The sequence below is a fragment of the Leptospira kanakyensis genome (assembly GCF_004769235.1).
Lineage (GTDB): Bacteria > Spirochaetota > Leptospiria > Leptospirales > Leptospiraceae > Leptospira_A > Leptospira_A kanakyensis.
The window spans coordinates 230,687-288,357 of record NZ_RQFG01000012.1; the positions used below are offsets into that span (position 1 = coordinate 230,687).

Sequence of the window (57,671 nt, forward strand, 5' to 3'; positions counted from 1 at the left end):
ACTAAAAGTATGTGAGCCGTACCCATTCATAAACCGATACCCATCTGGAATCCCTCGGTCACTGAATAAAATTGTAATTTGGTGCATAGCCTCTGGTGCCTGTGACCAATAGTCCCACATTCTAACCGGATTTTTATAGCCAGTGATAGGATCTCTTTTTTGTGAGTGTATGAAGTCAGGAAACTTCAACGGATCTCTTTCAAAAAAGACAGGGGTGTTATTACCAACAACATCCCAAATCCCGTCTTCGGTATAAAACTTCACAGCAAATCCCCTTGGGTCACGTTCAGTATCAGCCGAACCTTTTTCACCTGCAACAGTAGAAAACCGAAGAAATAGAGGTGTTTCTTTTCCTACTTTTTGAAAAACTTTTGCAATGGTGTAATCTGATAAATCTTTTGTTAGACGAAAAACTCCATAAGCACCCGCACCTTTAGCGTGAACCACTCTTTCCGGAATTCTTTCTCGATTGAAATGAGCTAGTTTTTCTATCAAATGGGTATCCTGGATGAGAACAGGTCCTCTTTTTCCTGCGGTTACGCTGTGTTGGTTACTAGAAACAGGTTGTCCGCCTGCTGTTGTTAGTTGATTTTTGCTCATACCTGAGCCTCCTTTTTATTTTAAAAAAAATGATTTCTGAAGATTTCCGAGACATACTGAACCCAAAGTTGCCATCGTTGTTTTTTGCTTTTAGAAGTGTAACTTATCTTTGATTCCAAAATCGCCATTACCTTTCCTCGACCAAACATTGTGGCATAATCGAGAGCAGTGAAACCTTGAGGATTTTTATAATTAGGATCTGCACCAAAGTGCAAGAGTACGGAAACAACCGCTAGGTGTCCTTTAAAGGCAGCTCCCATAAGAATGGAATTTCCGGACCGATCGTTTTCATTGGGGTTACCACCCCATCCAAGCAAATGAGAGACTAGGCTCTCGTGACCATGGTAAGAGGCTAACATCAAAAGGGAATTTCCCTTCTCGTCCCTCCAATCCAAGGCTTCCGGTAATGGCGTTTCTTTGGAAAATCCCTTGAAATCGCCCATCCGTGCAAAACGAAAGGCAGTTTCCTTTTCCGGATCTAACCCACGAATCGTTGATTGAAATTCCTGCCAGGCTAAAGACTCAGTTTCTTGCCAGTGACTTTCCTTTTGCATCTGCTTCCTCTTTCCGGGAGATTCGTTTTATGAACCCCATGTTTAGACTAAGTCTAAATTTATACTAAATTCAACCAAATGATTTTTTAGACTTAGTCTAATTATTGACAAAAAAAAGCATGAGGAGAATTTGAAACTGAGATGGACTTAAGTTACCAAAAAACCAAGGAACTCCTAGAATCCCATGGGATTCGACCGACTTCGCAAAGATTGGAGATGGCACACCTACTCTTGGAACGCCACCAACACCTTTTTGCGGAAGAAGTCTTTCATTTGGTGAATTCACATTTTCCCCATGCATCGCGGGCGACGATTTTTAATAACCTCAAACTCTTTGCTGAAAAGGGAATGCTCGGGACATTAGAATTGAAAAATGGTGTGACTCATTTTGATTCCAACATTGATCCTCACCATCATGCTTTGAATGAAGAGACCGGAGAAATCACAGATGTTGAAATGGATGAAGAACTAGAATCAAAAGTTCTCGCTGAACTGAGAGATAGTTATTTCAAAAAAACCGGAAAAAAATTAGATAACGTAAAACTTGTCATCACACTTAGAGGAAAATAAATTCCTCTAAGCTCTTCGATTTGATTCTAATGATTTTGTTACGGATGTAAACCTAGGTTCATTGATAAACAAATGCAAAACAAAATTCCGACCATTGCCTTTAGTGGAATCGGTTCCGTAACAGTAACCATCATCCATGCACTCTATCAAAACAAAATTCCTTTCAAAATTCTTTGTCGGAATCCAGATAGATTTCAATCCTTAAGCAAAACACCGATTCGATTCCAAGGCCCAAATGGAAAAATAACTTCCATAGATTTAAATAACCATCTAACACTTGCTCATACAGAAACTGAAAAATTCGATTATATATTGATTGGCTGTAAAAATCAAAATCTCAAAGAATACCTAGAGGAAACCAAATCTTTTCTTTCGCCAAAAGGGAAATGGATCCTCATCCAAAATGGAATTCCCGAATCAAACTTTAAATCCTATCAAAACCAAATCATCGGCGGGGTGGTTGGTTGGAATACCCAAACACTTATCGATGGATTGTATTACCAATCCAATGTGGGTAGCCTTATTTTAGGAGAGATGTCAAATGAAACTCCAAATCCTATTTGGAACCAAATTCTCCCACCACACTTACCAGTGATCTTAACAGACAAACTAATGGGATACAGATGGCATAAACTAGCAATTAACGCCATTATTAATGGCCTTGCTGCTTCCAAAAGACAAAGTTTAGGAGAATTATTCCTGAACTACCAGTCGAGAAAAGAAGCATTGGAAACACTAACAGAAATCAAACAAGTCATTCAAAAATTAGATATAAAAGAAGAAGTTGTTCCCGGATCTTTCCCCATTCAAAAGTTAGGTGGCGGGAACGGAGCTTTACCAACTTGGATTCGTCACCTAATCCTTATCATTCTGGGATTAAAGTATTTTAGAATTCGCACTTCAATGGTTCAAGATTTAGACAATGGTAGAAAAACAGAAATTGACTATATCAATGGAGAAGTGGTAAAAACGGCGAGAGAAATAGGTTTGTCTGTTCCCAAAAACGAATGGATTGTATCCCGGGTCAAAGAACAAAGTAACAAAACAAATTAAATCGTTTTGTTACTTGCCTAAACTTAAAAGTTCCAAAATGGAATGGTTGGATTCTAACGGATGGCGTAACTTTTGTTCCGTTTGGATGAGATATTGATTTCTACGTCCATCCTTACTCTTCTCTAAAATTTCAGCATCTGCCAAATCTTTGACGATGGTTTGCACTGCCCTTTCCGTGATACCCACAAGTTGCGCCACATCTTTTAGGCGCATTTCAGGGTCTTTACTCAAACAAATTAAAACATGAGCATGGTTGGAAAGAAAAGTCCACTGTCCGTTTTTTTTTGTAGATTCTGGAAGTTTTCTTTTTGGCTCTTTTGTCATTCTTTGATTCACAATACTTAGGATTTTATATTTTAGACAGAAAAATTAGAATTTAAGCTGGCTCTTCTGAGAATTTATAATCCCGAACAATCCAAGCCCAATAAATAAATAAAAACTGAACCGGGAGTCGTGCATACAAAGCCCAGATTGGAAATCCATAATCCTTACCTTCTAAAGCTGTTAACAACATATTGATGTTAGCAGGATAAATGGCGAGTAACAAAAGGATGATTCCATAACAGGTGATCTTGCGCATCCTTTCATAAAGAACCAGGGAACCAAGGGTAATTTCTGCAAGGCCACTGGTTACATTCAAAAGTTCGTGGAAAGGAAGGTAGTCTGGCATCATTTCCAAATAGAATTCAGGGGAAAAAAAGTGATTGATTCCCGCTGTAATATAGAACGCACCTAAAGAATACACGAGAAATTTTTTCATCACCGAACTAGAACACAAAGAGAAAAAAAAATCATTACAAATTTTTCTAAAGAAAAAATTTCTAACATTTTTCTTCTAAATTAAGCGACAATTTGCCCTTCTTTGGATTTATAGTGCCCTAATTTTTCTTCTAAACGTTTACGACTTTTTATGGTAATGCGGTTTGGTTCAATGACCAAATTGGTATCGCTCAGGAACTCCTGGATACTTTCCGACTTAACCTTGATGATTCCGCACATATTACAAAGTTCTTCCAGTTGGATGTAGATAGTATGTGCATTGGCTAGACTCTCATCCAAATTTCGACCCAACCGAATGTCCTGGTCACGGATGGAATTGTACAAGTAGGCATACAATCGAATCACCGGAGTTTTCAATCTAAGGATTACCAAACGTTGGTGGGAGAACCAAATTCGCCTTGCGATGCTTTCGAAAATTTTCTGTAATAGAGAAGGTCCCACTGATTCAAATAAATTTTCTGCGGTCACTCGAAGGATTTTACTTTTGGTTTCTGTGATGGCAGAAGCCATCCTTGGTGCGTTGTCAATCAGAGACATTTCGCCAAAAATTTCGCCAGGACCAAGAACATCGATTACGTATTCAAAACCACGGACAATCCCAAAAAGTTTAACATTCCCCTCTAACACAACATAGATTTCGTTACTCTTTTCACTTTCGACAAAAAGAATTTCGCCAGGTTCCAAATTTGCTTGCATACTATCCCAAACAAACGGTTTGTAATTGGAACCGAAAGATTTGAGTAGATCTTTAGCTTCCGTTAGGTTTTCTGTAGAATGATTTTCTTTAGACCAATTCAAAAAACTTTGGATTGAATAAGCAGCTATATTTGGCTTTTGCCAGGATAAATAAGTTCTAGCATTTTGCACCAGTCGTTCTGGGTGGTATTCTCTGTCTGCAGGTTTATTCGCTTTGGAAAGATGTTTCTGTAAGGTTCGAAGTTCTCTGGAATAAAGACCTAAAATCTTCATTGCTAGTTCTTTTCTTTCTTTAAGGTAGGATCCTAAAAGTCGAATGGGAATTTGAACCAACTCCACATCCGTATCAGCAAATAATGTAACCAAAAACCGATGTTCGGTGAGGGCCGATACGAGCCCAAAACTATCCCCTGCTTCGTAAAACGCAAGTTCATGATCGACAACAATGTGTTCGGAATCAACGGAAACTCGACCAGACCTAACAATAAAAAAGTTTCCCGTATTGATGGAATTCTGCACAACAATGGCAGCACCTTTGGAATAATTAACAACTTTGATTTCTTCTACAGACACTGAATGAAAAATATTGGTTTTGAAGGGAAACAGTCAAACATTTATTAAATCTTTGAAGTCATTTGATCCCAAATCAAATCGTACACTTTAATAGCAGAAATTTCTTTTTCTGGGTATTGTGTTTGAGAAGAAAAAATGGGATAAAACTCCCTTTGTTCATGGATGGCGCCATGAGAGCCTTTTACCAAATTAGCATCCAACGGAATTACATCCATAAGGTAACGAAACCCTAGTTTTTTACGGAGTAATTTAAGACCTGCCCGGAGACGAATCCCTGGTTTTTTGGGATCCATAAACATTTCGCAAGGATCATAACCTGGTTTTCTATGAATATCCACCAAACGAGCATAATCTGGAGCCAATTTGTCATCCAACCAATAATAATAGGTAAACCAAAACTTGGGATCTGCGACAAGAACAATGTCACCAGAACGTTTGTGATTGATATGGTATTTTTTTTGTGAATTTTTATCTAAAACAAGAGCAATACCGTCAATGTTTTGTAACAAATTTGTCACCCGGTTTTTGATTTTAGAATCCTTACAATAAACGTGAGCAATTTGATGGTCTGAAACAGCAAAGGCAGCCGATGCCCCCGGATCAAGAAGTTCATACCATCTTTCTTTACGAACATTGATAAGACCTTCTTTTCTCAGGATTCGATTGATATGAATGGGTTGAGAAACCGGAGTGATTCCATACTCTGATAACAAAATGATCTTTGTATTTTTACGTTCATAATATTCGATCAAATCTTTTAGAACAGAATCTATTTCCAAAAGTTCTTTTTTAATTTTGGGAAGGTTTGGGCCATACTTTTGAAGGCAATAGTCCAAATGGGGAAGATAAATTAATGTAAGAGTAGGATCATATTTTTTATCAACATAGATGCTAGCGTCCGCAATCCACTTTGTTGATTTGATATTTGCATTTGGTCCCCAAAAATTAAATAATGGAAACGAACCAAGTTTTGTTTGTAACTCATCTCTAAGTTCAGGTGGATTGGAATAACAATCAGGAGCTTTTACACCGTCCGCATGATATTGAGGTCTTGGTGTGACAGAATAGTCAGCACTAGAGTACATATTGTACCACCAAAACATCTTTGAACAAGTAAAGTTAGGATCGATTTTTTTAGCTCGTTCCCAAATTTTTTCAGCTTCCACCAAATGGTTGGATTGTTTCCAAAATTTTATTTCTGCATCTTCATGATCATACCAACCATTTCCCACAACCCCATGTTCGTTTGGCCATTTACCCGTCAGATAAGTCGATTGAGAACTTGTCGTGAGTGCAGGTAACATTGGTTTAATGGTTAGGGTATGTTTTTTTTGTAAATACTCTTTAAGAAATGGGGTAAATTCTCCCACTAAAAAAGAACTAAGTCCTACAACATCAATTACAACTGTCTTTTGAAAAGTTTTTTGTTTTGGCATCGATTTCTGATCCTACTAATTACGACTCAGTTTCTAAAACTGACAAAACCCAATCTAATTCACGAACGATAGAGTCTGCCATTGGGATTTGTAATTCTTTAGGCAAAACTCCCCAGGTGTAAGTTTCTATTTCTAAAGCATTGGTAAAAAGATTTTTTTTCTGTAATTCCAAAAGATCTAAAATTTCTTTTCTTGTGGAAGATACAAGTCCGTACGAATCCAAAAATACTGGAACATGAAAATGGATTCTCCATTCTTCATTTGGTTCCACCTTACTTTGTAATGCCGCGGGTAAATCACGATACGAAATAATTTCCGAAGAAGGTTTTTTTGCGACAACTTGATGGAGATACGTTGGTTCATCAAAGTTAGATAATAAATTTAGTTTCTCTTCGATTTTATGGTCAAAATTTATCTTCAAAGCCGAACTAATTTGGATTCGACCGACTCGAATGGAATTTTTTAACAAAAGATTAACAACCGCTTGGTTATCTTCGAAACTTACAGCCGAATGGCAAATATCTAAACAAATCCTGATATGATTTTTGATTTTTTCTTCCGCATCTTCTCCGGAAAATCCGAACTGGTTTTTTACTTTTGGAATGGCCAGTGGCAAAAATAAATCCAAATACCAATCCACAAAAAGTTTCACATTACCTAGAATTCCATCAGGTTCTGGTTCTATGTCTAGGTGTAAGGTTTTCCCAGTTTCTATTTGGATTTGAATGAGATGTATTAGAATATTAATAATGTTTTCAGTGGCCAGAGAGATACGTTTGTTTAAATCTGAATTTGTAGAATCAAAAAACTGATAGGACAGAGGTGGGGTTGACACACCTCCTTCCATCCCCAAAGGGAGTAACTTAGACAAAATAGAAAACAAACGAATGGTATACTCAAGGCGTTCTTTTGTCGCCCAATCAGGATTGTATACACTTTCTTTAACAGTGGTTCCATGGAAATTTCCATAAGGAAACCCGTTGATTAAAAAAACATAATATCCTTCTTTTTTTAACCAAGTTTGAAATTCTTCCAAAACTTTTGGATTTAATAGTTCTACCGAGGCCTCATTTGCCAATCGAAGCCCTAAACCCATTTCTGCATTTGGTGATATTTTTTTCCGAATATTGGGAAGGTTTTCTTTTAGTTGGTAAAAATGATCTTTCCAAGTTTCGCCAGGATGGATATTGGAACAATATGTTAGGTGACCATATTTAGTTTCCATCAAACTTTTCCAAAAAATCAACAGAACGAACAAGGGCATCAAAGTCTATTTCATGGACTTCCTTAGAGAGACCAATCCCAGATAACAACATTATGGTGAGCCTTCCTCCCAAATGTTCTCTAAACTCCTGTAACCCTAAATACAGATTTTTTTTGTTTCCTTCTGATAATTTAGAATGATACAAAGTAAATCCAATTGTTTTCAAAAGGGAATGAATTCGATTTTTATCTTCTTCTGATAAAAGAAAACTTTGGAAGGAATATTCAGTATCTAAAGCCATACCGATCGCAACTGCTTCGCCATGACGTAAAGAAAACTCAGTGAGGTATTCTAGTTTATGGGCTGCCCAATGTCCGAAATCAAGCGGTCTGGAAGATCCAAACTCAAATGGATCTCCTTTTGCAATATGATCCATATGTAATTTGGCGCAGGTATGAACCAAATAAAACATCTTATCTAAATTACGATTGCGAAGTGCCTCGGCATTGGCCTCTATCCAAAGAAAAAAATCTTTATCCTTGATGAGTGCTACTTTAATTGCCTCTGCCATTCCAGAACGCCAATCGCGATCATCCAAACTTTCTAAAAATAAAAGATCGTTAAACACGGCAACCGGTGGTGCAAAACTCCCTAAAAAGTTCTTTTTACCTTGAAAATTGATTCCATTTTTAACACCCACACCAGAATCATTTTGAGAAAGGACAGTTGTCGGAATCCGAACCAAACGAATCCCTCTATGCGAAACTGCCGCAGCGTATCCAACCAAATCAAGGATGGCCCCTCCTCCAACGGAAATGATATAGGAGTGACGATCGATTCCATACAAATCAACAGCATTTACGAGTGATTCCCAAAGTTTTGGATCGTTTTTGCAATCTTCACCACCGGGGATTACCATTATATCATCCGTTAGTTGGATACATGACTTCAATTTTTGAAAATAAGATCGAATTTCAAAAACTAGGTTGGGATGGTGCGAAACCAAACCTTGGTCAATAACAACTAAAGCTTTCTTAATGTTTCCTTCTTTTTTTTCGGAGAGAAAAAAATCGGATAAACAAGAATTGTTAGAATCAAAAATTCCCTTGGTGAACTGGACTGTATAACGATAGGGAACTTGGAATTCAGAAAAAAGTGGAGGAAAAAAATCTTCTATCATAAGATACTCTAAGTAACAGAAAAATATTTAGACAAAAGTATGGAAATTGGTAACAAAAAGAGGACAAGAATTGCCAAAGAAAAAAAACCAAAACTAGCAACAAAACAAGCATCGAGAAGGATGAGTGAAATCACACCTGCCTTCACCGCCTTACCAATATTTGGCCCAATGGGATTTTTGTAGGCTTTAAAAAGCGGAGGAAAAATCATTCCTGAATGTAAAATAACAAAAGGGATACTAAAAGACAAATTCCCTAATCGATACGAAATCAAAGATAAAAATAAAAAAACAGTTAGATAAAAGATTCCAGCAAATACCAAAGGTGTTTTTTTACCGCCATGCACTTCATCTCGGCTAATCATTGTAATGGCTGCAATGTAAAGGATCGGGAAAAAAGAAAAAGCCAGGTTTGATACGGTTAAATCCGCAACCAAACTCATCCCTAAAATCAAATTCCCTCCCCTACACATGCCCATAACAATGGGACCAAAAATCGAACTATGCTTCGCAAAACGATTGTAAGTAAGAATTAACAAAACAATTACAAAAGCAATCCATCCACTTTGAATTTGATAGAAAAAAGCAAAACCAACACCAAAACAGAGAAGAATACTTCCCAAAATTAGGGCTGAAGTTCTAGATACCTTCCCACTGGGAATGGGACGTTCTGGTCTTTCTTTTGTATCAATGTTTGTATCAAAATAGTCATTCAAAACAACACCACCACCATACAAACAAATGGTGGAAAGAAGTAAAAAGACGGGAGTGTTGTTTTTCCAAACAAAACCAACAATTGCCATCCCTGCCAGAATATCAGCCACCGCAGTGACTACGTTAGCTGGTCTGAGTAAAGTAAAATAGGCTCTCAGATTCATTTATTCGATTAACAAAGAATTTTTATTCATCACTGGTTGTTGGCCACCGCGAAGGATGGAATTACCATGAAACTTGGCACTTGGATCTGGCTTTGATTCTGTTTCAAAATCTGCGACATCAATTTGTCCACTTTTTGCAAAGGCATCAATGGCATTTTGATAAGTGACCTTACGAATGACATCTATAGGAATCCCTCTTTGTTTCATTAGAGCAGCTGTTTTGGGGATGGCAAGTGGGTCAGAGATTCCCCAATCCGCACTTGAATTGATCATAATCCTTTCAGGCCCATACTTCTCCACCACAGCCACCATCCTTTCATTCCCCATTTTAGTGAATGGATAGATAGTAAATGCAGCCCAAAAACCTTGGTCTAACACTGACTTAACGGTTTCTTCATTATTATGATCCACAACAACAAAGGAAGGATCTAATCCATGTTCTAAAGCAATGGACATACTCCTTTCTGTTCCTCTTTTTTTATCTCGGTGTGGAGTATGGATTTGTACTGGTAAATTTGTTTTTTTGGCAAGATCTAGTTGTAATCTGTAGTATTTTTCCTCTAAGGCTGTTTGGTCATCAAAACCAATTTCACCGATACCAACAACTCCCTCTTTGTAGGCAAAAAGTGGTAAAATCTCCATCACTTCTTCCGCAAGACGTTCGTTATTTGCTTCTCTGGAATTTAGACCCATCGTACAATAATGTTTGATTCCGAATTGAGAAGAACGAAATCTTTCCCAACCAACCAGACTACTGTAATAATCTTTAAAACTAGCAAGACCGGTTCTCGGTTGGCCCACCCAAAAAGCAGGTTCAATGATAGCAACAATTCCAGCTTTTGCCATCATTTGGTAGTCATCGGTGGTTCTGGATACCATATGAATATGTGGATCAAAAAACCGCATATCTTTGATTAGGTTCCGATAATCCTCCCACAATAAATCTCTATGTGTTGGCGATTCGTCGGTTGGATCCGTCGATTCAAAATGAGAAGGATTTTTTGTTTGATTGTTTGAGTTTTGGCACATAGAAATTTTATTCAGGGATAGGTTCTAGTTTAGACCAATCCAAGTCTCCATTTTGTATCGATAATTCTAAGTCTGGATACTTTGTTAACAATGAACGAATTTTTGGATCTTTTGATTCATAACAGACTAGAGCCGCTGCTTCTTTTTCTGTTTGGACTTCAGATGAAAACATAACAAACAATTTTGGGATCATCGACTCCATTGTAAATCCACTGATCAACATCCAAACGGATATAGGAACCTCTCTTCCTGCCGCAGAACGTTCACCAATAAAATCAAAAACAGCAATGGACAGATCCTCGTTCCTTCGTCGATTGATTCCGTAAATCCGATGGATTGGTTTTCCATTAAAAATGGTTTTGAGCACGAGTTGGTTCCATGCAGGTTCTGGAAAATAAAGTTCGGGATAAGGATTTTGTAAGGCAATGGAATCAAATACAAATCCCATATTGGAACGAACGGCATCGGTGGCCCTGGGTAACCATTCTGTAGGATAAGACAAAAGTGGTAATGCGGAATACAATGCTACTAATTCGTTTAATTCTGCGGTATCAAATAATGTTTCAATATTTTTTATATATTGTTCTTTCGGCTCTGAAGGCAAATGCAAAAGTAACCAAACCCTCGCTAAACGAACCAAATTCCATCCGTTTACTTCGAAACTTGTCAACTGAGAAATCAAACTTCCTCTAGACCTAGAATCATAGGATATATTTTTTTTAGATAAAAACCGTGGAGCAGCAACAAAGGCTGTCATTAAATCTAAAAGATTCGATTTGACTTTTTCTTCTAACCATTCACGTTCTTTATTTGTACATTGTTCAAAAAGGAATTGAGAAAAATTTGTGGAAAGATTTGCCATAAGGAGTTGATAATTGAAATCTTTCGGTTTGTGTCCCACCTAGTAAATCAAATATTCCAACCTTATCCATCTTTCCGAATCAATTCGATTGATTTCTTATGATTTTTTTAAAATTTCTCCCCACACGATCATAACTTAGCTTACATTCCCTTCCGCAAAATGAATCGTGGTAATTCAGAAATATAAAAAGGGAATTTTTGGAATGCCCCAAGAAACACCAAAAGATACCGAAGATACCATTCTCCATGAAACCAAAGAATGGATATTGAAAGCTGTGATCGGTTTAAATCTTTGCCCTTTTGCAAAACCAACCTTTCATTCGAATACAATCCGTTATACGATTAGCCAATCAAAAAATACAAAAGATCTACTTTCTGATTTAAAATCTGAATTATTATTTTTAAAAGAATCAGATCCAAAAACTACCGAAACTTCCTTACTCATCCATCCTTATGTTTTAGGTGATTTTTTAGACCAAAATGATTTTTTAGATGATGCGGATTTACTTTTAAACCAATTAGAGTTAGAAGGAATCATCCAGATTGCGAACTTCCATCCCGAATTCCAATTCGCAGGCAAAAAGAAAAACGACATAACTAACTTCGTAGGTAGATCTCCATATCAAACATTACATTTGTTACGCGAAGATAACATCACTCGAATTGTTGATTCTCACCCCGATATTGACAGCATTTTCAAAAACAATCGAAAAAAATTAAAAGCTTTAGGCCACGAAGGTTGGAAAAACCTTGGATTACCTTCTTAAATCAATGTTTACATAGTGTACAAAAGTTTTAAAAAAACTAGGATTCCTACCAGTAACGAAATATAAGATTTGAATCTTTAGAGAATTTATGTTCACTGGCTGAATCATAGGTGGTATCAAATGTACGCTTACAATCAGCGAATGGTAATGGGTCTTGTGTCGCTAGGGTTTTTCCTATTCACGTCTGCGTTGCCATTGGATGCTCAGTTCATTACTCCGGTAAAAAAAGAAGTTCCTGAAACTCCCCCACCACCTCCTCCACAACAACAACCGCCTCCACCTCCCGTTCCTCCAGAAGAACCGGCAGAGTATGTAAGCCCTCTCAAAGGAAATTTAACCGGAGAATATTTAAAAAGCCTACAGGTCACCGCCAAACAAAGAAAGGCGCTGCAAGAAAATACGAATTTATGGTTTGCAGATCGATTCCGAGTTGGATTTGGAATTCGACCCAAAGCAGATTCTTTATATAACACGGATTTTGATAGATCCACATCAGACAATCGGAATACAGTCAGTAACCAAACTCAGTTTTATTTAATAGGAGACTTATCACCTAACATTGCATTCAAACTAAGTTTTCAAGATGTTAGGTTATGGGGAGGAGAAATTGTTAACGGTTCCTCCGACCAAAAATTTGGTGTGATTCCTAACTCTGGGAACCTAATTGATACCTCCAAACAAAGAGAAGTTGCTATCAACAATTATACGGGTTTCAGAGAAGCATTTTTAGATTTAAAAACAACAAACCAAATGTTTAGAGTGAGGACAGGTCGCCAAATTTTAGATTACGGAGATGGTCGTATCTTAGGATCACGTAACGATAGTTTGAATGGAAATTCATTTGATGCCATTCGATCGACTATTACAGTACAAAAACATAGTTTAGATTTTTTTGGAGCCATCATTGGATCGGAAAATAATTCGAATAGTATGGTATCAAATAATTCTACTCGAGTGGGTGGAGTAGGAAATGCCTCTTATTATGGAGCCCATTACGGATTCAAACCTTGGGAATGGTTGGGCATCGAAGTTTATAACTTCACTCTTTATAAACAAAAACTAAAAGCCACCAATACTACAGCCAACTATGGATCTGATATTTATTACCGAGGCCCAGACCAATTGAATACTTCTGGTTTTCGCCTCACCAATCGCACCAAAGGAAATATGATTACAAGTGAAACTGGAATTGACTGGATGGTAGAAGCAGCTTGGCAAACAGGATTTACCGGCGAACGATCTTCTCCTACTTGGATCAACCAAACAGGGGCATTAACCACCGATAAAAAAACAGGAGAACCACCTCCTCATTCTTCCCCTGTCCAATACAAAGCAAATATTGTTGCGGTACAACTTGGATATACACCGGTAAAAGAATTTCGGATTGGAATCCAATATGTCCAAGCTTCGGGAGATCCCAATCGAAATGATGGGAGTGTGGCAACTTACAATCCACTTTTTGCTACCAGAAGGATGGCGGGCGGAGGATTACCTTTTGCGGGAAATGGAAATTCAGGATTGGTTTTTTGGCAGAATATCAAAGATTATTCCATCCATATCAAATATGAATCATCAAAATGGGGAACTTTTATTATAAACCCTCACTGGTATTATAAAGTAAAACTCCAAGATGGATATTACGATAACAACAACTATGTGGCGGGTAGTAAAGCCACGGGAGAAACTGCATCCACAGAAGATTATTTTAATACGGAGGCCTACAATCCCAATAGACCAAAACTAGGAAGACATGTTGCAACAGAAATCAATTTCATTTATATTGTCACTCCCTTTGAAAATGTTTCTTTTTGGTTTGGTGCCAGTTCCCTGTATGCGGGTGATGCCATTCGCAATCAAAAAAACAATCCTTACGAAACAGATCCTTACCATAGATATGATTTCAAACCAAACTCGAGTTATTTTACATTGCAAAGTGTATTTGCTATTTAAAATAATTTAAGATTTCTTTAAACCGGAGAACATTTCTCCGGTTTATCTTGTTTGTCTTTTTTAATTTATTGCCGAATCAAACCAGAAACTGGTTTTCCGACTAATTTATCGGTTCGCGAAGCCTACCCAATCCATCCAAAATCAAATTTAAACCAAACTCAAAGTCATGTAATCCGTTGTATTTTCCAGAAACTACTTCTTTGGTTAAATTGGTTAGATGCAAAAAGGGACTAACCTCCAATGCAGGCAAAAAACCTTCTGCTTTTTTTGCATAATTTTCTGGTTCAATAGGGAAATTCAGTTCTTGTAACACATAACCATAAACATGACTATCAATTGTATTGATGATGTGATCAGCCGCTTGTAAACTAAATCCAGCCGAATGTAAACACCCCAGTGATCTATCGAAATAGGCCAACATAGCTTCACCAACATTCATTCGAGAAACAACAAGTAAAGTCACCCAAGGATGTAAAATCAAAATCTCACGGGCAGACTTGGCCCTTTTTTTCATTTCCGACTTCCAATCACCACCTATCTTCGGTAAGTTGATCTTTGAAATCACAAAATCAACCATGTTGTCGAGGAGTTCATCTTTATTTTTTACATGGTTGTACAAAGACATTGCTTCCACACTCAAACTCAATGCTAAGTTTCTCATGGACAATTCTTCGATTCCAAACTCATCGGCAAGTCCAATCGCCGCTTCCAAAACAACTTCTTTCGAGAGGGTTTTTCTTTTTTTTCCTTTCTTAAAAAGTTTCGTTATACTCGTCTTTTGTTTCTTCTTTTTATGCACTACCCCCTCCTTTACACATTTTCTATCATAAATTCGATGAATTTTCTAATGTTTTCTGTAATAAAGGAATGAAATAAATTTCCTTGACAGACTTACAGTGTAAGTTTAATTAGTGAATCAGGAGTTAAACCTTTGAAAGTCATCACTTGTAGAAAATACGGAGCCCCCGAAGAACTCCAATTGGAAGAATGGGAAATCCCTTCCCCAAAAGAGAATGAAATTAGAATCAAAAATTATAAAACTTCAGTGAATTCGGGAGACTGGCGCATCCGAAAACCAGACCCTGAACTGGCCCGTTTGTATTTTGGACTTACCAAACTAAAACAACCTGTCCTCGGAACTTCAGTTTCCGGAATAGTGGATGCAGTTGGAAAAAATGTAACAAAATTTAAAGTGGGTGATCGAATATTTGGTTCAACGGGAATGAAAATGGGAGCCTATGCCGAATTTGTTTGTATTCCAGAATCCGCTGTGATCACAATCCTTCCCAAAGAAATTTCCTTTTCCGAAGGAGCTGCCTTACCTTTCGGAAGTTTGACTGCTCTCGACTTCATTCAAAAATGTAAAATTAAAGAAAACCAAACTATAATCATTTATGGTGCATCCAGTTCTGTGGGAACTTCCGCCATCCAATTGGCAAACTATTTTGGAGCAAAGGTAACAGCCGTTTGCAGCAAAGGTAATTTTAAATTGGTAGAATCACTTGGAGCCAAATCTGTAATGGACTACGAAGAGTTCCATTCGGAATCTCATCAAAAAACTTATGACATTGTTTTTGAATGTGTTGGTAAGTCTACAATCAAATCCAATTTAAAAGTTCTGTCCAAAGGTGGAGTTTTGGCATTAGTAGCAGCCTTGTTTAAAGAAATGTTCCAAGGTGGTTTGTTATCTCTTACAAAAGGAATTAAAGTTAAGTTTGGACCAATCGCAGAAACCTTAGAAAATTTGGAACTACTTACGAAATTAACCCAAGAAGGAAAATTGAGAGTCGTCATCGATAGGTCTTATCCATTGGAAAAAATGGCGGAGGCTCATCAGTACGTAGAGGCTGGTCATAAAAAAGGAAATGTAGTGATTGATATCTTAGACTAACTATAAATAAGTGATTTTTCAAATTTATATCTACCACAATCAATTGTGGTAGATATCCCAGTTTGTAATTTTTGTTTAATTTGTTTTAGTAGAAGTTTTGTGATTTTGTTTGATTGTTTCTAAAAAAGTTAGATCTTTATAAGAATGGTCTGCATGACAAACCTTTACGTTGGCTGCCGTGGAACAGGAAGAAGTTCCAGAGATTTTACAGCCCTTGGCTTCACATACTTTCCTATCTTTTCCTCGGCATTGTTCGCAACCATTGGAACTTCCACTCCCACAGAGAAAACAATCTTCGGCAACTAAGGATGTTGTTCCTAGTACCATCATCAGGGCAAAACTAATCGTGACCAATGTTCTCATATATTCTCCTTACTTTCTGTGTTATCACAAAAAGAGAAGTGAATTCTACTGATATGCAATAAATTGACAAACAAAATTTTTAATTTGGGATCGGAGGTAGGACATAAAACAAAATTGCAAAAAAATGACAAAGACTTCCAGATAAAACAAATAAATGCCAGATTGCATGGTTAAAAGGTAAACTATCCCATAAATAAAAAATCACACCAACGGTATAACTGAGACCACCGGCAACTAACCAAGATATGCCTCTCATACCAATGGCGGCTCGAATGTCTTTGACAACAAAAATGGCAAGCCAACCCATAAGGATATAAACCACAACCCGGGCCCCACTATATTTTCCAGGAAACAGAAGTAATAACAAAACTCCAATGAAAGCAAGGGCCCAAATGATTAGAAAAAGTGTCCATCCCCATTCGGAATGTTCACGCAAACTAACAAGCGTAAATGGAGTATAAGTTCCCGCAATGAGTAAATAAATAGAGGCATGATCAATTACTTTAAAGATACGTTTTGTGGCCGTATGATAAATACCATGGTATAAGGTGGATGCAAGATACAAAATGATCAGGGTGGCTCCGTAAATGGCGGAACTGACTACATGCCATACATTCCCATAAAGGACTGCCATGGTTAAAAGGAGAGACAAACCTGCGATACTTAGGCCCCCGCCAATTCCATGTGTGACAGCATTGGCAATTTCATGACCAATCGAATATTCGTGAATGGTATCGATCAGTTCGGTGATAGAATGATTTGGTTTGGAGTCAGAAGAAAGAACAGACTCATGAACACTAAGTTGCTGAGTTTTCTTTTGTTTGGAGACTGTACTTCTTTTCTTTGATTTTTTTTTGGCTATTGTTGATTTTTTTCGCGGCTGCGACTTAGACTTTTTCGCTTTCATAAAATGATACTCTATAAGAAAAGAACAATCCGTCCACAACGTCAACCGAAAGAAATCTTAAGATTGACGTTAATCACTGAGAGAACCATTTTTAAAGAATCTACTCATCCTCTTCTGTTCTTATTTGAGGTTTAAATATGCAAACCAGGTCCAATCTCTCTCCTTGGTGGCAACAACCACTGAATGATACCTTAAATTCATTAGGTGTTGGAACCTATGGTCTAAATGGAGAGCAAGTAACCTCAAAACTCAAACAATTCGGTAAGAATGTTTTTTTAGACCGCAAAACAAAACCAATATGGCAAAAACTATTAGTCCGATTTAGAAATCCTCTAATATTACTCCTATTATTTGCCAGTGCTGTTTCTGCATTTATGGGAGAATTTTCAAACTTCATCATCATTACCGTTTTAGTTTTTATTAGTATTATTCTAGATTTTATCCAAGAACACAAAGCGGGGAAAGCGGCAGAAAGTTTACGCCATTCCGTTTCTGTTCATGCAACGGTAGTTCGAGAAGGAATCGCAACGAATATTCCTGTTTCACAAATTGTTCCAGGAGACCTTGTATTACTTTCTGCAGGTGATTTAGTTCCTGCCGACGGACGTGTGTTAGAAGCTAAGGATTTTTTTGTCAAACAAGCATTACTAACCGGCGAAACTTATCCTGTCGAAAAACATTCAGGAGAACTGGGATCAGTATCCAATGATATTACGGATGCATCAAACGCAGTTTTTATGGGAACCTCTGTGATTAGCGGAAGCGCCAAAGTTCTAATTGTGAATACAGGTTTGGATACTGCGATGGGAGCCATTGCAGAAAACCTAACCGTTTCACCTCCACCAAATTCCTTCGAACTCGGTACGGAAAAGTTTGGAATTCTCATCATGAGGATGACCATTCTTCTTGTACTTTTTGTTTTATTGGTAAATGCAATTTTACATAAACCTTGGCTTGATTCTTTTTTATTTGCAGTAGCTTTAGCAGTTGGTTTGACACCAGAGTTACTACCTATGGTTACTTCGATCACACTCTCACGCGGTGCAATTATGATGGCAAAAAAGAAAGTGATCGTAAAACAACTTTCCTCCATTCAAAATCTTGGATCAATGGATACACTTTGTACGGATAAAACTGGAACCCTTACAGAATCAAAAATTAAACTAGAGAAACATGTAAACATTAATGGCGAATCAGATACACGTGTTTTAGAGTTGGCTTACCTAAACAGTTATTTTGAAACTGGATTAAAAAGTCCCTTAGATGAAGCCATTTTAGAACATAGAGAGATTCAAACAGAACGTTGGACAAAAATAGATGAAGTACCCTTTGACTTCGAACGCCGAAGAGTATCGGTTCTATTGGATCCTAAGGATCAAAAAAACCGAATGTTGGTTGTGAAAGGTGCCCCTGAAGAAATCATCCAACTCTGCACACATTATGAAACAGAAAAAGAAACTATTGAACCGATAAACTCGATTGTTTTAGAAAAAATTCGTTCCGTTTACTCTTCCTTAGAAAAAGAAGGATTCAGAGTTTTAGGAATCGCCTGGAGAGAAGAAACAAAAGAACACATACATGCAGTTGTCAGTGATGAAACGGAACTAACACTTTCTGGATTTGCCGCTTTTTTAGACCCACCGAAAGCAAGTGCTAAGATAGCCTTATCTGAATTAAATGAGATTGGAGTTTCCGTAAAGGTAATTACCGGTGATAGCGAACTTGTTACTTTACATGTATGTTCTGAATTAAAAATGCAGGTACAAGGAATCCTCACAGGTAAAGAACTGGATCAAATGGATGATTCGGCACTGAAGTATCATATAGAAACAACCAATCTATTTTGCCGGATGAATCCATCACAAAAAAACAGAATCATTCTAGCATTAAAAGAAAAAGGCCATGTGGTTGGGTATTTGGGTGATGGTGTCAATGATGCACCTTCTCTACACTCTGCTGATGTGGGATTGTCTGTAGATTCTGCAGTCGATGTAGCTAAAGAGGCCGCGGATATGATTTTATTAGATCACGATTTACATGTATTGTATGAAGGAGTGATGGAAGGTAGACGAACCTTTGGGAATATTATGAAATACATCATGATGGGAACAAGCTCCAATTTTGGAAATATGTTCAGTATGGCAGGGGCCGCTTTATTTTTGCCTTTTCTTCCCATGTTACCAACCCAAATCCTTCTCAACAATCTATTGTATGATATTTCGGAAATACCGATTCCCTTAGATGAAGTAGATAAAGAAGAACTAAAATTGCCTAGAATCATGGACATTGGTTTCATACGAAATTTCATGTTAACGATAGGACCAATCAGTTCAGCTTTTGATTTTTTGACCTTCTATGTAATGTTAACACTTTTACATGCAAACGAAGCTTTATTCCAAACGGGTTGGTTTGTAGAATCCCTTTGTACACAAGTTCTTGTAATCTTTATTATCAGAACACGAGGTAATCCAATCAAAAGTAGACCAAACCGAATTCTTGCAATTGTATCATTCAGTATCGCTGCCATTGGTGCCTTGTTACCATTCACAGCAATCGGATCTTATTTTGGACTGGTTCCCCCGCCAATGGAGTTTTATGCCATCTTAGCTTCAATGGTTGTGATTTATTTGATTGTGGTGGAATCGGTGAAACGAATGTTTTATCACTTTCAATATAGAAAATAAAATCCAAACGCCAGGGATCGTAGTGGAAATCCTTTACACGAATGTGTAAAGATTGGAGCGGAGAGCCCGGTCGGAATACAATCGAATGATTGTATTGAATCCAATCCGAGGCGCCCACACACAAACGGATGTTATTCTGAAGGTTTAGACTTTTTTTCGTCTTTTTTCTTTTTGGCTTCTTTCACTTTTTCTTTCATAACCTCTTTTTTCTCATCCCGTTTTTCTTTCCTGGCTGATTTCATCTCTTCTAAAGTCACAGACCCATCAGCGTCTTTATCAAGTTCGGTAAAAAATCCCTCATGAAATTTTTGCCATTCTTCTTTGGAAATTTTGTTATCACCATTTGTGTCCATTTTTTTGAAATGATCTCCTGGCATTCCATTTTTTCCGTGACCTTCATGGTCGTGGGCAACAAGGGAAACGAAGGAAAGAAAGGTTACACCTGTCAATATGGTTATAATTTTTTTCATAGAAAAACCTCCGCTGTAGTTTTTGGCAGATTTTTATCCGAGTCAACACCTTAGTTAGAAATTTATTGATTTCATATTTTTTATATTGATTCTAGTTTCTGACTTCCGAAACGATTTTTGTTCGTTTATCATTTTGGATCGGGAATATGGTTTCTTAATGGAACAGGAATCAAAAAAAAAGGCCAGAGTCCAACAAAGACCCTGACCATTTTCCTCTTACATTTTGCCTACTGTAACATAGTAGGCGAACGACAATCTAATACTCTTTATCCGAAATTTTGAATTCGATACAAAGAAGATTGTGCAATGGCTGCACTATCGATCACAAATGCTCGACTATCTTTTTCCCATGAAAGTTTAGTTTTTGGGTCTGTGATTTTGGGAATTGATTTTTCGTATAACAAACTGCAGAGGTAACGAGCCATTTGGATCATTAGGTTTTCTGCAACTGTTTCTTTTCGAACATCTTCTTCAATGTCTCGCATCACTCGAATGGATTCTTCCAAAACTCTCTCTTGTTCCAACAAAAAGGAGGATGGTGAAGGAATCTCTGCTTTTAACGAATTAAGATACTTTCTGAAATTTCCATCTCCCGCCATACCTGCAAGGATGGCCCCTGTCGCAATTCGAACGTGGATTTGGCTTGTTCCTTCATAGATTGTATTGATACGAGAATCACGGAACATACGAGAGATATCATAATCTTCAGTATATCCGGCCCCACCAAATACCTGTACGGCGAGATTTGTACATTTATGTCCTTCTTCGGAACTATAATACTTGGCAATTGGAGTGAGAGTGGATGCAAGAGTTGACCAATACTTTACTTTTGTGTCTTTTCTAATCTCCCGATCATCCTTTCCTGATTTTTCCATTCGAATTTGGTGGTGTTGGTACATATCAATCACACGAGCTGTTTCCAAAGTAAGAAGTCGCATTGCATTGGTTTCTCGTTTGATTTTATGGATCATTTCTGCTACCGCAGGAATCTCACCAATGGCTTTTCCAAATTGTTTTCTTTCACCTGCATACTTTACACATTCATAATACGCAGCAGCTCCCCCACCACATCCACCGGAGGCACTGACTAAACGCATAAAGTTAGTCATACCCGCCGTATAACGAGTGAGACCAAGACCTTCTTCACCTAAAATTTCGCCATATGTGTTTTCATAAACAATCTCACATGTGGGAGAAGCATGGATCCCCATTTTTTTCTCGATACCCGCAACAAAAACATCTTCACTTTTTACAATGAATACAGAAAGTCCTCTGGCTCCACCCTCAGATTTTCCAGTGCGTGCTAAAGTGAGAAGGAGCGCAGGATGATCACCCAAACCACAACCTTGTGATATAAATCGTTTAGTTCCCGTTAAGCGGTAACTCCCATCTTCTTGTTTGACTGCATAAGTTCTTACATTATTAAGATCTGAACCATAATCAGGTTCTGTGAGAGACATAGCAAACAAACACTCACCATTGGCAGCCTTGGTAGCATAGGTTTCCACTTGTTCGGGAGTTCCAAACCGGTCTACAATTTGAGCTAAGTTGAGTAAGGTGGTTGTCATACAAAATGCAACATCGGCCCTTGCCATAAGCATGGCATACAGTGCACCAACAGTTGCCGGGAAAGCAAGACCACCCGCTTCTCTGGAAAGGGAATACGCCATAAGGCCGGTGTTCCGAAATTTTTCGTAGATCTCTACTGTTTCTTTGGGAAAAATCACCTTTCCATTGGAATACTTCAATTCATTTCGATCCATAGTTTGGGATTTTTGCGAGACATCGTTTCCAAAAAAATCACCCATTGCATCCAAACTCGAAGTGTATAATTCGATAGCTTCTTCTTTAGTGGAAGGAGCCATTTCGTAACGAGGGTTATTTGTTTTTACAAATATTTGGTGGTCGAAAAAACCTTCCCCTTCGGTTTCCTTAATGATGGAATCCCAATCAAGAAGTTGGTTAAAAATTGTTTGTAAATCTTCGTCTTCTGAAAAATAGTTATTTGCGATCATATTTATCTCCTAATGAATGCTATGTGCTGCTTCTAAACCTTCTAAAAATGCTCTTTTGGCATCAATGTTCCTTGGATCCTTTGCCCCACCAATCACGATGGTTTGTTTGTTTGGGTATTTGGCTTGGAATTCTTCTAGAACGGAATTTTCTTTTTCCTGACCAACACACAAAACTAGAGAATCACAAGGATACAAAAATTCTTCTCCGTTTTTTAGTTCTACTTTTAATCCCTCTTTTGTCACTTCTTTGTATGTGAGTCCATGATAGAACTCAACTCCCACAGACTCTAACTCTTGTTTGAGTGCCCAAAACGTTGTCGGCCCAAGACCAGCTCCATGTTTTCCATTCCTACGAAACACGGCAACATCTCGGTGTGCTTTTTCTTTTTGAACCACAGCATTGGTAAAGGAACTGATATTGTATTTTTTATCATAGGAGTTTAAAGTAGGATCGTCTTCTTCCGTCAATCTATGTGCTACGTCCACACCAATCCCTCCTCCCCCAATCACTGCCACACGTTTTCCTGGTTTGAATTTTCCTGTGAGATAATCAGTATAATTTCCAGACGGAAGATTTTCTAGTCCTTTTAGAGAAAACTCACGTGGTTTCACACCACTTGCAAAAATGGTAACATCCGGATTTTCTGTTTCTAACAATGTTAAGGTTGCATCTGTGTTCAAACGAATGTTTACACCGAGGGCAGGAAGTTCATTGGAAAAATAACGAATGGTTTCTTTAAACTCTGATTTACCTGGAATGTTGGAAGCCAATTGGAATTGACCACCAAGTACATTTGCTTTTTCTACAAGAGTGACTTTGTGTCCGAGACTCGCACTCGCACGTGCCGCTTCAAGCCCCGCAGGTCCCGTTCCAATCACGAGGACTTTTTTTGGATCCTTTGTTTTTGGTTTTGTAAATTCCAATTCATGTACCGCTTCTGGATTCACAATACAAGAAACAAATTTTTCTTGGAAGGCATGATCAAGACAGGCTTGGTTACAGGCCACACAAGTGTTGATTCGGTTTGACATTCCCTCTTGGAATTTTTTAACAATGGATGCATCTGCAAGGAATGGCCTTGCCATCGAAATGATATCGGCTTTATTTTCATCAAAAACCTTTTGCATCGTGATGGGATCATTCACTCGGTTTGAAGCAATGATAGGAACTCCCGGTGTGTTCTCTTTGATACGACTGGCAATGGGGATCCAAGCCCCTCTGGGAACTAATTGGCTAATAGTGGGGATTCTTGATTCATGCCAACCAATTCCAATATTTAAAGCAGATACTTTTTCATATCGCAAAACCTGCGCTAGTCGAATGACTTCTTCAAAACTTGGATTTCCTGGGATCAGATCAATCCCCGACATACGAAAGATCACAGGGAAACCTTCGGGGAGTTGTTTTTTAACTGCTCGCAGAACCTCAATGGATAAATTCATCCTCCGTTCTGCATCCCCACCAAAATAATCATCTCTATGATTTGTCACAGGAGAGAAAAACTGATTGAGAAGATAACCTTCACTCCCCATAATTTCTACAGCCCCAAACCCAGATTCTTTGGCGAGTTTTGCCGCTACTCCGAAGTCTTCGATGGTTTTCCAACATTCATCTTCTGTAAGGGCTTTTGGCACATAACGATTGATTGGTGCACGGATTGCCGAAGGAGCCACACAATTTCTATCAGCAGCATATCGCCCTGCGTGAAAAAGCTGCGCACACATGGTTCCTTTTCCTAGGAGCAGTTCGTTCATTCGTTTTAACTCTTTGGCATGTTCTGGATTTTGGATGTTAAAAAATGTCCGAGAACCTTTTCCCTCTTCATTCACACTAATCCCACCAGTAACAATGAGAGAAACTCCACCTTCGAACCGTTTGCCATAAAAAGCCGCCATCCTTTCGGCAGTTCCGGTTTCTCCTTCCACACCGAGGTGCATGGATCCCATAATAAAACGATTGGGGAGAGTTAAGTTTCCAATGGAAATAGGTGAAAATGCTGTATTCATACTCGTAAAAATCCTTAGATCTGAATAATTTACCATTGGTAATATAATTAAGAATCACGACAAGCCGTAAATTTACCACCGGTAATTAACACTAGTCACTAAAAGAGTCTGCGATAGAATTGGGGAAATGGCGGTTTCGAAAAAAAAACTTACTCCCAAAAAACTAAAAACGGCGGGCCGCCCTTCCAAAGAAAATGGTGTCAATGTCCGCGAGGCTCTCATCCAAGCAGGGGTAGAACTACTCGAAAATACTTCTCTAGAAGATATTTCCCTTCGCAAAGTAGCGGCAAAAGCTGGGGTGAGTCATGTCGCCAGTTACCATCACTTTGAAAATAAAAATGCTCTCTTTTCCGCAATTGCGGAAATTGGATTCCAAAAGTATTTTGAAACTTACCAAAAAGAATTAGAAAAAACAGACCAAGACTTCAAAGGAAGATACCGTGCTCTTGGATGGACTTATTTTCAATTCATCATGGCCAACAGGCAGTTCGCAAGGATTATGTTTGGTGGGATGGGTGTGGATCTTAAAAACCATCCAACACTTTCTGGTGTATCAAGAAGAACCTATCGTCAGTTACATGAAATCATTCGAATGGGCCAAAGGCTCGGGTTTTTGGAACAGGGAAAAACAAGAGAAAAAACTTTAGCTTCTTGGGCGATGATCCACGGGATTGCCATGTTGTTTTTAGAAGGTAGGTTGCAGATGAAAAACGATCCAAAAGAGATGGAAAATTTCATCCAAACGGTCACAGAGTACGCATATATCGGAATGAAATAAATTCGCCTAGATTCCAAGAAAACTTTGGAAATTTATTGCCTAATAACCAATCACAGATATCATACTGACTCATCTGTGATGCGAAAATATATAAAACCTTTCCAAATGAACCTAATCTTAGTTTTTGTTCTTATATTTGTTCAATTCCATTGTTTGTTGAATCCGATTGTTCGGGAAATTTTAGATTTAGATCCCTCCAAAAAGAAGAACAACCTTCTCCAGTTAAGTATCCTTCTTGGTTTGTATGGGGGCCCTTCCGCCACCATCACTCCGTCTGTTGGTTTTGTCATTCTCGCTGATACAAAAATCCGTGTGGTCTTCAATCGGAGTATGAATCCCACTTCTCTCACTGCCATTCTAGGAATTCCTCTCAACCAAACTTGGTCAGATACCTTCGTGGCCAATGATACTGTTGTTCTTTCTGGTTCCCTCCCTGTAGGAAAAAACAGTTTCCAGTTGGATGGGAGTGACTCGAATGGATTTCGTTTAGCAACCGTTACAGGAACTTATACGATCCTTGCTGCCAATACAAATTTATACTATGTTAGCCCCTCTGGCAATAATGGTAATCCAGGAACCACACCAGGAAGTGCCAAACTAACAATTCCTTCTGCCATCACAGGAGCAACCGCTCCCGCAGCCATTTTGGTCTCCGAAGGTAACTATCTTGTGGACAGTGGTCTCGGAACTCAAGTGAACTTGGTAAATAATGTTTCGTTATACGGTGGGTTTAGTTCTGATTTTTTAAATCGGATTTCAAATTTATACATAACAAAAATTGAGGATACAACAGTATCTGTGGTTCCCGATTCTCTCACAATCAGTGCAGGCGGCACAATCACATCCTCTACCATTTTGGATGGATTTACGATACGAGGATCATCGAATCCAAATGCCACCGCAGGAACCTCCATGGCGATCTATTGTTTTTCTGGTTCACCGACAATCACAAACAACCGTGTGGAAGCTGGCTCAAACATTAACGGAAATTCGGTGGGTATACTCTTAGAGTCATCTTCTGCAAATATAGCAAACAATACGATACATGGTGGAGTTTCGACTACCCAATCTACTTTTGGAATCTCCGTTGGACTTAGTTCCTCACCAACCATTACAAGTAATGTCATTAATGGAGGAAATGCTCTAGATTCTGCTCATGGAATCTATAACACTCCCCATGCGAACACTCCGACCATCATAAACAACACAGTTGAGGGAGGCACGGGAAGTATTTCTTATGGGCTCAATTCTAGTTATCCTTCTAATTCCATAGTCACGGGAAACAGTTTTGATGGAGGAACGGGTAACACTAGTATGGCAATCTATCATGGTTTTGGCGCCGGTGATGTAAATGCCTACCAGCAGAATACACTTTTTACCACTGGCGGAACCAATCGGTATTGTTTTTATGAAGGTGGGGGAACCAATCCATTGAGTTTCAATGGAAACAGACTGTTTAATTGCCCCACAGCCCTATATTTTGATAACGCATCTACCTTCATTAACGATATTGGAACCATCAATGGAGGCACTGCTGGTGGTGCAAGTTTTACTGGTAACTACCAATAATAACACATTTCTATTTTGGTTTGCAGACTTCCGGGAGATAATTTTTTAAATACGAGATCGTAGCCTTTTTTGCTTCTCCCACCATCCAAGGTGTAAAGTCACCATAGGTTCGGTAAGAAAGTTTCAAAAGAGAATCTGCAATGGAAAATGCAACCGCAAAGATTGGATCTGTGTTTTCAAAGGTAGGTAGTTCGAACCGGTCCATCAGTCCCAGTTTGGCAAGGTTTGCTAGTTTTGCGTCTAACTCTTGGCCCACTTGGCGCATCTCAGGGTTACTCATTCGGTATCCATAAATCAAACGAGGAAAAGCAATTTCTTGATTTGTGACTTCCACGGCCACATCGATGGAACGTTCAATGTATTTTTCCCAAGAAGGAAAGGTTTCTCTTTTTAGTAATAAAGATTTTTCAATCAGGCTTTCGGAGTGTAACAATCGGATTCCATGGAAGATAGCTTCCACATTGGGAAAAAAATGATAAGCCGAAGGTCTAGGGATCTTTGCTTCTTTACAAATATCAGCAAAACTAATTTCTTCCGGAGATTTTTCCCTAAGGAATTCCAGAGCAATGGTTAACAAACGAGTGCGTCTACTCCTCCCTTGTTTGCTAGTGAACTTAAAGGGCCTAGAAGCGAGGTCAGGGGATAAGGATGCGTCGACCAATTTATCCATAGTACGAGCCTCTTAGGAAATGATCCCTAGTCAATCCCGTTGCAAAGAAAATACCTGACCTTTTTACAGGTCAGGCCAGTGATTGTTCAGATATTACTGCACGGTGAAATTATTTGTGACTCCTTGGTAAGCGCTGATGGCCCCTGTCCAACCACTTTTCCAATGGCCACGGTGGCGGATGCGGTAAGTTCCCGATGGGAAAGAACTCGTTTTCCAAGTGACGGTGACTTTGGAATAGGCAATCCCATCCCTTTGCCATTTGTAGGTAGTGGATGGATCATTGTCTCTTGCAACTACAGTCCAAGTGGATCCATTTTGTTTTTCTACATCCACAAAACTACTTCCGATGAGCATATTGTTTTTCGGATGAGCTCCCCAAAATACAGCGCTCACAGTAGCACCATTTGTATAGGAAGCAGCTGGTTGTGTGAAAACATTTCCAAAACTTTTAAAGAGAGGAATATCATCAAAGACAACACCCGTTTGAAATGTTGCTTGGTTGTTTGTTAGATCAGCAGGTGTAGGCCCAGCAGGGGAAACACTTCCATTTCGCAAAGCGCTTGCTAACTTACCAAATTCTTGTTCATAACCGAGAAGTGTGTTTGGTCCAAATTGAGTGGAAGCACCTTCATATTGTTGGGAAGAGTATTCTTCTCTGGTTGTCAGATAAGAAGTATACGAGTTAGAAAGACCGGCAATTACGGTGTATTCATTGGCCAAAACATTTTTCACAAGAGAACGAAGTCTTCGTCCAGCCATCGTTGATACTTCCGCAGGAATGGCAAGAATCGCTAAGTTACCAATTTTAATGATCTGCATAGGGATGACAGGAGGTGTCCAAGGATTCCCATCAAAACTAGCAACCCCTGTAGGAATGAGGACAGGTTTTTCGGCATGGCAAAGTTTGTAAGCTTCACTTGTAGAAGCTGGCCAAAGAACACCGAGTGCTCCTCCCAGAAAACTAGACTTAAACGCATCTGCAGAATTGGTATTCCAATCCAATGAATCAACGGTAGTCCCTTCATCAAAAAAATCAAGAGAGACAGCATTGTCTTCCACACTTCCCGCAGAAAAAGATGCCCCCATCCCTGCTTGGCAAGTTGTGGTTCCTACACTGCTCACATAAAGATTCGAAAAGTTAACAAACGTATGACGAAAGTCAACAGAACCTGAAAGTTGAGTTGTGGCAGAAGAATAAAGAGATTGGGCGCGGTTTAATTGTTTTTCTGCAATGATGTTTTGTCTCGCATAATCATTCACGCCATCCGCTGGGCCCCAAAGATTAGGCGTTACATCTCCTGAATTTGTTTGTGCAAATGCAGCCACAAAGGTTTGGTTTGCTGAATAATTAGTTCCTTTTGTTTTTTCAAAAAGATAAGAAGCGAGACCTTTGTTATCTCCACCGATGAGTTTGTTTGTAGGCCCAACGTTTGTTGGATGCACTGCAAACCAATTGAGCATACCTAACTCACGACCATCCGCCGCAACTAATTTTAAAAGAGTCATCGTTTGGTCTACGTTAGAAGAATAAAAATTCCTTTCTGCAACCGGGTTTTTATCATAAGCAGCCACAGAACGGTTTTTACTCGCATCTGTTAAATTTCCTTGGTTGATATAAACATTACCTGGAACTAAATTTTGATGGGCGAGTTTGATGGAACGATAAATTCCATCGACAATGACATCAAAGTTTTCTTTGATAAATCCAGAGGTAGTGGCGTTATATAAAAAATAATGAGAATACCCACCAGGCCCACTATGTGTATGTGTCGCGGAAAGAAGAACGTTCGCCTGATTGTAATAAGGTGACAGTTCTGCATCTAAGGCAATTTTTTTACTCACCGCTTGTTTGATGGATTGGAAAATCATCCCTAAGTCACCACTGACAAAAACCACTCGTTTGGATGCATCGCCAATGATATAGGCCCTTGACCAAAGGCGCATATAAATCCCTTCTGTTTTTTGCGCAGTTTCCGCAAAACCCATCATCCCTACTTCGGCAGCAGGACCCGTGATATCATAAATCCCTGCACCCACAAGATACGGCGACGAACCAAGAGAAGGCGCTACAGCCCGGCTCACACCGGAAGAACTGAATGCGGAACTAGAACTATCAGTAGCACTAGAATCCACCAAACCGAGGATTGGCGAAGGGGAAGATTTTTCGTCAGAACAAGTCAAAACGAAAAAACAACATACAATGGTAAAACCCAAGCGCACTCGGGATTCTCTTTTGGAATTCATATACTTTCTCCGAATCTAAATTTCTCAATCAAACGGTTTTTCGCATCCTCATGCACTGAGGGAACTAGATCAATTTCGGGATATTAGTCTAAACGATGTTAAAAATATGGCAAGTAAATTAATCGACAAATGTCGGTTTTTTGCAGACCAGTGTTCAGAATTTGGCTACAAAAGAGTGGAGATCTCCGCATAAATCTGACAATTAAAGCAGGAAATGGAGTTTATTTTCCTGAAATGGGAAAAAAGTAAGTCACTTTCTTTTTCCAGCGACTGTCCTTTTTCAGTGATGGGATTTCTAAATTCCATATCTATGGTAATTTAGTGTCATTTTTTAATCGACAACTGTCGACTAGTATGTAGCAAGTGACCGTATCTCCCAATCTCCAAAGGAAAGGGGGTGAGGTACTATGAAAATAAAATCGAAATCTCTATCCATTTGGTTGGCCCCTGCCATTCTATTCCTGACAGCGAGCTTTTGTGCTCCGACTAAAGAATCGTCGTCTACTTTCCTTCCCTTGCTATTGCCTAGTGATGGTTTGTCTTCGCAAACAAATAGAAATGGTACTTTTGCAGAAGTAAAGGCGCTTACTCTTGCCAACCCACTCCATCTTTTAGATTACAGCACTTCTTCAGGTGACAGAGAGATTTTTATTTCTGAAAAAACAAACAATGGGTTCACAGACCAAATCTTTGTGGATGGGTTTGGGCGTGAAGTGAGTTTTCGAGGATTCAATATCTCAGGAAATGTAAAACTGGCGCAACATGGATTCAAACCTTTTGCAAATGCATCCGATGCAGAAATTGCTTTTAGTCGGCTTGGCAAAACTACAGGATCAAATATCATTCGTTATACGATTGCTTGGGAAGGAGTCCATCCCGCGGTTGATACCATCGATTATAATTACTTAGATGCCATCATTGCACAAATGAAAAAAGCGACCGCCAAACGAATGTACATCCTTTTGGATTACCATGAAGATTTATTTTCACGCCATCTCTTTAATAAAAATTCTTGGCATACAGGTAATGGAGCCCCGGCTTGGATCACTAAAGGTGGAAGTTATCCTAAAGAATATTGTGGTATCATTTGTGCCAGTTGGAGCCAGAACAATTTAACTAACGAAGCGGTTCGGAGAGCCTTTCGTAATTTTTGGAACAACGCACCCTTATCTACAAGTCTTGGCTCAAGGAATATGCAAACTGAATTCCTTTGGCAAATTGGAAAAAGTTCTGCTTATATTAAAGAGAAACTGACTGCGGAAGAATTTTCTTATATTCTTGGCCTTGATCCATTTAACGAACCTGTAGATGGAGGTATGGAAGGGTTAACACCTGCACAATGGGATAACCAAAAACTTTGGCCTATGTATAAAAAAATCCGAACCATTCTAAACCAAAATGGTTGGGAAAACAAATGGGTGTTTGCAGAACCTCTTGTATTTTGGAATACAAACATTGGTTCGGCGATTGCACCTGCTACAGGAGGAGGCCATTTGTTATCCCCACCTGGCCCTGGTTTTGTTTTTAATTCTCATTTTTATGATGCCGGTCGTATGGGAACCGATCTCACAGGAATCGACAATGCTACCTATTTTAAATATTTAGATGAAATCAGAAAGGAATCTCGATACTTAAAAATCCCTGTTTTCCTTAGTGAATTTGGAATGTGGTTAAAAGGAACAGGTGCAAAAGACACACCTCGAATGATCAATGCCGTTTACCAGGCCATGGAAGTTTCGGATGGAAACCAAACTTCCAAATCTAGGTTTGCCGATTTTTACAATCCGATCGTTTCAGGAACACAATGGCACTGGGATTATTATTATAACAACCATGCAGAGTATATGAATGGAAATCCTTCCAAACTCGTCACAACAAAGGATGCATGGAATGAAGAAGACTTCTCTGTGGTTGGAAATTATGGAACCAGTTTTAACCTAAACAACCATGTGATCGAACGTGGGTATTTACGAAAGAGCCAAGGCCGATTGATGAGTAGTCATTACAATGCGGTTGGATCGGATACATGGAATAAAGTTTTTTCTTGGGCAGCCATCAAACCAGGAAATACAGAATCCAAATACTTTGCTGACAAAAGATTCCAATTGGTCATTTGGAAGGGAAGGTTTTCCGATGCGCCCACAGAAGTGTATCTTCCTTCTCACTTCGATCTTACCAAGGCTATCGTGATTTCGGAAAAAAGAATCTATAACCAATCGATACCAACCACTCCGAGCCAAGAAACAAACGAAGCCATTGTCATTCCCGATCGAAATCGAGAGACTGGTTCTGGAAACATTTTGCATATCTGGGATGATTTGGATGTAGAGGAAAATCCAAATTCTTCTTACCATTATGTTTTGATTGTGGATGGGGAGGGTACATCCTATTCCGCACAGACCTTACAAGAGATCCAATCAAAACTCAACACTCGGATTCTATTAGAACAAAAAAGTCCCATTTATTTAACAGGAAAAATGACTTATAGTGGATATCCCACCGAACAATAATTAGAGAATATTTTGATGGAATGACGAATACCTCACTCAATCTCAAAGTTCTATTGCAATCTCACTAGGATTTATTTTTCCTAGTGAGACCTTTACACCAAGCAAGAGACCCACTTTGTCAAATTTCGGGAGGTTTTCTCGAAAACTATGGTTCCAAAGGAAATTCAGATGATAGGTTGGGAAATTTTCCAAATCCCTGATTTGGCTGTTTCTTTCACATACGTATTAAAGTCTTTTGGTTTTCTTCCAAGTGCCAATTCCAAATCCTTCACTACCGATTCGTTTCTTCCATCAAGGACTGTACGAAACAAATAATCGATTAGCCAAAGCGCATCTTCAGGAAGACCAAACCCCTTTAAGGTTGTTATATAATCATCTAATGGAAGTTCTTCGATTGGAATGGATTGGTTTGTTGTTTCCGCTATCTTTAAAATAACATCCTGAAAACTTAAAAGTTCAGGGCCTGTCAATTCATACACCTTGTTACGATGTTTGTCTGTCACAAGTGATTCGAAAGCAAGATCGGCAAGGTCATCCAAATCCACAAATGGTTCCTTAACGGTTAACTTAGGTAACAATATCCTTCCTTCTAAGATTTGGTCTAGGAACATTCCTTCGCTAAAATTTTGTAAAAACCAACTCGAACGAAGGATGGTCCACTCCAATCCAGAGTTTTGTACAATTTGTTCGCAAGTCTCTGCTTCAGGTTCTCCCCTACCCGATAACAAAACAAGTCGGTTCACTTGGTTTGTTTGACACACTCCCACCAATGTTTGGATCGCACTGAGGGAAGAAGGAACTGCCAAATCCGGTTGGAAGCTGATGTAAACTTGATCGACTCCCTGGATGACGGTTTCCCAAAGCTCTGGTTTTTCCCAGTCAAAGGCCGGTGTTTCTTTTCTTGATCCCAATCGGACAGGATAACCCGCAGTTTTTAATTTGGATAGAATTCTTGATCCTGTTTTTCCGCTGGATCCGATGATTAATGTTTTTGGTTTCATGGATTCAGAATACAGGAAAACAAAAAATAAAAATTGGACAAACCCGACAGGGTTTAAATTTTTTCTCGGAAACGGAAAGGTTTTTGTTTGGTAAAAGATTTGAATTGGCGAATGAAATGGGACTGGTCAGCATATCCACTAACGTACGCTATGTCCGTTAACTTAGATTTGATCTCACCATTTAATTCATTTAAACTAGATTGGAAACGAATGATGCTAGAGAATTGTTTCGGAGTGAGGCCTACATAGTTTCGAAACCTTCTTTGTAAGGTTCTTTCCGAAAGTCCCAATTTCTTAGATAACTTTCCAATTTCACAATTTCCTTTTTCTTCTAAAATCTCTTCTATACAAATATGCAAAATAGGATCTGGACGAAACTTACTACCCTTTTTCATAATAAAAGTCATTAAGGCATCCATTGCTAGAGAAGAAGAAAATTTCTCTCTCGATAACTCAAAGTTAGGTTCTTCTATCCAATCAGACTGCGGGATTGTAAAACAAGAATTGGTCAGCTCCACTACAGGAATTCCTAACGATTCTTCCACCACAGCGGGGAAAAGTTGTGCCATCACAAAGAAAAATGGACCTTCCATTTGGATTCGAATGGGTTCGATGGTTTGTCCATAAACAAATACCGGATCCATGACTTTGGATTCAGATCCCACATAAACCGTAACAGGATTTTCTGAATGGAAAAATACAAGTCCAGGAAACCCATCTGCATAAAAGGGAAGATTTTGTTTTTCATTTGTATCTGATTCAAAAACAAATACAGATTGTATGAGTGACTTTACTTCTAAACTTAAATCAGGTTTCCAAACTTTCATTTTATCTTTATACAAACTATCTTAAGTATCAACATATAACCATGTAGTTTTTAGTTTTTCCAAGTCAGAAGGTTACAACCACTTTTGATTTCCAAAGCACTTAGACTTTTCATTCCGGATTTTAGTTGGATTTTTTTAGAAATTTAAAATTCAATCTTTCATTCAAATATAACAGTTGTATTTAAATTTTTAAGCAAAACATGATTTTATTTTTTTACACATTTACACCGGAGAGGCGAAAAAGGGAATGTGTTCTTAATGGCACAACTCTCAATTCTCGATTTAGTATTCATCAACGAAGGAAATACACCCAAAGACGCCTTAACAAATTCGGTGCGAGTGGCACAGGCTGCGGAGAATTTGGGTTACCACCGCATTTGGGTAGCCGAACATCACAACTTTCCTTCGATTGCAAGTGCTGCCACCTCAGTGGTCATCGGTCATTTAGCCGGTCATACAAAATCCATACGAATCGGTGCAGGTGGGATCATGTTACCGAATCATTCCCCACTTGTCATTGCAGAACAATTCGGAACCTTAGAAAGTTTATATCCAGGTAGGATTGATTTAGGTTTAGGACGTGCCCCTGGGACAGACCAACTCACCTTACGTGCGTTAAGACGAGATGCCATGAGTTCACAAACATTCCCTGAAGATGTAAAGGAACTTCTTTCCTATTTCGAAGATGATGGCAACCAATTACAAGTTCGTGCCATTCCAGGAACAGGAACTCATGTACCAGTTTGGATTTTAGGATCCAGTTTGTTTGGAGCACAACTTGCGGCAATGTTTGGTCTTCCCTACGCTTTTGCTTCACATTTTGCACCTGATGCCCTAATGGAAGCTATAACAATCTACAGAAAACAATTTAGACCTTCCAAGTATTTAGACAAACCATATGTGATGGTGGGAGTGAATGTGATCGCAGCAGAAACAGACAAGGAAGCAAATTTTTTATTCACAAGTTCTCAACAGTCCTTTACTCGTATACTCAGAAATAGACGAGGAACTTTTCCACCGCCAATTGACGACATAGAATCTTATTGGAGTCCTGAAGAAAAACAAATCGCCTCACGAATGTTATCCTATTCTGTTGTAGGTTCACCTGAAACTGTGAAAACTGGAATCACGAAAGTTTTAGAGGAAACAAAGGCAGATGAACTAATGACCGTGACTTCGGTTTATGACACTGATGCCAAAATCAAATCTTTAGAACTACTAGCAAAACTGCAACTTGAGGTTCTTCGATGAAATACAAATCCAAATTCCTATTATTTTCACCCTTAGTTCTCTTGGTTTTTTTTAACGTATCTTGTTCTAGGGGTTGGTTACGAAGTAAAATCCAGGAACGATTCCAAAAGAAAATGGAAGAAAAACCAGCTCCCGTCGCCTCTTCCGACCTAACAACAAAAATTGAAACTCCAGGTGATTATACATTTACCTTTTTACAAAACAAAATCCCGCGATATTATAAAGTGCACGTTCCTAAAACTTATTCACCAAACAAAGAAACACCATTATTATTAGTTTTACACGGCGGTGGTGGGGATATGGAAATCCAATCGAACGAAGATTATTACCATCAAATTTCCAAATCGGAAGAAAATGGCCATATCACCATCTTTCCCAATGGATATAGCAAATACAAATCGGGAAAAATTGCTACATGGAATGCAGGTAATTGTTGTGCGGAGGCTCGTGATAAAAATATCGATGATGTGGGTTTCATCAAAGAAATTCTAAATCATGCCAATAAACAACTGCAAATCGACAAAACGAAAGTGTATGCGACTGGAATGTCTAATGGAGCCATGATGTCATATCGTCTTGCCTGTGAAATGGCAGATCGATTTGCAGCCATCACTACTGTTGCCGGAACAGATAACACAATTAGTTGTAATCCCACAAAACCCATTTCCGTTTTACACATCCACGCCAAAGATGATGACAAAGTTTTATTTCATGGAGGGGCCGGAAACAGTTTCAGAGATAGATCCCTTGTGACGGATTTTGTTTCCGTTCCAAAAACTATTTCCAAATGGGTGAATTTGAATCAATGTAACCCAACACCCAAAAGAGTTTTAGAAGAACCTGGTGTGACTTGTGATGAATATAGTGAATGTAAAGCTGGAGCGAAAGTAAAACTTTGTGTCACAGAATCGGGAGGCCATTCTTGGCCTGGTGGCAAAAAACCTTCCTTTTTCTTTGGATCTGCCACTCCCTCCAAGGCAATCAAAGCCAATGATGCCATGTGGGAGTTTTTTAAAACAGAATAACTAGGTTGGATTCATTAGTATGTCTCAATCTTAAGACATACTAATTGATAAAACACTTCCAAGTTCCAGAGATTTTTCCCTTACGTAATAGAATCACTTCTCCCATCTCCGCCATTACCTTTTCACTTTGAGTGGGTCGGAAAAAAACATAATCATCAGGTTGTAAACCGGTGGCCCGACTTCCATTTAAAATTCCCTGGTTCGTACTCGCACCATAAAGACCATTATCGAAAAGACCTTGTGGAGATTCTTTTTTTGCAAGATAAGCCCCACCATAAGTAAAATAAGTAACCTGCAAATTTGGATTCCAAAGCGGAAATATAAAAGAAATTGATTCTAAAAAAGGAATGGTAGTTCCCTCTAATCTTTTTAAGACAGGTGCGGCTATGAAAAAAGCCGGTTTGTGTTCCGTAAGTGTACTTACATCAAAATCAGTAGGCATCACAAGTGCCGATCCTACAGATACATCATTCACAACATGATTATTCTTTTGATAAAAACGATACGTTTTACTTCCACCCCCATTCAAAAGAAGTTCCTTATCAAATAAAACCGGGAAGGATTTTTTACCTGATGCAACGAATTCTTCGTATTTGGACAAAGATAATTGAATTTCCTTTGTGATCGCATCATTCTTATCACCTAACAAAATAGGAACAGATGCCACATGTGGTTCATATCCCATAAACCCATCAAATTCCAAGTTATTTGGATTTTTTTGGATCAGGGAAAAAGTTTTGTTTGTTTCATCAGAATTTTGGAAACCTCCACGGTGAAGGCCCACATCAATCTCGAGTACAATATGTAACTTAATATTCTTAGATTTCCCAAATTCTAAATATTGATTTAATCTTGTTTCTGTATCCACCAACCAATGAATTTTTTGGAACTTATCTACTTTTGTTTTTTTAAAAATATCTTCTAATGCACGAAGTGGCATCGGTTTACCTAATAGAATATCAAAGGAAGAAAACTCATCTTCACCAAGTAACATAACCAAATCACCCGAATGAAAAACCATAAGCCGATTCGTTTTTGTGGCCTTCGTGATGTAACGAAGAAGGTCTAATGATGGAAGAGATTTCACTACAATTCTATAGTGTAAAGGAGATGGAATGTTTTTGGAAAGAGTAGATAAATTTTCATCCAACCGGTCCAAATCCAATAGTATTACCGGTTTGCCAAAACCATTGTTTTTAAGTTCTTGGTTGAGTTTTGCAAAGTATTCCTGATAAGGAGAGCCGTCATCTTTTGGTCGTAGAAAAAAAACAAAAGCGAACACAGTGACAAGAAAAACGATAAGAATTCGAAAAAACCGACTCTTTAACATCGATAATACTGACTCCCAAGATTGTTAATTTCCAAAAAGTCCAATCGAAACGACTAACTGTAAATCGAATTTAGTACTAATTTTAACTGAATGAATGTTTTTTCAGCAATCGAGGAAAGTTTGATTTTAGTGAAGACCATCCCGTTTTCCTTCACCGAACATTCTTTTCTTCTTGGTAAAAATCTGGCATACCCACTAATGATGCAAAAGGTAGACTCTTTTACTTGGGAATTAAAATGAACCTTCGTTCTCTATTTGCGATTTATTGTTCCTTCAGCTTACTACCTATCTACGCGAGTCCCAACCTTTCAACCTTTTCCTTAGGAAAGCCTGCCGAATTAGTCAAACTTTCAGGAACTTGGAAATTCAATCCCAAGGACGACATAACTCAAGGAAAAAAAGATTTTTCTGATGTTAGCTGGCAAAAGTTACCGATCCCAGCACAATGGAATAATTCAGGATTATCTGGATTTAAAATTGGTTGGTATAGACAATCTTTCCAAGTTTCGAAAACATTCAAAAATAAGAATATCAGCATACTCACACCAATCATAGCAGATGCAAATGAATTATACATCAATGGAGTCCTTGTTGGTAGAACCGGACTCATTTCAGAGTCGGGAGATTTAGTTAAAAAAAGTAGCCGGATCTCGGTTTATCCGATCCCACCGGGACTCATTTTATATGATTCTGATAATATAATTGCAGTGCGAGTAGCTGACGATGTGGGTTGGGGAGGGTTTGTTAATTCAGAGTTTTATATTGGAGAATCGGAACTCATCCAAGGAAAATTCTATAGTTACATAATGTGGAATTCTGCCACATGTTTCGCATTTATTTATTCCGCACTTTATTGTTTGATTCTTTGGTTAAGAAGTAGAAGGGAAAAGGCTTATTTATTATATTTTTTCTTTGCTATCCTTGCAGGATTTGCTACCTTCGGAAATTTATCTCTACCTTACTTTGTTTGGGACGAGTTTTGGTTTAATCATTATATCTTTCATCCTAGTTTAAATATTATGGGTGTGGCTGGTACTCTATTTTTTTTAGAATTTACAAACCACAAACCCTCAAAACTAATCAAAGGAATTTTGTGGTTACACTTTAGCATAGCCCTTGTATCTTTATTTACTTTCCATCCTACGATTTTAAAGTTATATTCAAAATATACATTAAACATCTGTAATCTTTTTTCTTTATTTGAATTAATTTATGCTTTTTTCCTCAACTTTCAAGCAGTCAAAAACAAACAACCAGGCGCATACATTATCTTGGTTGGACAAATAGCCCTTGCTTTTACAGCAGCTTTTTCGATTTTAAGTTACTCACAAATTTATGTTACCGTGTTTGATAGATCGCTTTCTGAAGGATTTTTAATTTATACTTTAAGTTTATCTTTTGCTTTATCCATTCGATTTGCGAAACTTTATGAAGTCACAAACCAATTAAAAGGTGAATTAGAACAAAAAAACGAAGAGTTAGTCTCATTGGATAAAATGAAAAACGAATTTTTATCCAATACATCTCACGAACTTCGAACTCCACTCAATGGAATCATTGGAATCACAGAATCATTGATAGAAGGTTCCTTAGGTGCTTTAAGTTCAGGTGTTACTAAAAATCTAGGGATTATCATTTCATCGGCCAAAAGGCTTTCGAGTTTAGTTAATGATCTACTTGATTTTTCTATGATCAAAAATAGAAAATTCAGTCTTTTTCCCATAACCTTAGCCATCCAACCTTCAGTCGACATCGTAATCAGTCTCTTAGAACCTGCTGCCAAAGAAAAGGGAATCAAACTCACTAGTGAAATTCACGACGACACAGCTCTGGTGTTTGGTGATGAAAGCCGGATCCAACAGATTTTGTTTAATTTGATAGGAAATGCATTAAAGTTTACTGAATCAGGAAGTATACGAGTTACAGTAAGACCAATTAACAAAGGTATTGTGGAATATTTAGAAATCTCAATTACCGATACAGGAATTGGGTTATCCAAGGAAGACCAAGGAAAAATTTTTGCACCGTTTGCACAAGCAGATGCAAGTATATCTCGAAACTTTGGCGGTGTTGGACTTGGGTTATCCATTACAAAAACTTTGGTAGAATTACATACAGGTAACATTTCCGTTGAATCCGAATTAGGGAAAGGATCTATATTTCGATTTACTTTGCCTCTTGCCAATGGACAAACAGGTTTTCAAACAAACCCAAACTTATCAATAGAAACATTCGATCGTGGATCTATAGAAGACGATCTCAGAGGAAACTTTATCGTCGAACAAAACTATGTCGAACGAATGGAAGTCACTTCAAATCTCTCAAAGGATTTAAATAAAAACTTTACCATCCTTGCTGTTGACGATGACCCAATCAACCTTGAAGTATTAAAAATCCAACTCAGTGGTTGCGGATTCAATGTATTACCCGTTTTGGACGGACCAACAGCAATTTCTGTAGCACATGAAGTAAAACCAGATTTAGTTTTATTGGACATTATGATGCCAAAGATGAGTGGGTATCAAGTCTGTAAAATTCTTAGAGAAACCTACTCGATTCATGAAATGCCAATCCTAATGCTCACTGCCAAAAATAGAATTGATGATGTCCTTTCGGGACTAGAAGCAGGAGCTAATGATTTTTTAGGAAAACCTTTTGACAAAAGAGAACTTCTCGCAAGAGTAAATACCCTCATTCTTTTAAAATCTGCTGTGGAAGAAAAAGAAGATTATTTAAGTATCAAAGCAGAACTCAAACTAGCAAAAAAAATCCAAGATTCGTCTTTACCCTTACATCCACCAACCGGCGAAAGAGCCAAAATTGTATCCAGATACAATCCCATGACTGCCATTGGTGGGGACTACTATGACTTTCATACTCCGGACGAATATAGTTTGGGTGTTGTGGTGGCCGATGTTTCTGGACATGGAATTCCCGCTGCCATTGTTGCAGCAATGTTCAAAATGGCATTTAACTTACAGAAACATGTTTCTAAAAAACCAAATGAGGTTTTGAAAAGAATCAACAAACTATTGCTAGATTCCATTCATAAACAATTTGTTACCGCTTGTTATTTGTTTTTTGATTTGAAAAACCATAGGATACTCTATGCAAGTGCCGGTCATCCACCTGTTGCATTTTATAGGCGAGAGACAAACAAAGTGGAACTTGTTCGACCGAGAGGAAGGATTCTTGGGTGTTTTCCAGAAATCCCTGACGAAATTTTAGACATTCCTTTTAATGTGGGCGACAGAGTCATTTTATACACGGATGGCATTTCGGAAGCACGAAACCCTTCTGGAGATATGTTTGGTGATGAAAGGCTCAGCCACTATATATTAGAAAATTCCACAAACAAATCTGCGGATTTATTTGCCGATGGGCTTTTAGATCGAGTAAAAGAATTCTGTGGGAAACCAATTCCCGATGATGACATAACTCTTGTTGTAGTTGATTTATAACCCCTCACCAAACAGCTAACTTTTTTTATAAAACCCTAAAATTTGTAATGATTAAATTTAAGGATTAATCAAAAACTACTCTGATTCTTTTGAATGACTTAGAGGATATAATGAGCGAATATATTTACTGTTCTGGACCGATGTTTAGTCCCGAAGAACTAAACACAATGGCAACAATTGCAGCCACTTTGGAAACTGCCGGATACAAAACCTACCTCCCTCAAAGAGATGGAATTGAAGTAGCGAAAGTTATGGCGATGATCAATACTCCAATCATCTCTGGAGAGATTTTTCGAGACATTATGATTTTTGTTCAAAAAGCAGTATTTGCTATGGATGTGTATCAAGTTGTAGAACGATGTAATGCAACAGTGTTCAATATGAACGGAAGACCAGCTGACGACGGTTCCATTTCGGAAACGGGGATTTCTTTTGCCACAGGAAAACCTATCGTTATTTATAAAAATGATCCAAGGACAGAATTTAATGGTTTAGACAATCCCCTTCTCACTGGCCTTAGTTATAACTGGAAATATGTCACAGACATTTCTCAAATTCCAACCAAACTTGCAGAAATCATTAAAACAGTAAACGAGGCAGGAGAAAATTCTTATCTCAAAAACCCACCACCTATGGTCAAAAAAACTATGGAGGTCGGAAAAGAGGTTTGGGAAATTTTACAAATCATTCGGTTTTTTGATCATAAAGAAAAAGACCTACTTGCCATTCTTAAGGTGCTTGTAGAAAAACTAAAAGGTTCCGCAAGTTTTATGAAGTATTTAGAGGCCTAATTCCATTTTTTCTAGGGGTTTTGATGCAAAAAAAATCCCTAGATTTCAAAACACCTCCCTATTTTGTCCTACCCCACGAGTATTCTGGATGTAGAGGTTAACAAATTTATGGAATACATGGAATCCCTACTTGATGAGTATTATGATCTTTCTTTGAAACTAACAGGACTCGGTGGCCCTGCGAATGATTCCGAACTCTACTTTGAACTTTTGTCCATTGAAGAGGAAATCTGTTGGGAATTTTCCCTTCCTGCTTCTGCAAAAAACCGCCAACTCTTTCAGTTCTTTGACCCAAAAAATTCGAAAGAAACGAATATTCAATTGGCGATCCAATCTTTAGAGCGAACTAGAACAAAATACTTTTACAAACCTGAAAAACCTTTCTTCGAATACTTAGAACGAGAAAAAGAAAAGAATGATGTCAAAAACATAAGAGTTCCGATGATCAATGGGACTTTTTATGAATTTTTATATCCAGTTTGAAACTTTTCTTAATTTAGCAAAAGACAACAAAAAACAAGGCTCCGAGATCCGGAGCCACTAACTTAAATCCTTCACAAGCCGATCAAACCCGGCGTTCGTTCCTTCCACACGGCCGCGCACTTCCTCTTCGGTAGAGAATTCAGTCTTACTACCGGGCTCTTTAAAAAGTACAATTTGTTCGGTAAAAGTCATTTTAGTTCTGCCTTCCAAAGGTGACTCAAATAAAACAGTAACTAGAGAGACAGAAATACGAATGTCATTAACATACATACCGAAGGCATACACAATCCGTTCGTTAGGGACAATATCATAAAATGTTGCATCAAAAACATGACGCCCGCCAGAGGGTGTTACCACTAAATTGGATTCTTTTCCACCAACTTTGAAATCCAGATTGAATTCAACAGTTTTCCAATCATCATGACAAGCAAACCATCTTCGTTTGGAATCTGCATTGGCCCAAGCCGCAAACGACCTTTCTTTGGACGCAGGTAAAATCCTTTCAATGGTAAATGTTGAATGTGTTACGTTTCCTTCTTTCACTTCACTCTCCGTCCGAATTTTCATCGGATGATTCAATTAAAAAACTTTCTAACCGATCAAAACTTTTGTTCCAATTTGCCTTTCTTTCTGCTACCCAAGTATCAATTCCAGAAAGTTGAGTGAGCACCAATCGGTATGTGCGAACTCTACCTGGTTTTTCAGATATCACGATACCAACATCTTCCAAAACCTTTAGATGTTTTAATACAGATGGTAAGGCCATAGCAAGTGGTTCTGCCAATTCTTTGACAGAAAGTGGCCCAAAACTCAATCGTTCCACCATAGACAAACGACTGCGGTCACTGAGTGCGTGAAAGGTATGTTCCAAACCAACAGTTTTAGAATTCATATACAAACAAAGATTAGTTTCTTTAACATAGTATTTAGTCCTTAATTTTTTTCTTTAAGGAATCGTTTTGGAATTTTGTCAAAAAAAGGATACATAGGAAAATAAGGTTCTGCTTCAGCTATCGTGCGTTTGACGGAAGGTCTTTCCAATAAACTCTCAAAGTAATTCGTGATTTTGGGATGGGTAGTTCGAAAACTTAAAATTGTATCCGCATAAAAAAGAGCCGGTATCGCTGAACAATCAGCCATACTAAAACTTTCGCCCGCAATAAAGTTTCGAGAATTCAATTGTCCCTCAACCATATCATAAGCTGTTCGAAGACGAACGAATGCTTGTTCCACACCGATGGGATCATTTTGACCTTCGGGCCGCAAACGATCGATGACAATCTTTTGCATTGGTTCACTGATATAAAGATCAAAAAAACGATCCCAAAGTCTTATCTCCAAAGCCATAGAAAAATCCTTAGAGATGAGATTTGTTTTCCCTGGGTAAAATTCGTTTATGTATTCGATGATGATGGAGGTTTCGGGGATGGTTTTCTCCCGTTTTCTGTCTCGGAGCAAAGGAATTTTACCTACAGGCCAATAGGATAAAAGTTCGGCACTGGACTCTTCTTGCATCAAATCCACAATCTTAGATTCGAATTCAGTTCCGTTTTCATAAAGAGCAATTAGTGCCTTATGACAAAAGGAGGCAAGCGGGTGGATATAAAGTAAAAGATGGGGAGATTGATAGTTATCCATTTGGAAAACTATTTCAAATCTCAGAAATTAGGGCAAGCAAAATACTTAGCCAAATGGAAAAGTATTTAAGGATTCAGTGAGTGAAAATGGACACTCACTTTCGAATTCCACCGTATGTAAAAGGTAACTGAGTTTCGAATTTCAGTGCCTGACAAAGGAAAGCCCGTTTCCTTATCGCTTCAGTGGAAAATACCATCCAATGCAAATCGAAACTCACTCACTTTTTTCCATACATTCCCTGAGCAAACGAGGAGAAACCAAAACATAGAAGAATAAACATTCGGAAACAATCCAAACATGACATTTGGGATAGGTCAAAATTGTGGCTCGTGACATCCAGGACATGGTCGGGAAGAGCGGTTCATGTTACCTTAAATGCATGAAAACACCCAAAAACTCCATTCGGCATTTTGATAGGTTGCAACGAAGAACCATCCAATTTGTTCGCTGGAACCTTCCGGTTCTAGTCTTAACAAGCCTTTCACTTTTTTTTCTAAAATGTGAAGGCACTTCACCCGATGCAAAAACCCTTCTCGTACCTCTTTTGGTTTCTGCAGATTCTACAACATCTACAGCATTTGGGGGGAACCAAGGAGGACAAACAGGAAACGGAACTCCAATAGCAGTGGATGATACCCCGCAAACGTTTGCTCCTACCCTCAATGATATAACGTATATCACGAATGATGCCAATCCAGCTGATGATCCCTACTCTACAAAGGGACTATTGCAATTTCAAAAAACAAGCGTTAGTTTCAAAAAACCAGTTCCCTCAAATACAACCATTACCCTCTACTTCGGGAAAAAAAATATGGAACTACAACCTGATGGAACCGTTACCAATGCTCTGGTAACACTCAATCGTACAGCCGCTACCTTTTCTGGTTACACCTATCTTACGGAAGCTGACAAAAAGGTCAAAGTGTACGTTGTGGCAAAAAATGAATTTGGAATTTCCACAAAACAACTAACCATCGGACATCCAAGAATCTGTGCCGATGCACCAAAGCTTCCGGCAACAATCGGCGATTGTAATGACCACTGTATTGAAGCAACGAAGACGGGTAGTATAGTGGAACTTAATGCAAAATACAAACTACCGATCCAGGGAACATCTCTTAACTTAGACATAGTTGGAGTAAGTCCAAAAAGTTTGCCGGAATACATAGCCCCATCCCAGAACTTAGTGATCCCCGTTCCGAATGCCGGTATCCATACAATCAAAACTAGCTTTAACATTTATGATACAGAATTTCTCTGCACAAAAGTTACTTCCTTTCTTACGATAAGTAACCCCATGAAGTTTACAATCGCAAATGGATATTTAAGTATTCCCAATGATTGATCCTGTTTTCAAAAAAATCCGATCTGCTTCTTTGAACAAAATACCAATTTGCAGATCTGGATTTTGGTCGGGCAAAAGTATATACACTTTTTCTTATAAACACAAGGATACATTTTACTCATTGGTTTCGATCACTCATTCTTTTATTATTTACTTTTTTTCTATAGCAATGATAACTAACTGTGACCCATCTAAAATGGAAAATGTTTGTGATACAAGTTCCAAATCTTATTCCAAAACAATTGCCGCAAAATCATTACTAGGTGATGAAAGCCCTCATTGTTTTCCGATGAATGGCTCAAGTTTTACTGTTGGGGGGAAAATTTCCGGACTTACTGGGAGCGGGCTCACATTAATTTTAAATCATAAAAATACACTTGTGATTCCCGCTGGCAGCACAGAATTTTCTTTTCCTACCCAGATTCCTATTGGCTCTAACTACGAAGTCAATTTTGCAACTCAAGCGGAAGGTAACTTCTGTGAGCTGGCAAATTCATCAGGAAAAGTTTCCAACAAAAACATAAAGGATATTGAGATTTTTTGTAAAGCTTCTTGTGTGAAATGTATTATATTTATCACCCAGAATGGTTATCCGGCCAATATAGGAAAAGCATCTAACTTTGATTCCAGTTGCCACTCGGATCCAAACTACCCTGGCACAGGGAATTACAAAGCAATGGTGGTTGATGGAATCTCACGACGAGCCAGTCTCACAGCCAATTTAGGGGATGGTCAAATCGATTGGGTTTTTAAAGCAAGTCAGGCTTACATAAGGCCAGGAGGAGTGAATATAGAAACATCCAATGCCAATGGATTATTTACCTCAAGTCTTTCTACACCAATTACAACCGTTAGCTCTGACCATTGGACAGGACTCAATTCAGATTGGACATCATATTTGGATGGAGCTTGTTTGAAGTGGACTACAAAGGCCACTTTTGAACTTGGAATGACCGGAGATGCTTATACCCAAGATATATTGACACTTACAGCTGGAAGAGGATTACAAAACTGTTCCGTCAATCGTGAGTTAGTTTGTGTCGAACAATGAGATAAACAGATAAACAAACTTTTTTATTTGTTCAATGATTCAATGGCTCTGTGATTTTTGTTTGGATAAAAAAACAGTCAAACGTTGCAATTGGTCTTTTGAGGTGGAGTTGGTCTCAGGAAGCACCTTACCATAAATATTTTTTAAATGATTTCGCAAAGTCCCATCAGAAACATTTAAGATAAGCCGAATAAAGGAACGACTATGTCCTTCAGCAATCAACTCACAAATCCGTAGTTCTTGTTTGGACAGTCCAAAGTTTTCAAGAGGAAGAGAAAACGAAAGGTTCGGTTTTTCATCCTTCAAAGTGGTTTTTAACAGATAAGAAAAAAACAACAAACTAGTAAGAGTGGTTACAATCGAAACAACCAACTCGCGTAGAGGGAAAATAGGCAGTATACCCAAAACTAAAATCCCAACAAGCAATCCAACAGCAAGGGAAATCAAAATAGAAGCAAACAAACTATAAATACTTGGTTTTGATGCGTTATAACGATTCAAATAAATGGAAAATAAAACAGAAATGGTAGCATCAACTACCGGATGTAAAGGTGGAAAATTGAATCCATACATTGGCAAAAAATTAGAAAATAAACCGAACCACCAAACACATAATGCCAAAATAAATGTTTTCCGATGAAAGAAAGAATTCCATTCCAAAGGGGAAAGAACAAAGTATAAGGAAATAGCAATTGCAAAAAAATGCACAGAACCACCTAAGATTCCACCAAAAAAAGTAAGCAGAGGGGCTGTTCCAAAAGACAAAGTAGCGAATCCATAAACAATGGTTTTTGGAATGGAAGAACAAAGTAAATCAACTACAAGTGCATAGACTGCAATGAAAATTGTTCCTTGGTTGAATAATTTTCTTCCCGTACAAAAAGAACACAAAGCCACAAGAATTGGAGCTAAAAGGAAAAAAGAATGGCATTGGAAAATCCAAAAAGCAAGCCCCGAAGTTTCATCGGGGGCCAAACAAAGGGCCGCAGTGGCCGCATTCTGAACCCCAATCGTAAAATAAAAAATACTTAAAAGCCTGTGAAAACGATGATCACGAGTGATATTTTCGATAAAACAACTTAAATTTGCCAGGGAAGCAAACAAAGGTACGAGAAAAAACAAACTAATCACAGGAAAAAATCACCTTACTTATACTAATAAAACAACTAACGAAGTTTTTTTTCCATTCAATTTTAAGATTTATCAAAAACTCCAAGTGATTGACTTATAAGATTTTGTAATTCTAAATTCGAAAGCAAGGGTTTCCATACACTGGTAACAAAGACAATCAGAATATTGAGTTGCCAAATAGTCCCTTTCTTCTAATGAAAGGTTAACTTTCGTACATTGGCAGAGACTAATGGAACCAACCTTACATTCAAAACTTCGATTACAATTGGGACAAAGTTTTTCTTCGTGTTTGATTTTACCTTCAGTTTTTTTTGGGATTTCTGAGTTGTTTAATTTGAATTCTTCCAAGATATATCTCCTTAAAAAAAGGAATCACTCAATCTCTGTTAGCGGGAGGATTGCGAAGATTCCGGTATCTATGTCCGGGATCCTTATTTTAACCTAGGAACGAATGATCGTTTACGGGCGATTCATTTGTGGGAAGATCCGACTTTTCCATCCAAAAAATTTGGATGTGAATTCACGGTTGCACCGTCAGTTGAGGAGTTTCACCTCATTCCTCCCGGAATTGATTTAATTAAAAATGGAAGTCACTGTTTCTGTCAATCTTCTGTTCCTTAAGAATTTTAGTTTTTTTAAGTGGGTACTTTTAATTAGAATCTGTAATCACAGTTTTGTCTTTCGATTGTATTAAAAACTCAGGAGGCATCTCGTCTTTTAGATCCACACCTGAAAGTTTTCTTTGGATGGATTCAGTGATGAGATACATGGTTTTGGCAACTGCACTCTCAAAATTAAAACCACTGGGCCGAACGTTTGAAATACAATTTCGACTTTCATCGGTTTTTCCCACTTTCGGATGATAGGTGATGTACACTCCCAAACTATCAGCAGAAGACAAACCTGGTCTTTCTCCGATCACCACAACAGAAAGTTTTGCATTTAAAATTTCACCAATTTCATCACCAATAGCAACCCGTCCCAACTTAGCAAGAATCAGTGGAGCAATAGACAACTTAGTTTTTCCAATGGATTCCATCAAAAGTTTAAAAAAAGGAATTAAATTTTCATCAATAGCTTTTGCTGAAAGTCCATCCACCCCAACCAAAACCAAATCAAAATTACCAGCTAATGGTTGTAACTTGCAAGTGGACTCAAAATCCAACCTTCGACCCAGATCTGGTCTAAGTAAATATTCTTCTTTGGAATGAACCTGGCTTTTCACAAACATACTGGAGAGATTTTTTGGGTTTCCCAAATTTTCCATTTCCTTAACTAACTTTAAATAATCGGGATTTAGTAAAACTGCATCGCGTGCACGAGCATGATCCAAACGAAAACGTAATGTTTCTTTGGTGGATATCGAACTTCCGAACCGAGAAAGTCCAATCCTCGCGTTACTAAACTGTTTCCATTCATCCAAAAAGGTCATGGTTTTGATTTTCCTAAAATTTCTTCGAGTAACCTTAACTCTCTATTTTCTTTGGGTAAAAATCCATTTTGGTTTGAAAAAATTCCACGGTCGAGTAACCAAGTTTCAAATTCAGGAGCCGGTTTTAATCCTAAAACTTGCCTCAGATACAAAGCATCATGAAAAGATGTACTTTGGTAAGATAACATCACATCATCGGCCCCGGGGATTCCCATAATATAAGTGCAGCCAGCAACACCTAGCAGTGTCAATAGTGTATCCATATCATCTTGGTCTGCTTCTGCATGGTTTGTATAACAAACATCGACTCCCATAGGAAGACCAAGTAATTTCCCACAAAAATGATCTTCTAATCCTGCTCTAATAATTTGTTTTCCATTGTATAAATATTCTGGTCCAATAAAACCCACAACGGTATTCACAAGAAGTGGTGAAAACTCTCTGGCAACGGCATAGGCTCTTACTTCTAACGTTTGTTGATCGATTCCATGGTGTGCACCTGCAGACAAAGCACTTCCTTGCCCTGTCTCAAAATACATTACGTTATCTCCGACAGTTCCTCGACCGAGAGCCAGTGCCATTTCTCTTGCTTCTTTTAATACAGAAAGGGAAATACCAAAACTTTTATTTAAGTCTTCTGTTCCTCCGATCGACTGGAATACCAAATCGAGAGGTGCCCCTCGTTTCATCACTTCCATAGAAGTTGTCACATGAGATAAAATACAAGATTGGGTAGGAATGGAATACTTTTGAATGAGGTTGTCCAACATTTCGAGTAGTGCAATCGAAGTGGGAATGTTATCGGTAGCAGGATTGATTCCAATCACGGCATCTCCACTGCCGAGTAATAATCCATCCAGAAGACTTGCGGCAATTCCTTTCGGATCATCCGTCGGATGATTCGGTTGTAACCGAACAGAAAGACGGCCAGGTAACCCCAAAGTATTTCTAAATTTTGTGATTACATTTATTTTTTTACCAACCAAAATTAAATCTTGGTTCGACATGAGTTTTGATACGGCCGCGGCCATCTCGGGAGTGATTCCCCATCGGATGGAAGTAATCAATTCAGATGTTGTTGTCTCAGATAACAAAAAATCGCGAAACCCACCTACTGTTAAGTGGGAAATCAAAAGAAAGGCTTCTTTATTATGAGATTCAAAGATAAGGCGAGTCACCTCATCTTTGTTTGCTGGTATTAATTCTACATTTAAAAATTCTGATAAATATACATCTGCCAGCGCCATTTGAGCGGCAATTCGTTCTTCCTGGTTTTCCGCAGAAACAAAAGCTAAGTCATCACCTGACCGGTGGGGACTTGCCTTTGCTAACAAGTCTTTTAATTCAGGGAAGTGGTAGGTTTTTGGTCCGAGAATGGTTTTATAACCCATATAGAAATTATATTGGATTTAGGATTTTTCGGATATAACTTTTCCTTGAGATACGACTTCGGAAGCGGAGTTTCTTTGATTCCAACAGCTGCGTTCTAAACCCGAAAGGAGATCACTAAACAAACAATAAGTATTCCGTGATTTATTGCAAAAAATTTACCAAAAATTTAAGAACAAAGTTTAATATCAACTTTGTAATGGAAAATATTACAAAGTTGACCATCAATATCTTCGCATAATATCTGTTTCCAATTGCAGAATATATTGACTCCGAAAAGAAAGACGACTAACTTTGTCTGAAAATTCATCGTGAATGAGGAAGATCTATGAAAAAACTAGCGTTAGCTGGAATTCTATTTTCAATGGTTGCTTTTGCAAATTGTACGCAATACCGCGTCATTGATTCTGCAAATGTTGACGGAAAACTTTACGTAACCGTAATCAAAGCACCTTTTTTTGGTGGGGCTGAAGGATATGTTGCAAAATGTGATGCGGATGCGTCTGGAAACCTAAAATGCAAACAAGTTCGTTTGAATGTAACTAACTAAGGAGAAGAAAATTATGAAAAAAATAGCATTAACACTGGGAACCCTTCTCATTCTTACATTTGCAACAAACTGTGTCTCCGTTTACCAAATTAAATCAGGTGGCAAAGGCAAAGTAACCGTTACACAACATGGACCAATTATTTTTACTTCTGATGAGTATACTTGCGATGTTACAGCTCAAGATGACCTATCTTGTGTAAACATTGAAAGTGCTTTTGGTAACAATCCAAGCCTTGGTGCTAACAATTAATCAGTTAAGGAATCAAAACTATGAAAAAAATACTATTAACACTTTCACTCGTTTCTGTTAGTGCACTCATTTCTTGCACAACAACAAGTTTGACACAGGTTGGAAACTCAACATACCGTTTCTACTTTCACCCTTACCAATTCAATTCTGAAGTGGAAAAATGTGATATTGCTGCTGACGGAAAAAAAGTTTCTTGTAAAGAAGTAACAATCGCTTTCGAGTAATTCAACAAAAGGTAGGTTATGTTAAAAATTTTCATTTATTGTTTCGTTTTAGGTGTAACCTACCTTTCCTGCAAACCATCCTCGACTCCAGATTCCAAAACCCTTGTTGGCAATCCTGAGTTCAAATCCATCTCACTTTCAACATTTATCGCAAGTACTAAACCAGCTTCGGAAATGGACAATGTAGAAACTCCCATAGCCAACCTTGGAAGTTTTAGCTCCTCCATCGCTGTTGCAAAATCTCGCACTGTTTTCAAAGAAAACAAAAACAAGTTCACAGTCCCAAGGGCCATATACATCCTCTCTGGTTCGGGCAAGATACATTTTGACGATGCTGTATTACCAATCAACAAAGAGGACTGGGTTCATTTCCCACCTGCAAATGCGATTGATATAGAACCAACACCTGGAAAAGTTTTAAAGTTTATCATTTTTCACGGTTATTGGGTAAACAATCAATAACTATCGTTAGTTTCAATTTCCAACCATACCAACTAACAAATACTTAACGAAATTTCTTTTTCCGTTTGGGCGTTCCCAATGTTTTCTAATTCAAAATAAATTCCCCTGGTTCGGGCCGAGCTCGTCCGGGGTTCCGCGTTCGCTCCCGTCCCCCACCTACTGTTAAGTGGGAAATCAAAAGAAAGGCTTCTTTATTATGAGATTCAAAGCTAAGTCATCACCTGACCGGTGGGGACTTGCCTTTGCTAACAGATCTTTTAATTCAGGGAAGTGGTAGGTTTTTGATCCGAGAATGGTTTTATAACCCATATAGAAATTATATTGGATTTAGGATTTTTCGGATATAACTTTTCTATTATCTTCGCTAAGGACTTGTACATTTCTTAAGAAGAATGTCTAATGATCACGCGCACACAAAAGATGAAAAAAGGCCTTCTGATACTTGGGAATCAACTTTTTGATTTGTCTGACTTGGTTCCTGCGACCGTCAGAAATCAATATACAATTTTTATGCGTGAAGACAAGGAATTGTGCAATTATTATCAGTTTCACAAACAAAAAATTGCCTTTTTCTTTTTGGCTATGAGGAAATATTGCGATGAGCTAAAATCCTTAGGTTTTAATGTCCAATATGAAATTTTGAACGATACAAATATTTCCTACGATGAAAGTTTAACAAACTTTTTAATTAAAAACCAATTCGATGAATTCCATATTTTTGAAATCGAAGATAAATTTTTTGAAGTACGAATCAAACATGTTTTAACTCAGACAAAAATTCATTGGTTTGAACACAAATCTCCAATGTTTTTAACATCCCGAGAAGAATTTAACAAATACTTGGTGAACTCAAGAAAACCATTTATGAAAACGTTTTATCAGTCTCAAAGGAAAAAATTCAATATATTAGTCGATGAAAATGGAAAACCTGATGGTGGGATGTGGAGTTTCGATTTTGAAAATCGAAAAAAATTGCCAAAAGGATTTTTTCCTCCACCCATCCCTGAAATCACTATAAACTCTGACGAACAAAAGGTTTTGGATTTAATTGAAAACAAATTTTCCACTCATCCCGGTGATACACGCCATCTTTGGTTGCCGACAACTAGAGTTGAGGCCAAAGAATGGTTAAATCATTTTTTAAAATTCAGGTTATATGATTTTGGTGTTTATGAAGATGCTCTCTCCACCAAATTTCCTTTTATTCATCATTCGATTCTGACGCCTTTTCTCAATCTAGGATTACTCACACCAAAAGAAGTCATTGATGAAACATTAAAACATGCTAAAAACAACGATATTCCAATCCAATCATTGGAAGGATTTATCCGCCAAATCATTGGTTGGCGAGAGTTCGTAAGAGGTATCTACCAGAATTTTGGAGAAACTCAACTTACATCCAATTTTTTTGGACACAAAAGAAAACTCACCAAACATTGGTATGAAGGAAATACTCTCATTCCACCGTTAGATCATGTAATTCATAAATGTAACCGTTATGGATATGCACATCATATTGAAAGACTGATGATTGTTGGTTCGTTAATGGTATTATTAGAAATAGATCCATTGGATTCATATAAATGGTTTATGGAAATGTTTATTGATTCTTCGGATTGGGTTATGACACCCAATGTATTTGGAATGGCTTTGTTTAGTGATGGAGGAATTTTTGCCACCAAACCCTATATATGCGGCTCCAACTATTACAAAAAAATGGGATCCTATCCAAAAGGAGAATGGGAAATGGTTGTTGATGGGTTATATTGGAAGTTTATTGAAAAACATAAAAGTTTCTTTGAAAAAAATCCCCGCCTTTCAGTGATGATTGGAAATTTGAATCGATTAGATCCGAAAAAGAAAAACCTACTTTATCAAATGAGCGATGAATGGAAAGAAAGGATCACTCATATCGAATCCATTTAATTTTCTTTCCACTTTTGCCTAACTTACAAATGCATCAGAAAATTTGATCCGAAACACTTTTTAGGTTCCGTCGACTTCCTTTTTTTTTACCTCTCTGTGAAACTCCAAAATCTAAAAAAGAACCGAATAGAGAATCCAATTCAGATTTTTTTTCCGTTCGCATTGACAAAAACCAGATTTAGTAGTTCCACCTGCATAAATTTAGACTAAATCTAAAAAAATAGCTTGATTCCCTTTGCTAGACTTGTTCTAAATTTAAACTAAATCTAGAAAGTGAAGGACAATATGAGAACAACCAATATTTCTGCTATTGCCATTTTAGTGCTCTCCTTAAGCTCACTGGGGGCAGCAGACACTAAAGAATCATCGAGTTCGATGGATCGCCAAGGAAACTCTAACCAGTTTTGGTGGCCCGAAAGACTCGATTTGGCACCTCTCCGCCAACATGCTGCGGAATCAAACCCCTTGGGAAGACAATTCAACTACTCCAAAGAATTCAAAGAACTCGACATCCAGGCAATTAAGGAAGAAATCAAAACCTTAATGAAGACCTCGCAAGATTGGTGGCCTTCTGACTACGGTCACTACGGGCCATTTTTCATTCGGATGGCTTGGCATAGTGCAGGAACTTACCGGATTGCTGACGGCCGTGGTGGAGCTGGTGGTGGACAACAAAGATTTGAACCACTCAATAGTTGGCCTGACAACGCAAACCTAGACAAAGCAAGACGACTCCTTTGGCCGATCAAAAAGAAATACGGAAAAAAAATATCTTGGGCCGACCTTATGGTTCTCACAGGAAATGTGGCTCTTGAATCTATGGGTTTCAAAACTTACGGATTTGCTGGAGGAAGGACAGACGATTGGGAAGCCGACCTCGTCTATTGGGGACCAGAAAAAAAATGGTTAGCTGATGAAAGGTATGAAGGTGATAGAAAACTAAAGAACCCTCTCGGGGCCGTACAAATGGGACTCATTTATGTAAATCCAGAAGGACCTAACGGAAACCCTGACCCACTAGCAGCCGCTAAAGACATAAGAGATACCTTTGGTCGAATGGCGATGAATGACGAAGAAACCGTAGCTCTCATTGCCGGTGGACATACTTTTGGAAAAGCTCATGGGAAAGCGGATCCTTCCAAACATGTGGGAAAAGAACCAGCAGCAGCTGGAATCGAAGAACAAGGATTTGGTTGGAAGAATGCTTATAAAAAAGGAAATGCTGAAGACACCATCACCAGTGGACTCGAAGGTGCATGGACTGCCAATCCAACAAAATGGACAACCCAATATCTAAACAACCTATTTGGTTTTGAATGGGTACAATCAAAAAGTCCGGCAGGTGCCATCCAATGGATTCCTAAAGATGGAGCTGGGGCCAATATGGTTCCCGATGCCCATGACAAAACATTACGTCATGCGCCAATTATGTTCACGACTGACTTAGCTTTAAAATTTGATCCAAGTTACAAAGTCATTGCTAAAAAATTCCAAGAAAATCCAAAAGAGTTCGAACTTGCTTTTGCTAAAGCTTGGTTCAAACTCACTCACAGAGATATGGGACCTCTTTCCCGCTATATTTCTAAGGATTTACCAAAAGAACCTCTCATTTGGCAAGACCCTCTCCCTGCCGTAGATCACAAGTTAGTTGGGACAAAAGAAATCGACACCCTCAAAGGTAAAATTCTAAAATCAGGACTGACCATTCCAGAACTTGTCAGAACTGCTTGGGCCTCCGCTGCTAGTTTTCGTAGCACAGATATGAGAGGGGGAGCAAACGGCGCAAGGATCAGACTCGAACCACAAAAAAGTTGGGCGGTGAATGATCCCGCAGAAGTTTCCAAAACATTAAAGAAATTGGAAGAAATTAAATCCGATTTTAATGAATCAGGAAATAAAATCTCACTCGCAGACTTAATCGTGCTCGGTGGAAATGTTGCTATCGAAGAAGCAGCCAAAAAAGCTGGGGTGAAAATATCTATCCCTTTCACACCGGGAAGAACGGATGCCACTGTGGAACAAACAGACGTTTATTCATTTTCTGTTTTGGAGCCAAAAGCAGATGCATTCCGTAACTACTATGGTGCAGGGACTTCACTTTCACCTACAGAGATGTTAGTTGATAGATCGAACATGTTATCTCTATCCATTCCGGAAATGACGGTGTTACTGGGTGGACTCAGATCTCTAGATGCCAATTCTGGCAAATCAAAACATGGAATCCTTACCACACGACCAGGAATTCTCAGCAATGATTTCTTTGTCAACCTACTCGATATGTCGACAAAATGGCAAAAGTCATCGCAAACGGAAGGATTGTATGAAGGTGTTGACCGCAAAACAGGCGCTAAAAAATGGACTGCCACTTCTGTGGATCTCATTTTTGGTTCTCATTCGGAACTCCGCGCCGTTGCTGAAGTGTATGCGGCAGATGATGGTAAAGATAAGTTTGTAAAAGACTTTGTGGCCGCATGGAACAAAGTGATGATGTTAGATCGATTTGACGTGAAGAAGTAAAAATGCCCAAAACTTCGCGAAAAGACTTTTTAACCAAAACATTGTATTTGGTAACCTCTCTCTCTTTAGTAGAGGGAGGTTTTGGTTTCTCCTCTAGTTTGGTAGCAAAAGAAAAACTTCCCGAGACTTTGCCAGAAGGATCCAAACCCGTTCCCGAATCAGATCCAACAGCAAAAGCATTAGGGTTTCATCAGGATGCCAAACATACAGATTTCACCCTTTATCCAGAAAGAAAAGATCCAGGATCAAAAAACCAATTTTGTAAACACTGCGCACAGTATACAAAGATCAATGAAAAATGGGGAAAATGTAATATCATTTCTTCTGGTCTTGTTTCTTCACAAGGTTGGTGTTCTGCTTGGTCTTTAAAATCGTAATAGAAGTTTGGAAATAATTTTTATTTCCAAACACATTGAGTCAGATCTACTTTTTCAAAGACCCAAGGTTTATGGGCATGTTTTGCATTTTTATCTTCAATCAAATCGAATGATTTTGTTTCTGAAGGAATACTCGGAAAATGCAAAGTAAATGGAGTATTTTTCATCTGTGTTCGTTTGGGGCAAAGTCCCACACCTTCTGATTTCAAAAAAGGATATGAAGTTCCCAAATCATCACGAAACAACATCCCTTCTTTCAATACACAAACTTTTTTAGATTCTTTTGTGTATAATTCTAATTTGGTTTCTGTTTCGGATACACAAACTTTACTAAGGACAACTACTCCTAAAAATTCGGAATGCAGGTCACAACACTGCGGAGTCAGATTCCAATTACGTTTTGTGACGGTTGTTTGAGTTGTCTCTTCCACAACCTCATCCTTTACCTGTTCGGTCGAACAAAAACTAACCAAACAAAAAATACATACAAATATTAAAATATTCGAATTTAAAAATCTACTACCCATACAAAAATACTTCCTTACTATCCTGATGAAAGGATGAGAATCACATTTACACTAAGAAAACCCATTCCCTCTTTCATCCCTTTTTTTAAGCATTTATCTAATTTCTGCAGAAAACAAAACCGGCAAAAGTGATAAAATGAAGAAAGTTTTCAGCCAAAAATTTGGTAATTTATTGACTCCCGAAATAAAATTCCGATATCAAAAATTAGAATCCTTAAAGATTTATACATAAATCTACAGGTGGAAATGTCCCATTTGACTCTGTTTTTTAGGGTTGGAAGGACGGTTAGGATCAATATGAAACGAAGTGATGAACGTTCTCTTAAAAACTTCCGTTTCTTTTATTTGTTTTTTCTCGTATTCTTCATTACCTGCAAAAATCCCGAATTGGAAAACCTTTGCGACCCCAAGTATAGCGGTTACTATGAAACCATCCTTTTCAAAATC

Annotated in this window: 54 protein-coding genes (2 of these 54 running past the window's edge); 24 read left to right on the forward strand and 30 right to left on the reverse strand. The window is 38.3% G+C overall.

The genetic code is table 11. From position 1 onward, the window contains the following. Together EHQ16_RS10590 and EHQ16_RS10595 are read right to left on the reverse strand one after the other, a co-directional pair. Positions 1 to 600 carry the 5' portion of a catalase gene (locus EHQ16_RS10590; RefSeq protein WP_135635766.1) on the reverse strand. Its footprint begins 828 nt before the window's first position, so 600 of the gene's 1,428 nt are visible here — the first part of the coding sequence; the start codon lies at positions 598 to 600; the stop codon falls past the left edge of the window. Positions 601 to 620: 20 nt separating this feature from the next. Further along, positions 621 to 1,154 (reverse strand): ankyrin repeat domain-containing protein, encoded by a 534-nt coding sequence (locus EHQ16_RS10595; protein ID WP_135635764.1) that lies wholly within the window; start codon positions 1,152 to 1,154, stop codon positions 621 to 623. Between the two features lie 141 nt (positions 1,155 to 1,295). Between EHQ16_RS10595 and perRA the strand changes: the two genes are divergently transcribed. Beyond that, a complete protein-coding gene (perRA, locus tag EHQ16_RS10600; protein ID WP_135635762.1) occupies positions 1,296 to 1,724 on the forward strand; it encodes a peroxide-responsive transcriptional repressor PerRA in 429 nt (142 codons plus the stop codon). A gap of 72 nt (positions 1,725 to 1,796) precedes the next feature. After that, complete coding sequence (locus EHQ16_RS10605) at positions 1,797 to 2,777, forward strand: ketopantoate reductase family protein (protein WP_135635760.1); 981 nt, start codon at positions 1,797 to 1,799, stop codon at positions 2,775 to 2,777. Positions 2,778 to 2,786: 9 nt separating this feature from the next. Here EHQ16_RS10605 and EHQ16_RS10610 read toward each other — a convergent pair whose 3' ends face one another. The 9 genes from EHQ16_RS10610 to EHQ16_RS10650 form a co-directional block, all read right to left on the reverse strand. After that, positions 2,787 to 3,101, reverse strand: a complete 315-nt coding sequence (locus EHQ16_RS10610; RefSeq protein ID WP_135635759.1) for a winged helix-turn-helix transcriptional regulator — start codon at positions 3,099 to 3,101, stop codon at positions 2,787 to 2,789. 52 nt (positions 3,102 to 3,153) lie between these two features. After that, positions 3,154 to 3,537, reverse strand: coding sequence for a DoxX family protein (locus EHQ16_RS10615; RefSeq protein ID WP_208742281.1), 384 nt, complete (start codon positions 3,535 to 3,537; stop codon positions 3,154 to 3,156). 80 nt (positions 3,538 to 3,617) lie between these two features. Further along, on the reverse strand, positions 3,618 to 4,826 hold the full coding sequence (locus EHQ16_RS10620; RefSeq protein WP_135635755.1) for a Crp/Fnr family transcriptional regulator: 1,209 nt from the start codon (positions 4,824 to 4,826) through the stop codon (positions 3,618 to 3,620). A gap of 44 nt (positions 4,827 to 4,870) precedes the next feature. Continuing rightward, a complete protein-coding gene (locus tag EHQ16_RS10625) occupies positions 4,871 to 6,262 on the reverse strand; it encodes an alkaline phosphatase family protein (RefSeq protein ID WP_135635753.1) in 1,392 nt (463 codons plus the stop codon). 19 nt (positions 6,263 to 6,281) lie between these two features. Beyond that, on the reverse strand, positions 6,282 to 7,487 hold the full coding sequence (eboE, locus tag EHQ16_RS10630; protein ID WP_135635751.1) for a metabolite traffic protein EboE: 1,206 nt from the start codon (positions 7,485 to 7,487) through the stop codon (positions 6,282 to 6,284). Further along, a complete protein-coding gene (locus EHQ16_RS10635) occupies positions 7,477 to 8,646 on the reverse strand; it encodes a 3-dehydroquinate synthase (protein ID WP_135635749.1) in 1,170 nt (389 codons plus the stop codon). Before EHQ16_RS10635 ends, eboE begins: the two co-directional genes overlap by 11 nt. An 8-nt stretch (positions 8,647 to 8,654) precedes the next feature. Then, the gene (gene eboC / locus EHQ16_RS10640) at positions 8,655 to 9,521 is read right to left on the reverse strand and encodes a UbiA-like protein EboC (protein WP_135635747.1); all 867 of its coding nucleotides are present in this window, start codon (positions 9,519 to 9,521) and stop codon (positions 8,655 to 8,657) included. After that, positions 9,522 to 10,550, reverse strand: coding sequence for a TatD family hydrolase (locus tag EHQ16_RS10645; RefSeq protein ID WP_135635745.1), 1,029 nt, complete (start codon positions 10,548 to 10,550; stop codon positions 9,522 to 9,524). It abuts the gene before it with no gap. Positions 10,551 to 10,557: 7 nt separating this feature from the next. Next, positions 10,558 to 11,412 (reverse strand): EboA domain-containing protein, encoded by an 855-nt coding sequence (locus EHQ16_RS10650; protein WP_135636137.1) that lies wholly within the window; start codon positions 11,410 to 11,412, stop codon positions 10,558 to 10,560. Between the two features lie 202 nt (positions 11,413 to 11,614). On the opposite strand from EHQ16_RS10650, the gene EHQ16_RS10655 reads away from it, so the two are divergent. Both EHQ16_RS10655 and EHQ16_RS10660 read left to right on the forward strand, forming a co-directional pair. Continuing rightward, positions 11,615 to 12,178 (forward strand): DUF1415 domain-containing protein, encoded by a 564-nt coding sequence (locus EHQ16_RS10655; RefSeq protein WP_135635743.1) that lies wholly within the window; start codon positions 11,615 to 11,617, stop codon positions 12,176 to 12,178. A 120-nt stretch (positions 12,179 to 12,298) separates the two neighbouring features. Then, positions 12,299 to 14,128, forward strand: a complete 1,830-nt coding sequence (locus EHQ16_RS10660) for an alginate export family protein (RefSeq protein ID WP_135635741.1) — start codon at positions 12,299 to 12,301, stop codon at positions 14,126 to 14,128. A gap of 100 nt (positions 14,129 to 14,228) precedes the next feature. Here EHQ16_RS10660 and EHQ16_RS10665 read toward each other — a convergent pair whose 3' ends face one another. Then, the gene (locus EHQ16_RS10665) at positions 14,229 to 14,927 is read right to left on the reverse strand and encodes a TetR/AcrR family transcriptional regulator C-terminal domain-containing protein (protein WP_244242038.1); all 699 of its coding nucleotides are present in this window, start codon (positions 14,925 to 14,927) and stop codon (positions 14,229 to 14,231) included. A 132-nt stretch (positions 14,928 to 15,059) separates the two neighbouring features. On the opposite strand from EHQ16_RS10665, the gene EHQ16_RS10670 reads away from it, so the two are divergent. Continuing rightward, positions 15,060 to 16,019 (forward strand): NAD(P)-dependent alcohol dehydrogenase, encoded by a 960-nt coding sequence (locus EHQ16_RS10670; RefSeq protein WP_135635739.1) that lies wholly within the window; start codon positions 15,060 to 15,062, stop codon positions 16,017 to 16,019. A gap of 75 nt (positions 16,020 to 16,094) precedes the next feature. Here the strand turns inward: EHQ16_RS10670 and EHQ16_RS10675 are convergent, their stop codons facing one another. Together EHQ16_RS10675 and trhA are read right to left on the reverse strand one after the other, a co-directional pair. Next, positions 16,095 to 16,382, reverse strand: coding sequence for a hypothetical protein (locus EHQ16_RS10675; protein ID WP_135635737.1), 288 nt, complete (start codon positions 16,380 to 16,382; stop codon positions 16,095 to 16,097). Between the two features lie 79 nt (positions 16,383 to 16,461). Beyond that, the gene (gene trhA, locus EHQ16_RS10680) at positions 16,462 to 17,289 is read right to left on the reverse strand and encodes a PAQR family membrane homeostasis protein TrhA (RefSeq protein WP_135635735.1); all 828 of its coding nucleotides are present in this window, start codon (positions 17,287 to 17,289) and stop codon (positions 16,462 to 16,464) included. 137 nt (positions 17,290 to 17,426) lie between these two features. Between trhA and mgtA the strand changes: the two genes are divergently transcribed. After that, positions 17,427 to 19,973: a magnesium-translocating P-type ATPase gene (gene mgtA / locus EHQ16_RS10685; protein ID WP_135635733.1), complete on the forward strand. Its 2,547-nt coding sequence runs from the start codon at positions 17,427 to 17,429 to the stop codon at positions 19,971 to 19,973. Between the two features lie 131 nt (positions 19,974 to 20,104). Here mgtA and EHQ16_RS10690 read toward each other — a convergent pair whose 3' ends face one another. The 3 genes from EHQ16_RS10690 to EHQ16_RS10700 all read right to left on the reverse strand — a co-directional run bounded on the left by EHQ16_RS10690 (position 20,105) and on the right by EHQ16_RS10700 (position 24,465). Continuing rightward, positions 20,105 to 20,443: an EF-hand domain-containing protein gene (locus EHQ16_RS10690; protein WP_135635731.1), complete on the reverse strand. Its 339-nt coding sequence runs from the start codon at positions 20,441 to 20,443 to the stop codon at positions 20,105 to 20,107. A 266-nt stretch (positions 20,444 to 20,709) separates the two neighbouring features. Next, positions 20,710 to 22,458 (reverse strand): acyl-CoA dehydrogenase family protein, encoded by a 1,749-nt coding sequence (locus EHQ16_RS10695; protein WP_135635729.1) that lies wholly within the window; start codon positions 22,456 to 22,458, stop codon positions 20,710 to 20,712. 9 nt (positions 22,459 to 22,467) lie between these two features. Then, positions 22,468 to 24,465, reverse strand: a complete 1,998-nt coding sequence (locus EHQ16_RS10700) for an oxidoreductase (protein ID WP_135635727.1) — start codon at positions 24,463 to 24,465, stop codon at positions 22,468 to 22,470. Positions 24,466 to 24,592: 127 nt separating this feature from the next. On the opposite strand from EHQ16_RS10700, the gene EHQ16_RS10705 reads away from it, so the two are divergent. Further along, positions 24,593 to 25,243, forward strand: a complete 651-nt coding sequence (locus EHQ16_RS10705; protein WP_135635725.1) for a TetR/AcrR family transcriptional regulator — start codon at positions 24,593 to 24,595, stop codon at positions 25,241 to 25,243. Between the two features lie 105 nt (positions 25,244 to 25,348). Next, on the forward strand, positions 25,349 to 26,812 hold the full coding sequence (locus EHQ16_RS10710) for a hypothetical protein (RefSeq protein ID WP_135635723.1): 1,464 nt from the start codon (positions 25,349 to 25,351) through the stop codon (positions 26,810 to 26,812). A 10-nt stretch (positions 26,813 to 26,822) separates the two neighbouring features. Here the strand turns inward: EHQ16_RS10710 and EHQ16_RS10715 are convergent, their stop codons facing one another. Both EHQ16_RS10715 and EHQ16_RS10720 read right to left on the reverse strand, forming a co-directional pair. Then, entirely contained in the window at positions 26,823 to 27,482 is a 660-nt protein-coding gene (locus tag EHQ16_RS10715) for a TetR/AcrR family transcriptional regulator (RefSeq protein WP_135635721.1), read from the reverse strand. Positions 27,483 to 27,575: 93 nt separating this feature from the next. Next, positions 27,576 to 29,726 (reverse strand): neutral/alkaline ceramidase, encoded by a 2,151-nt coding sequence (locus EHQ16_RS10720; protein WP_135635719.1) that lies wholly within the window; start codon positions 29,724 to 29,726, stop codon positions 27,576 to 27,578. A 407-nt stretch (positions 29,727 to 30,133) separates the two neighbouring features. On the opposite strand from EHQ16_RS10720, the gene EHQ16_RS10725 reads away from it, so the two are divergent. Beyond that, the gene (locus EHQ16_RS10725; RefSeq protein ID WP_135635717.1) at positions 30,134 to 32,236 is read left to right on the forward strand and encodes a glycoside hydrolase family 5 protein; all 2,103 of its coding nucleotides are present in this window, start codon (positions 30,134 to 30,136) and stop codon (positions 32,234 to 32,236) included. 164 nt (positions 32,237 to 32,400) lie between these two features. Here the strand turns inward: EHQ16_RS10725 and EHQ16_RS10730 are convergent, their stop codons facing one another. Both EHQ16_RS10730 and EHQ16_RS10735 read right to left on the reverse strand, forming a co-directional pair. Then, complete coding sequence (locus EHQ16_RS10730; protein WP_135635715.1) at positions 32,401 to 33,237, reverse strand: SDR family oxidoreductase; 837 nt, start codon at positions 33,235 to 33,237, stop codon at positions 32,401 to 32,403. 53 nt (positions 33,238 to 33,290) lie between these two features. After that, positions 33,291 to 34,064 carry a helix-turn-helix domain-containing protein gene (locus tag EHQ16_RS10735; protein WP_135635713.1) on the reverse strand — a complete coding sequence of 258 codons (774 nt, stop codon included), beginning with the start codon at positions 34,062 to 34,064 and terminating at the stop codon, positions 33,291 to 33,293. 258 nt (positions 34,065 to 34,322) lie between these two features. Between EHQ16_RS10735 and EHQ16_RS10740 the strand changes: the two genes are divergently transcribed. After that, positions 34,323 to 35,315, forward strand: a complete 993-nt coding sequence (locus tag EHQ16_RS10740) for an LLM class flavin-dependent oxidoreductase (RefSeq protein ID WP_135635711.1) — start codon at positions 34,323 to 34,325, stop codon at positions 35,313 to 35,315. Further along, the gene (locus EHQ16_RS10745; protein ID WP_135635709.1) at positions 35,312 to 36,340 is read left to right on the forward strand and encodes an extracellular catalytic domain type 1 short-chain-length polyhydroxyalkanoate depolymerase; all 1,029 of its coding nucleotides are present in this window, start codon (positions 35,312 to 35,314) and stop codon (positions 36,338 to 36,340) included. The genes EHQ16_RS10740 and EHQ16_RS10745 overlap by 4 nt, the downstream gene beginning before the upstream one ends. Before the next feature lie 40 nt (positions 36,341 to 36,380). Here EHQ16_RS10745 and EHQ16_RS10750 read toward each other — a convergent pair whose 3' ends face one another. Then, positions 36,381 to 37,670: an alanine racemase gene (locus EHQ16_RS10750; protein WP_135635707.1), complete on the reverse strand. Its 1,290-nt coding sequence runs from the start codon at positions 37,668 to 37,670 to the stop codon at positions 36,381 to 36,383. A gap of 236 nt (positions 37,671 to 37,906) precedes the next feature. On the opposite strand from EHQ16_RS10750, the gene EHQ16_RS10755 reads away from it, so the two are divergent. From EHQ16_RS10755 to EHQ16_RS10765, 3 genes are all read left to right on the forward strand, one after another. Next, positions 37,907 to 41,131: a SpoIIE family protein phosphatase gene (locus tag EHQ16_RS10755; protein WP_135635705.1), complete on the forward strand. Its 3,225-nt coding sequence runs from the start codon at positions 37,907 to 37,909 to the stop codon at positions 41,129 to 41,131. Positions 41,132 to 41,241: 110 nt separating this feature from the next. Continuing rightward, entirely contained in the window at positions 41,242 to 41,922 is a 681-nt protein-coding gene (locus EHQ16_RS10760) for a nucleoside 2-deoxyribosyltransferase (protein ID WP_135635703.1), read from the forward strand. Between the two features lie 108 nt (positions 41,923 to 42,030). Beyond that, the gene (locus EHQ16_RS10765; protein WP_135635701.1) at positions 42,031 to 42,405 is read left to right on the forward strand and encodes a hypothetical protein; all 375 of its coding nucleotides are present in this window, start codon (positions 42,031 to 42,033) and stop codon (positions 42,403 to 42,405) included. Positions 42,406 to 42,462: 57 nt separating this feature from the next. Here EHQ16_RS10765 and EHQ16_RS10770 read toward each other — a convergent pair whose 3' ends face one another. The 3 genes from EHQ16_RS10770 to EHQ16_RS10780 are packed head-to-tail and all read right to left on the reverse strand — an operon-like array spanning position 42,463 to position 44,043. After that, complete coding sequence (locus tag EHQ16_RS10770; protein WP_244242039.1) at positions 42,463 to 42,972, reverse strand: SRPBCC family protein; 510 nt, start codon at positions 42,970 to 42,972, stop codon at positions 42,463 to 42,465. Continuing rightward, positions 42,950 to 43,297 carry an ArsR/SmtB family transcription factor gene (locus EHQ16_RS10775; RefSeq protein ID WP_135635699.1) on the reverse strand — a complete coding sequence of 116 codons (348 nt, stop codon included), beginning with the start codon at positions 43,295 to 43,297 and terminating at the stop codon, positions 42,950 to 42,952. Before EHQ16_RS10775 ends, EHQ16_RS10770 begins: the two co-directional genes overlap by 23 nt. 41 nt (positions 43,298 to 43,338) lie before the next feature. Further along, positions 43,339 to 44,043 (reverse strand): glutathione S-transferase family protein, encoded by a 705-nt coding sequence (locus EHQ16_RS10780; RefSeq protein WP_135635697.1) that lies wholly within the window; start codon positions 44,041 to 44,043, stop codon positions 43,339 to 43,341. Between the two features lie 379 nt (positions 44,044 to 44,422). Between EHQ16_RS10780 and EHQ16_RS10785 the strand changes: the two genes are divergently transcribed. Beyond that, positions 44,423 to 45,388: a hypothetical protein gene (locus tag EHQ16_RS10785; RefSeq protein ID WP_135635695.1), complete on the forward strand. Its 966-nt coding sequence runs from the start codon at positions 44,423 to 44,425 to the stop codon at positions 45,386 to 45,388. Positions 45,389 to 45,584: 196 nt separating this feature from the next. Continuing rightward, positions 45,585 to 46,439 carry a DUF1554 domain-containing protein gene (locus tag EHQ16_RS10790; protein WP_244242040.1) on the forward strand — a complete coding sequence of 285 codons (855 nt, stop codon included), beginning with the start codon at positions 45,585 to 45,587 and terminating at the stop codon, positions 46,437 to 46,439. A gap of 39 nt (positions 46,440 to 46,478) precedes the next feature. Here the strand turns inward: EHQ16_RS10790 and EHQ16_RS10795 are convergent, their stop codons facing one another. From EHQ16_RS10795 to EHQ16_RS10810, 4 genes are all read right to left on the reverse strand, one after another. Continuing rightward, positions 46,479 to 47,570, reverse strand: coding sequence for a helix-turn-helix transcriptional regulator (locus EHQ16_RS10795; RefSeq protein WP_135635691.1), 1,092 nt, complete (start codon positions 47,568 to 47,570; stop codon positions 46,479 to 46,481). Positions 47,571 to 47,642: 72 nt separating this feature from the next. After that, a complete protein-coding gene (locus EHQ16_RS10800) occupies positions 47,643 to 47,918 on the reverse strand; it encodes a cysteine-rich CWC family protein (protein WP_135635689.1) in 276 nt (91 codons plus the stop codon). Positions 47,919 to 48,219: 301 nt separating this feature from the next. After that, positions 48,220 to 49,002 (reverse strand): ethanolamine ammonia-lyase subunit EutC, encoded by a 783-nt coding sequence (eutC, locus tag EHQ16_RS10805; protein WP_135635687.1) that lies wholly within the window; start codon positions 49,000 to 49,002, stop codon positions 48,220 to 48,222. Beyond that, a complete protein-coding gene (locus EHQ16_RS10810; protein ID WP_135635685.1) occupies positions 48,999 to 50,393 on the reverse strand; it encodes an ethanolamine ammonia-lyase subunit EutB in 1,395 nt (464 codons plus the stop codon). Before EHQ16_RS10810 ends, eutC begins: the two co-directional genes overlap by 4 nt. Positions 50,394 to 50,719: 326 nt before the next feature. Between EHQ16_RS10810 and EHQ16_RS10815 the strand changes: the two genes are divergently transcribed. The 7 genes from EHQ16_RS10815 (at position 50,720) to EHQ16_RS10850 (ending at position 56,697) form a co-directional block, all read left to right on the forward strand. Beyond that, a complete protein-coding gene (locus tag EHQ16_RS10815) occupies positions 50,720 to 50,941 on the forward strand; it encodes a hypothetical protein (RefSeq protein WP_135635683.1) in 222 nt (73 codons plus the stop codon). Between the two features lie 13 nt (positions 50,942 to 50,954). Next, positions 50,955 to 51,191, forward strand: coding sequence for a hypothetical protein (locus tag EHQ16_RS10820; RefSeq protein WP_135635681.1), 237 nt, complete (start codon positions 50,955 to 50,957; stop codon positions 51,189 to 51,191). A 20-nt stretch (positions 51,192 to 51,211) separates the two neighbouring features. Then, a complete protein-coding gene (locus EHQ16_RS10825) occupies positions 51,212 to 51,415 on the forward strand; it encodes a hypothetical protein (protein ID WP_135635679.1) in 204 nt (67 codons plus the stop codon). A gap of 18 nt (positions 51,416 to 51,433) precedes the next feature. Then, positions 51,434 to 51,877, forward strand: a complete 444-nt coding sequence (locus tag EHQ16_RS10830; protein WP_135635677.1) for a hypothetical protein — start codon at positions 51,434 to 51,436, stop codon at positions 51,875 to 51,877. Between the two features lie 399 nt (positions 51,878 to 52,276). After that, complete coding sequence (locus EHQ16_RS10840) at positions 52,277 to 53,803, forward strand: cryptochrome/photolyase family protein (RefSeq protein ID WP_244242041.1); 1,527 nt, start codon at positions 52,277 to 52,279, stop codon at positions 53,801 to 53,803. A 285-nt stretch (positions 53,804 to 54,088) separates the two neighbouring features. Continuing rightward, positions 54,089 to 56,320 (forward strand): catalase/peroxidase HPI, encoded by a 2,232-nt coding sequence (gene katG, locus EHQ16_RS10845; protein WP_135635675.1) that lies wholly within the window; start codon positions 54,089 to 54,091, stop codon positions 56,318 to 56,320. Positions 56,321 to 56,322: 2 nt separating this feature from the next. Then, the gene (locus EHQ16_RS10850) at positions 56,323 to 56,697 is read left to right on the forward strand and encodes a high-potential iron-sulfur protein (protein ID WP_135635673.1); all 375 of its coding nucleotides are present in this window, start codon (positions 56,323 to 56,325) and stop codon (positions 56,695 to 56,697) included. Between the two features lie 20 nt (positions 56,698 to 56,717). Here EHQ16_RS10850 and EHQ16_RS10855 read toward each other — a convergent pair whose 3' ends face one another. Next, complete coding sequence (locus tag EHQ16_RS10855) at positions 56,718 to 57,224, reverse strand: hypothetical protein (RefSeq protein WP_244242042.1); 507 nt, start codon at positions 57,222 to 57,224, stop codon at positions 56,718 to 56,720. A 297-nt stretch (positions 57,225 to 57,521) separates the two neighbouring features. Between EHQ16_RS10855 and EHQ16_RS10860 the strand changes: the two genes are divergently transcribed. After that, positions 57,522 to 57,671 carry the beginning of an Lcl domain-containing protein gene (locus EHQ16_RS10860; RefSeq protein WP_167482655.1) on the forward strand. Its footprint extends 1,230 nt past the window's final position, so only the first 150 of its 1,380 coding nucleotides appear in the window; its start codon is at positions 57,522 to 57,524; the stop codon falls past the right edge of the window.

What these genes read in the sequence shown, in the direction of transcription:
- EHQ16_RS10595 (WP_135635764.1), bottom strand. Translation starts at nt 1,154, where the DNA reads ATGCAAAAGGAAAGTCACTGGCAAGAAACTGAGTCTTTAGCCTGGCAG.
- perRA (WP_135635762.1), top strand. Translation starts at nt 1,296, where the DNA reads ATGGACTTAAGTTACCAAAAAACCAAGGAACTCCTAGAATCCCATGGG.
- EHQ16_RS10605 (WP_135635760.1), top strand. Translation starts at nt 1,797, where the DNA reads ATGCAAAACAAAATTCCGACCATTGCCTTTAGTGGAATCGGTTCCGTA.
- EHQ16_RS10610 (WP_135635759.1), bottom strand. Translation starts at nt 3,101, where the DNA reads ATGACAAAAGAGCCAAAAAGAAAACTTCCAGAATCTACAAAAAAAAAC.
- EHQ16_RS10615 (WP_208742281.1), bottom strand. Translation starts at nt 3,537, where the DNA reads ATGAAAAAATTTCTCGTGTATTCTTTAGGTGCGTTCTATATTACAGCG.
- EHQ16_RS10625 (WP_135635753.1), bottom strand. Translation starts at nt 6,262, where the DNA reads ATGCCAAAACAAAAAACTTTTCAAAAGACAGTTGTAATTGATGTTGTA.
- eboE (WP_135635751.1), bottom strand. Translation starts at nt 7,487, where the DNA reads ATGGAAACTAAATATGGTCACCTAACATATTGTTCCAATATCCATCCT.
- EHQ16_RS10635 (WP_135635749.1), bottom strand. Translation starts at nt 8,646, where the DNA reads ATGATAGAAGATTTTTTTCCTCCACTTTTTTCTGAATTCCAAGTTCCC.
- eboC (WP_135635747.1), bottom strand. Translation starts at nt 9,521, where the DNA reads ATGAATCTGAGAGCCTATTTTACTTTACTCAGACCAGCTAACGTAGTC.
- EHQ16_RS10645 (WP_135635745.1), bottom strand. Translation starts at nt 10,550, where the DNA reads ATGTGCCAAAACTCAAACAATCAAACAAAAAATCCTTCTCATTTTGAA.
- EHQ16_RS10650 (WP_135636137.1), bottom strand. Translation starts at nt 11,412, where the DNA reads ATGGCAAATCTTTCCACAAATTTTTCTCAATTCCTTTTTGAACAATGT.
- EHQ16_RS10655 (WP_135635743.1), top strand. Translation starts at nt 11,615, where the DNA reads ATGCCCCAAGAAACACCAAAAGATACCGAAGATACCATTCTCCATGAA.
- EHQ16_RS10660 (WP_135635741.1), top strand. Translation starts at nt 12,299, where the DNA reads ATGTACGCTTACAATCAGCGAATGGTAATGGGTCTTGTGTCGCTAGGG.
- EHQ16_RS10675 (WP_135635737.1), bottom strand. Translation starts at nt 16,382, where the DNA reads ATGAGAACATTGGTCACGATTAGTTTTGCCCTGATGATGGTACTAGGA.
- trhA (WP_135635735.1), bottom strand. Translation starts at nt 17,289, where the DNA reads ATGAAAGCGAAAAAGTCTAAGTCGCAGCCGCGAAAAAAATCAACAATA.
- mgtA (WP_135635733.1), top strand. Translation starts at nt 17,427, where the DNA reads ATGCAAACCAGGTCCAATCTCTCTCCTTGGTGGCAACAACCACTGAAT.
- EHQ16_RS10690 (WP_135635731.1), bottom strand. Translation starts at nt 20,443, where the DNA reads ATGAAAAAAATTATAACCATATTGACAGGTGTAACCTTTCTTTCCTTC.
- EHQ16_RS10695 (WP_135635729.1), bottom strand. Translation starts at nt 22,458, where the DNA reads ATGATCGCAAATAACTATTTTTCAGAAGACGAAGATTTACAAACAATT.
- EHQ16_RS10700 (WP_135635727.1), bottom strand. Translation starts at nt 24,465, where the DNA reads ATGAATACAGCATTTTCACCTATTTCCATTGGAAACTTAACTCTCCCC.
- EHQ16_RS10705 (WP_135635725.1), top strand. Translation starts at nt 24,593, where the DNA reads ATGGCGGTTTCGAAAAAAAAACTTACTCCCAAAAAACTAAAAACGGCG.
- EHQ16_RS10710 (WP_135635723.1), top strand. Translation starts at nt 25,349, where the DNA reads ATGAACCTAATCTTAGTTTTTGTTCTTATATTTGTTCAATTCCATTGT.
- EHQ16_RS10715 (WP_135635721.1), bottom strand. Translation starts at nt 27,482, where the DNA reads ATGGATAAATTGGTCGACGCATCCTTATCCCCTGACCTCGCTTCTAGG.
- EHQ16_RS10720 (WP_135635719.1), bottom strand. Translation starts at nt 29,726, where the DNA reads ATGAATTCCAAAAGAGAATCCCGAGTGCGCTTGGGTTTTACCATTGTA.
- EHQ16_RS10725 (WP_135635717.1), top strand. Translation starts at nt 30,134, where the DNA reads ATGAAAATAAAATCGAAATCTCTATCCATTTGGTTGGCCCCTGCCATT.
- EHQ16_RS10730 (WP_135635715.1), bottom strand. Translation starts at nt 33,237, where the DNA reads ATGAAACCAAAAACATTAATCATCGGATCCAGCGGAAAAACAGGATCA.
- EHQ16_RS10735 (WP_135635713.1), bottom strand. Translation starts at nt 34,064, where the DNA reads ATGAAAGTTTGGAAACCTGATTTAAGTTTAGAAGTAAAGTCACTCATA.
- EHQ16_RS10740 (WP_135635711.1), top strand. Translation starts at nt 34,323, where the DNA reads ATGGCACAACTCTCAATTCTCGATTTAGTATTCATCAACGAAGGAAAT.
- EHQ16_RS10745 (WP_135635709.1), top strand. Translation starts at nt 35,312, where the DNA reads ATGAAATACAAATCCAAATTCCTATTATTTTCACCCTTAGTTCTCTTG.
- EHQ16_RS10750 (WP_135635707.1), bottom strand. Translation starts at nt 37,670, where the DNA reads ATGTTAAAGAGTCGGTTTTTTCGAATTCTTATCGTTTTTCTTGTCACT.
- EHQ16_RS10755 (WP_135635705.1), top strand. Translation starts at nt 37,907, where the DNA reads ATGAACCTTCGTTCTCTATTTGCGATTTATTGTTCCTTCAGCTTACTA.
- EHQ16_RS10760 (WP_135635703.1), top strand. Translation starts at nt 41,242, where the DNA reads ATGAGCGAATATATTTACTGTTCTGGACCGATGTTTAGTCCCGAAGAA.
- EHQ16_RS10765 (WP_135635701.1), top strand. Translation starts at nt 42,031, where the DNA reads ATGGAATACATGGAATCCCTACTTGATGAGTATTATGATCTTTCTTTG.
- EHQ16_RS10770 (WP_244242039.1), bottom strand. Translation starts at nt 42,972, where the DNA reads ATGAAAATTCGGACGGAGAGTGAAGTGAAAGAAGGAAACGTAACACAT.
- EHQ16_RS10775 (WP_135635699.1), bottom strand. Translation starts at nt 43,297, where the DNA reads ATGAATTCTAAAACTGTTGGTTTGGAACATACCTTTCACGCACTCAGT.
- EHQ16_RS10780 (WP_135635697.1), bottom strand. Translation starts at nt 44,043, where the DNA reads ATGGATAACTATCAATCTCCCCATCTTTTACTTTATATCCACCCGCTT.
- EHQ16_RS10785 (WP_135635695.1), top strand. Translation starts at nt 44,423, where the DNA reads ATGAAAACACCCAAAAACTCCATTCGGCATTTTGATAGGTTGCAACGA.
- EHQ16_RS10790 (WP_244242040.1), top strand. Translation starts at nt 45,585, where the DNA reads ATGGAAAATGTTTGTGATACAAGTTCCAAATCTTATTCCAAAACAATT.
- eutC (WP_135635687.1), bottom strand. Translation starts at nt 49,002, where the DNA reads ATGACCTTTTTGGATGAATGGAAACAGTTTAGTAACGCGAGGATTGGA.
- EHQ16_RS10810 (WP_135635685.1), bottom strand. Translation starts at nt 50,393, where the DNA reads ATGGGTTATAAAACCATTCTCGGACCAAAAACCTACCACTTCCCTGAA.
- EHQ16_RS10815 (WP_135635683.1), top strand. Translation starts at nt 50,720, where the DNA reads ATGAAAAAACTAGCGTTAGCTGGAATTCTATTTTCAATGGTTGCTTTT.
- EHQ16_RS10820 (WP_135635681.1), top strand. Translation starts at nt 50,955, where the DNA reads ATGAAAAAAATAGCATTAACACTGGGAACCCTTCTCATTCTTACATTT.
- EHQ16_RS10825 (WP_135635679.1), top strand. Translation starts at nt 51,212, where the DNA reads ATGAAAAAAATACTATTAACACTTTCACTCGTTTCTGTTAGTGCACTC.
- EHQ16_RS10830 (WP_135635677.1), top strand. Translation starts at nt 51,434, where the DNA reads ATGTTAAAAATTTTCATTTATTGTTTCGTTTTAGGTGTAACCTACCTT.
- EHQ16_RS10840 (WP_244242041.1), top strand. Translation starts at nt 52,277, where the DNA reads ATGATCACGCGCACACAAAAGATGAAAAAAGGCCTTCTGATACTTGGG.
- katG (WP_135635675.1), top strand. Translation starts at nt 54,089, where the DNA reads ATGAGAACAACCAATATTTCTGCTATTGCCATTTTAGTGCTCTCCTTA.
- EHQ16_RS10850 (WP_135635673.1), top strand. Translation starts at nt 56,323, where the DNA reads ATGCCCAAAACTTCGCGAAAAGACTTTTTAACCAAAACATTGTATTTG.
- EHQ16_RS10855 (WP_244242042.1), bottom strand. Translation starts at nt 57,224, where the DNA reads ATGGGTAGTAGATTTTTAAATTCGAATATTTTAATATTTGTATGTATT.